At 49.0% G+C, this 57,671-nt stretch carries 47 protein-coding genes, 3 tRNA genes and 1 riboswitch (1 of these 51 running past the window's edge); of the genes, 15 read left to right on the top strand and 35 right to left on the bottom strand.

What is annotated here, in order from left to right:
* The 9 genes from hflK to ACKPVM_RS18145 all read right to left on the bottom strand — a co-directional run.
* A protein-coding gene (gene hflK, locus ACKPVM_RS18185; RefSeq protein WP_409311182.1) for an FtsH protease activity modulator HflK crosses the window boundary here: on the bottom strand, window positions 1–172 show its 5' end (the start). It extends 1,097 nt beyond the left edge of the window; 172 of the gene's 1,269 nt are visible here — the first part of the coding sequence; it begins with the start codon at window positions 170–172; its stop codon lies off the left edge, out of view.
* 91 nt (window positions 173–263) lie between these two features.
* Window positions 264–1,544 carry a ribosome rescue GTPase HflX gene (hflX, locus tag ACKPVM_RS18180; protein ID WP_409311181.1) on the bottom strand — a complete coding sequence of 427 codons (1,281 nt, stop codon included), beginning with the start codon at window positions 1,542–1,544 and terminating at the stop codon, window positions 264–266.
* A gap of 92 nt (window positions 1,545–1,636) precedes the next feature.
* Entirely contained in the window at window positions 1,637–1,933 is a 297-nt protein-coding gene (gene hfq, locus ACKPVM_RS18175; protein ID WP_409311180.1) for an RNA chaperone Hfq, read from the bottom strand.
* Between the two features lie 113 nt (window positions 1,934–2,046).
* Complete coding sequence (gene miaA, locus ACKPVM_RS18170) at window positions 2,047–2,988, bottom strand: tRNA (adenosine(37)-N6)-dimethylallyltransferase MiaA (protein WP_409311179.1); 942 nt, start codon at window positions 2,986–2,988, stop codon at window positions 2,047–2,049.
* Window positions 2,981–4,909 (bottom strand): DNA mismatch repair endonuclease MutL, encoded by a 1,929-nt coding sequence (mutL, locus tag ACKPVM_RS18165; RefSeq protein WP_409311178.1) that lies wholly within the window; start codon window positions 4,907–4,909, stop codon window positions 2,981–2,983. The genes miaA and mutL overlap by 8 nt, the downstream gene beginning before the upstream one ends.
* A gap of 50 nt (window positions 4,910–4,959) precedes the next feature.
* Complete coding sequence (gene amiB, locus ACKPVM_RS18160; RefSeq protein WP_409311177.1) at window positions 4,960–6,633, bottom strand: N-acetylmuramoyl-L-alanine amidase AmiB; 1,674 nt, start codon at window positions 6,631–6,633, stop codon at window positions 4,960–4,962.
* Window positions 6,630–7,115: a tRNA (adenosine(37)-N6)-threonylcarbamoyltransferase complex ATPase subunit type 1 TsaE gene (tsaE, locus tag ACKPVM_RS18155; RefSeq protein WP_409311176.1), complete on the bottom strand. Its 486-nt coding sequence runs from the start codon at window positions 7,113–7,115 to the stop codon at window positions 6,630–6,632. The genes amiB and tsaE overlap by 4 nt, the downstream gene beginning before the upstream one ends.
* Window positions 7,112–8,668: a bifunctional ADP-dependent NAD(P)H-hydrate dehydratase/NAD(P)H-hydrate epimerase gene (gene nnr, locus ACKPVM_RS18150; protein ID WP_409311227.1), complete on the bottom strand. Its 1,557-nt coding sequence runs from the start codon at window positions 8,666–8,668 to the stop codon at window positions 7,112–7,114. Before nnr ends, tsaE begins: the two co-directional genes overlap by 4 nt.
* Window positions 8,669–8,756: 88 nt before the next feature.
* Window positions 8,757–9,638 carry a hypothetical protein gene (locus ACKPVM_RS18145; RefSeq protein WP_409311175.1) on the bottom strand — a complete coding sequence of 294 codons (882 nt, stop codon included), beginning with the start codon at window positions 9,636–9,638 and terminating at the stop codon, window positions 8,757–8,759.
* 167 nt (window positions 9,639–9,805) lie between these two features.
* Between ACKPVM_RS18145 and queG the strand changes: the two genes are divergently transcribed.
* A complete protein-coding gene (gene queG / locus ACKPVM_RS18140) occupies window positions 9,806–10,945 on the top strand; it encodes a tRNA epoxyqueuosine(34) reductase QueG (RefSeq protein ID WP_409311174.1) in 1,140 nt (379 codons plus the stop codon).
* 289 nt (window positions 10,946–11,234) lie between these two features.
* On the opposite strand, the gene ACKPVM_RS18135 is transcribed toward queG, so the two are convergent.
* Together ACKPVM_RS18135 and ACKPVM_RS18130 are read right to left on the bottom strand one after the other, a co-directional pair.
* Window positions 11,235–11,310: transfer RNA gene (locus ACKPVM_RS18135), tRNA-Gly, on the bottom strand.
* A 219-nt stretch (window positions 11,311–11,529) separates the two neighbouring features.
* On the bottom strand, window positions 11,530–12,435 hold the full coding sequence (locus tag ACKPVM_RS18130; RefSeq protein WP_409311173.1) for an EamA family transporter: 906 nt from the start codon (window positions 12,433–12,435) through the stop codon (window positions 11,530–11,532).
* A 358-nt stretch (window positions 12,436–12,793) separates the two neighbouring features.
* On the opposite strand from ACKPVM_RS18130, the gene ACKPVM_RS18125 reads away from it, so the two are divergent.
* The gene (locus ACKPVM_RS18125) at window positions 12,794–13,666 is read left to right on the top strand and encodes a pirin family protein (RefSeq protein WP_409311172.1); all 873 of its coding nucleotides are present in this window, start codon (window positions 12,794–12,796) and stop codon (window positions 13,664–13,666) included.
* Window positions 13,667–13,749: 83 nt separating this feature from the next.
* Here the strand turns inward: ACKPVM_RS18125 and ACKPVM_RS18120 are convergent, their stop codons facing one another.
* The 7 genes from ACKPVM_RS18120 to ACKPVM_RS18090 all read right to left on the bottom strand — a co-directional run bounded on the left by ACKPVM_RS18120 (window position 13,750) and on the right by ACKPVM_RS18090 (window position 20,259).
* Window positions 13,750–14,676, bottom strand: coding sequence for a D-2-hydroxyacid dehydrogenase (locus ACKPVM_RS18120; RefSeq protein ID WP_409311171.1), 927 nt, complete (start codon window positions 14,674–14,676; stop codon window positions 13,750–13,752).
* Window positions 14,677–14,746: 70 nt separating this feature from the next.
* On the bottom strand, window positions 14,747–16,804 hold the full coding sequence (locus ACKPVM_RS18115; RefSeq protein WP_409311170.1) for a DUF2207 domain-containing protein: 2,058 nt from the start codon (window positions 16,802–16,804) through the stop codon (window positions 14,747–14,749).
* Window positions 16,805–16,808: 4 nt separating this feature from the next.
* A complete protein-coding gene (locus ACKPVM_RS18110; RefSeq protein WP_409311169.1) occupies window positions 16,809–17,351 on the bottom strand; it encodes a LemA family protein in 543 nt (180 codons plus the stop codon).
* 176 nt (window positions 17,352–17,527) lie between these two features.
* Window positions 17,528–17,603: transfer RNA gene (locus tag ACKPVM_RS18105), tRNA-Gly, on the bottom strand.
* A gap of 324 nt (window positions 17,604–17,927) precedes the next feature.
* Window positions 17,928–18,185 carry a non-oxidative hydroxyarylic acid decarboxylases subunit D gene (locus ACKPVM_RS18100; RefSeq protein ID WP_409311168.1) on the bottom strand — a complete coding sequence of 86 codons (258 nt, stop codon included), beginning with the start codon at window positions 18,183–18,185 and terminating at the stop codon, window positions 17,928–17,930.
* Window positions 18,182–19,612: a non-oxidative hydroxyarylic acid decarboxylases subunit C gene (locus ACKPVM_RS18095; RefSeq protein WP_409311225.1), complete on the bottom strand. Its 1,431-nt coding sequence runs from the start codon at window positions 19,610–19,612 to the stop codon at window positions 18,182–18,184. The genes ACKPVM_RS18100 and ACKPVM_RS18095 overlap by 4 nt, the downstream gene beginning before the upstream one ends.
* Before the next feature lie 62 nt (window positions 19,613–19,674).
* A complete protein-coding gene (locus ACKPVM_RS18090) occupies window positions 19,675–20,259 on the bottom strand; it encodes a non-oxidative hydroxyarylic acid decarboxylases subunit B (protein ID WP_409311224.1) in 585 nt (194 codons plus the stop codon).
* 100 nt (window positions 20,260–20,359) lie between these two features.
* On the opposite strand from ACKPVM_RS18090, the gene ACKPVM_RS18085 reads away from it, so the two are divergent.
* Entirely contained in the window at window positions 20,360–20,788 is a 429-nt protein-coding gene (locus ACKPVM_RS18085) for a MarR family winged helix-turn-helix transcriptional regulator (protein ID WP_409311223.1), read from the top strand.
* 38 nt (window positions 20,789–20,826) lie between these two features.
* Here ACKPVM_RS18085 and ACKPVM_RS18080 read toward each other — a convergent pair.
* Together ACKPVM_RS18080 and orn are read right to left on the bottom strand one after the other, a co-directional pair.
* Window positions 20,827–20,902, bottom strand: a tRNA-Gly gene (locus ACKPVM_RS18080).
* 228 nt (window positions 20,903–21,130) lie between these two features.
* Window positions 21,131–21,673: an oligoribonuclease gene (gene orn / locus ACKPVM_RS18075; RefSeq protein WP_409311222.1), complete on the bottom strand. Its 543-nt coding sequence runs from the start codon at window positions 21,671–21,673 to the stop codon at window positions 21,131–21,133.
* 183 nt (window positions 21,674–21,856) lie between these two features.
* Between orn and rsgA the strand changes: the two genes are divergently transcribed.
* From rsgA to mscM, 3 genes are all read left to right on the top strand, one after another.
* Entirely contained in the window at window positions 21,857–22,906 is a 1,050-nt protein-coding gene (gene rsgA, locus ACKPVM_RS18070) for a small ribosomal subunit biogenesis GTPase RsgA (RefSeq protein WP_409311221.1), read from the top strand.
* Window positions 22,907–22,977: 71 nt separating this feature from the next.
* Window positions 22,978–23,931 (top strand): archaetidylserine decarboxylase, encoded by a 954-nt coding sequence (gene asd / locus ACKPVM_RS18065; protein ID WP_409311220.1) that lies wholly within the window; start codon window positions 22,978–22,980, stop codon window positions 23,929–23,931.
* A 44-nt stretch (window positions 23,932–23,975) separates the two neighbouring features.
* A complete protein-coding gene (gene mscM, locus ACKPVM_RS18060; protein ID WP_409311219.1) occupies window positions 23,976–27,299 on the top strand; it encodes a miniconductance mechanosensitive channel MscM in 3,324 nt (1,107 codons plus the stop codon).
* A gap of 52 nt (window positions 27,300–27,351) precedes the next feature.
* On the opposite strand, the gene epmA is transcribed toward mscM, so the two are convergent.
* On the bottom strand, window positions 27,352–28,329 hold the full coding sequence (gene epmA / locus ACKPVM_RS18055; protein ID WP_409311218.1) for an elongation factor P--(R)-beta-lysine ligase: 978 nt from the start codon (window positions 28,327–28,329) through the stop codon (window positions 27,352–27,354).
* Window positions 28,330–28,863: 534 nt separating this feature from the next.
* On the opposite strand from epmA, the gene frdA reads away from it, so the two are divergent.
* Genes frdA through frdD form a run of 4 tightly spaced genes read left to right on the top strand, consistent with a single transcriptional unit; the run spans window position 28,864 to window position 32,166 of the window.
* Window positions 28,864–30,660 carry a fumarate reductase (quinol) flavoprotein subunit gene (frdA, locus tag ACKPVM_RS18050; RefSeq protein ID WP_409311217.1) on the top strand — a complete coding sequence of 599 codons (1,797 nt, stop codon included), beginning with the start codon at window positions 28,864–28,866 and terminating at the stop codon, window positions 30,658–30,660.
* A complete protein-coding gene (locus ACKPVM_RS18045; protein WP_409311216.1) occupies window positions 30,653–31,387 on the top strand; it encodes a succinate dehydrogenase/fumarate reductase iron-sulfur subunit in 735 nt (244 codons plus the stop codon). The genes frdA and ACKPVM_RS18045 overlap by 8 nt, the downstream gene beginning before the upstream one ends.
* Window positions 31,388–31,400: 13 nt before the next feature.
* Window positions 31,401–31,796: a fumarate reductase subunit FrdC gene (gene frdC / locus ACKPVM_RS18040; RefSeq protein ID WP_409311215.1), complete on the top strand. Its 396-nt coding sequence runs from the start codon at window positions 31,401–31,403 to the stop codon at window positions 31,794–31,796.
* A gap of 13 nt (window positions 31,797–31,809) precedes the next feature.
* A complete protein-coding gene (frdD, locus tag ACKPVM_RS18035; protein WP_409311214.1) occupies window positions 31,810–32,166 on the top strand; it encodes a fumarate reductase subunit FrdD in 357 nt (118 codons plus the stop codon).
* A 137-nt stretch (window positions 32,167–32,303) separates the two neighbouring features.
* Here frdD and ACKPVM_RS18030 read toward each other — a convergent pair whose 3' ends face one another.
* From ACKPVM_RS18030 to efp, 3 genes are all read right to left on the bottom strand, one after another.
* Window positions 32,304–32,657 carry a DMT family protein gene (locus ACKPVM_RS18030; RefSeq protein WP_409311226.1) on the bottom strand — a complete coding sequence of 118 codons (354 nt, stop codon included), beginning with the start codon at window positions 32,655–32,657 and terminating at the stop codon, window positions 32,304–32,306.
* A gap of 90 nt (window positions 32,658–32,747) precedes the next feature.
* Window positions 32,748–32,879, bottom strand: coding sequence for an entericidin A/B family lipoprotein (locus ACKPVM_RS18025; RefSeq protein ID WP_409311213.1), 132 nt, complete (start codon window positions 32,877–32,879; stop codon window positions 32,748–32,750).
* Window positions 32,880–33,042: 163 nt separating this feature from the next.
* Window positions 33,043–33,609, bottom strand: a complete 567-nt coding sequence (gene efp, locus ACKPVM_RS18020) for an elongation factor P (RefSeq protein WP_409311212.1) — start codon at window positions 33,607–33,609, stop codon at window positions 33,043–33,045.
* A 39-nt stretch (window positions 33,610–33,648) separates the two neighbouring features.
* Between efp and epmB the strand changes: the two genes are divergently transcribed.
* Window positions 33,649–34,698: an EF-P beta-lysylation protein EpmB gene (epmB, locus tag ACKPVM_RS18015; RefSeq protein WP_409311211.1), complete on the top strand. Its 1,050-nt coding sequence runs from the start codon at window positions 33,649–33,651 to the stop codon at window positions 34,696–34,698.
* Window positions 34,699–34,837: 139 nt separating this feature from the next.
* Here epmB and ACKPVM_RS18010 read toward each other — a convergent pair whose 3' ends face one another.
* Window positions 34,838–35,182, bottom strand: coding sequence for a DUF4156 domain-containing protein (locus ACKPVM_RS18010; protein ID WP_409311210.1), 345 nt, complete (start codon window positions 35,180–35,182; stop codon window positions 34,838–34,840).
* 41 nt (window positions 35,183–35,223) lie between these two features.
* Window positions 35,224–36,873 carry a glucose-6-phosphate isomerase gene (gene pgi / locus ACKPVM_RS18005; protein ID WP_409311209.1) on the bottom strand — a complete coding sequence of 550 codons (1,650 nt, stop codon included), beginning with the start codon at window positions 36,871–36,873 and terminating at the stop codon, window positions 35,224–35,226.
* A 169-nt stretch (window positions 36,874–37,042) separates the two neighbouring features.
* Window positions 37,043–37,238, top strand: a riboswitch (Lysine riboswitch).
* Between the two features lie 155 nt (window positions 37,239–37,393).
* Here pgi and lysC point away from each other — a divergent pair.
* Window positions 37,394–38,773 carry a lysine-sensitive aspartokinase 3 gene (gene lysC / locus ACKPVM_RS18000; protein ID WP_409311208.1) on the top strand — a complete coding sequence of 460 codons (1,380 nt, stop codon included), beginning with the start codon at window positions 37,394–37,396 and terminating at the stop codon, window positions 38,771–38,773.
* A 61-nt stretch (window positions 38,774–38,834) separates the two neighbouring features.
* On the opposite strand, the gene ACKPVM_RS17995 is transcribed toward lysC, so the two are convergent.
* The 4 genes from ACKPVM_RS17995 to metH all read right to left on the bottom strand — a co-directional run bounded on the left by ACKPVM_RS17995 (window position 38,835) and on the right by metH (window position 48,269).
* Window positions 38,835–40,481, bottom strand: coding sequence for a Na/Pi cotransporter family protein (locus ACKPVM_RS17995; protein ID WP_409311207.1), 1,647 nt, complete (start codon window positions 40,479–40,481; stop codon window positions 38,835–38,837).
* 349 nt (window positions 40,482–40,830) lie between these two features.
* A complete protein-coding gene (gene foxA / locus ACKPVM_RS17990; RefSeq protein WP_409311206.1) occupies window positions 40,831–42,936 on the bottom strand; it encodes a ferrioxamine B receptor FoxA in 2,106 nt (701 codons plus the stop codon).
* A gap of 179 nt (window positions 42,937–43,115) precedes the next feature.
* On the bottom strand, window positions 43,116–44,072 hold the full coding sequence (locus ACKPVM_RS17985) for an AraC family transcriptional regulator (protein WP_409311205.1): 957 nt from the start codon (window positions 44,070–44,072) through the stop codon (window positions 43,116–43,118).
* Between the two features lie 513 nt (window positions 44,073–44,585).
* The gene (gene metH, locus ACKPVM_RS17980; protein WP_409311231.1) at window positions 44,586–48,269 is read right to left on the bottom strand and encodes a methionine synthase; all 3,684 of its coding nucleotides are present in this window, start codon (window positions 48,267–48,269) and stop codon (window positions 44,586–44,588) included.
* A 195-nt stretch (window positions 48,270–48,464) separates the two neighbouring features.
* Between metH and iclR the strand changes: the two genes are divergently transcribed.
* The 3 genes from iclR to ACKPVM_RS17965 all read left to right on the top strand — a co-directional run bounded on the left by iclR (window position 48,465) and on the right by ACKPVM_RS17965 (window position 51,026).
* A complete protein-coding gene (gene iclR / locus ACKPVM_RS17975) occupies window positions 48,465–49,298 on the top strand; it encodes a glyoxylate bypass operon transcriptional repressor IclR (RefSeq protein ID WP_409311204.1) in 834 nt (277 codons plus the stop codon).
* A gap of 139 nt (window positions 49,299–49,437) precedes the next feature.
* Window positions 49,438–50,097 carry a lysophospholipid acyltransferase family protein gene (locus ACKPVM_RS17970; protein ID WP_409311203.1) on the top strand — a complete coding sequence of 220 codons (660 nt, stop codon included), beginning with the start codon at window positions 49,438–49,440 and terminating at the stop codon, window positions 50,095–50,097.
* Window positions 50,097–51,026 (top strand): phosphatidate cytidylyltransferase, encoded by a 930-nt coding sequence (locus ACKPVM_RS17965; protein ID WP_409311202.1) that lies wholly within the window; start codon window positions 50,097–50,099, stop codon window positions 51,024–51,026. Before ACKPVM_RS17970 ends, ACKPVM_RS17965 begins: the two co-directional genes overlap by 1 nt.
* On the opposite strand, the gene aceK is transcribed toward ACKPVM_RS17965, so the two are convergent.
* The 5 genes from aceK to ACKPVM_RS17940 all read right to left on the bottom strand — a co-directional run bounded on the left by aceK (window position 51,019) and on the right by ACKPVM_RS17940 (window position 57,489).
* On the bottom strand, window positions 51,019–52,785 hold the full coding sequence (gene aceK / locus ACKPVM_RS17960; protein WP_409311230.1) for a bifunctional isocitrate dehydrogenase kinase/phosphatase: 1,767 nt from the start codon (window positions 52,783–52,785) through the stop codon (window positions 51,019–51,021). The genes ACKPVM_RS17965 and aceK overlap by 8 nt on opposite strands.
* 48 nt (window positions 52,786–52,833) lie before the next feature.
* On the bottom strand, window positions 52,834–54,141 hold the full coding sequence (gene aceA, locus ACKPVM_RS17955; RefSeq protein ID WP_409311201.1) for an isocitrate lyase: 1,308 nt from the start codon (window positions 54,139–54,141) through the stop codon (window positions 52,834–52,836).
* A 31-nt stretch (window positions 54,142–54,172) separates the two neighbouring features.
* Window positions 54,173–55,771, bottom strand: a complete 1,599-nt coding sequence (aceB, locus tag ACKPVM_RS17950; protein ID WP_409311200.1) for a malate synthase A — start codon at window positions 55,769–55,771, stop codon at window positions 54,173–54,175.
* Window positions 55,772–56,050: 279 nt separating this feature from the next.
* A complete protein-coding gene (metA, locus tag ACKPVM_RS17945; RefSeq protein ID WP_409311199.1) occupies window positions 56,051–56,980 on the bottom strand; it encodes a homoserine O-acetyltransferase MetA in 930 nt (309 codons plus the stop codon).
* 137 nt (window positions 56,981–57,117) lie between these two features.
* Window positions 57,118–57,489: a YjaA family stress response protein gene (locus ACKPVM_RS17940; protein WP_409311198.1), complete on the bottom strand. Its 372-nt coding sequence runs from the start codon at window positions 57,487–57,489 to the stop codon at window positions 57,118–57,120.
* Window positions 57,490–57,671 lie beyond the last annotated feature (182 nt).

Raw genomic sequence — 57,671 nt, 5'->3', positions numbered from 1 at the left:
CCAGATCGCTGAGCTTTTTACTCAGCTTACGGAAGATATCGTCCAGATCCGGTGGCCCCTGATCTCCTCGGCCACCTTTATTATTATTTCCGCCAGAGTTGCCGCTATTATTATTGCTGCTCCCCCACGGGTCGCGGTCCTGTCCGTTATTACCGGGCTGATTCCACGCCATGTTTTAGCTCCATTCTTTATGATAGGTGTTCTTCAGGTTCAATATCCCAGAGTCCGTCAGACTATTTCGCCGTTCAGACAATTTCTGCCAGTCAGACAATATAATCCACCAGTTCCTGCTCTTGTTTACAAAGACGACGCCAGTCGGCGATGGGCATACGGATAACCAAACCAATATGTCCGTCCTCTTCAATCCATTCTTTTTCTATTGCCTGAAGCTGGTAAAAGCGGCTACGCAAGCGTCCTGCCTGTGGAGGAAGGCTCAACGAATATTGCGCAATTTCCCCAGATAGCCGCTCAGTCAACGCTTGAAATAGCAACGGAATGCCATCACCGGTCTGGGCCGAAAGCCAGACTCTGACCGGTAAATTTTCTTCGTTGCGATCGATGCGCGGTTCAAAATCATCCAGCATATCGATTTTGTTCATTACTAACAGCGTAGGAATATCGTCTGCTTCTATTTCTGCCAGCACGGTATCTACAGCATCGATATTCTCATCAAGACGAGCATCGGCGGCATCGACAACATGCAATAACAGGGAAGCCTGACGCGTTTCCTGTAATGTAGCCTTAAACGCAGCCACCAGATCATGCGGTAACTGACGGATAAAACCCACGGTATCCGCCAGCACCGTATCGCCGACATCATCTACCTCAATACGGCGTAATGTCGGGTCCAATGTGGCAAATAACTGATCGGCGGCATACACGTCCGCCGACGTAATCTTGTTAAACAACGTTGATTTACCGGCATTGGTGTAGCCCACCAATGAAACAGTTGGCACATCTGCACGCGTTCGCGCCCGACGCCCCTGTTCACGTTGTTTCTCAACCCGTTCGAGACGGGATAAAATCTGGCTGATACGGTTGCGTAACAAACGTCGGTCCGTTTCGAGCTGAGTCTCCCCAGGACCACGTAAGCCAATTCCGCCTTTTTGCCGCTCAAGGTGCGTCCATCCACGAACCAAACGCGTTGCAAGATGGCGTAACTGCGCCAGTTCTACCTGTAATTTCCCTTCGTGGGTACGTGCGCGTTGGGCAAAAATATCTAAAATCAATCCAGTACGATCAATCACCCTGCACTCGCACAAACGCTCAAGATTACGCTCCTGAGCCGGCGTCAGCGCGTGATCAAATAACACGACAAACGCATTTGTCTCTTTTACAACCTGAGCAATCTCTTCGGCTTTCCCTTCACCAACAAAATACTTAGGGTGCGGCGCCTTACGACTGCCAGTAATCACCTGCAATGACTCAATGCCAGCAGAAGACACCAGAGATTCAAACTCCAGCAAATCTTCCGTGTCTTTGTCTTGCGAGAAGTAAATATGAACTAGTATGGCTCGTTCACCAGCTTCATAACGGTCAAACAAGCGGGTAACCCCTCAAGCGAACAAAAAACACCAAAGCGAGGAAAACCAGTGATACATTCTGTTCCCCCGCCATGGTGAATGGACAATACGCTTTATTCAGCGTCATCACTTTCCTGTGGCTGTTGCTGTCCAGCCGGATTACTACCGTGGTAATTCGTAGTGCCAGGATTATTACTATGGTGAGAGACCGGACGGGATGGAACAACGGTAGAAATAGCGTGTTTGTACACCATCTGGCTGACCGTATTTTTTAACAAAATGACAAACTGATCAAAAGACTCAATCTGACCTTGTAACTTGATACCATTCACCAAATAAATCGAAACCGGAACACGTTCGCGACGCAATGCGTTCAGGAACGGATCTTGCAAAGATTGCCCCTTAGCCATTCTATATTTTCCTTATTTGTATGTTGTTTGTAACAAAGAACCCTATGGCTCTAAAATAACGATGTCAAAAAATTTGTGCGCTGAGACTTACCAATTGTACACAATCACTCAACCTATGCACTAACAACCTGAATGACCTTATCCAGTGCTTCTTGTGGTTTTTCACTGTCTAACCAGCAAACGTCATCCCAACCACGCAACCAGGTCATTTGTCGCTTGGCAAGTTGCCTTGTCGCACATACCCCCCGGTAAACCATTTCATCGTAATCAATTTCACCGGATAAATATGACCACATTTGGCGATAACCAACACAACGAATAGAAGGCAACGCCGTATGCAAATCGTTGCGGGCAAAAAGCGCCCGAGCCTCCTTCTCAAAACCCGCTGCCAACATCTGATGAAAACGCTGTTCAATCCGCTGGTGCAACAACTCGCGTGTCGCCGGAGCGATAGCAAACTGATGAACTTTATACGGTAACGCTTCACCAGACATTTTTGTCAGTTCAGTTAAAGTGTTACCTGAAACGAAAAAAACTTCCAGTGCCCGCGAGAGTCTCTGTGGATCATTTGGATGAATCCGAGCCGCAGCGACAGGATCTATCTCACATAACTGTCGGTGCATAGCTTCCCAGCCCATTTCTTCCGCCTGCGCTTCAATACGTTGCCGCACGGCAGCATCGGCAGACGGTAAAGGCGAAAGCCCCTCAAGTAAGGCTTTAAAGTAAAGCATCGTCCCACCGACTAACAGGGGAATACGCCCGGACGTACTGATACGCGCCATTTCCCGTAATGCGTCTCGCCGGAAATCCGCCGCCGAATACGCCTCGGAAGGATCGAGTATATCGATTAAGCGATGTGGCGCTTGCGCCAACTCTTCCGTGCTCGGTTTCGCGGTGCCGATATCCATTCCTTTGTAGATGAGGGCGGAATCGACACTAATCAACTCTACGGGCAAATATTGGCGTAATGTCATCGCCAGCGCCGTCTTACCCGATGCCGTCGGCCCCATAATAAAAATAGCGGGGGGAAGTGGCATCGTTCCAACCTTACTCATGCTGCAACGCCTTGATAGCGGTATTCATGTCCACCATCTGTAAAAGTTTAGCCGGTGGAGCCTTTACCAACTGGGGACAAAGTCGCTCAACATCGGTCAAAAGTTGTATTGCCTGAGAGTGTCCCCAGACCACCTGTTCACTTGCCAGCCAGGTTACCAGCCACTCAGATAACGCACTTTGCTCAACCGTTTGATTATCGGCCAGATAGCCTAACAGTTCTGAGATCAAGTTTTGTAAATTTTGTTGGCGTAATGGTAAAGGTACCGCTCTGAGCGTCGCACGTTGCGCTTCAACCAAAACATCAATGCCAAACATTTTTAGCAACGGCTGATGCGCAGCCAGAATAGCCAACTCAGATTTGCCCAACGTCAGGCGCTGTGGAATAAGAAGCGGTTGTGGCCGCAGCCCCTCCTCAGGTGGCGTCAGTTGTATCAGTTTCAGGTAATGCGCCGCCACGGGCAAAGAAAGCAAAGCCAATCCCTTATGGTATTCCAATAAAGCATAACAAGGAGGATACACCGTTAAGACTCGCCCAAAACCAGCGGCATGACTTTCAAGCGGTGATTCATGAGAAACGACCGTTGTTTCTGCTATTCCGTGTCGTGCCGACTCGACAACATCGGCGGATTGAGAATCAATAAGAGGAGCTGGCGCAAGCGATCGAGATGAGGCATCGTTCGAATCATCGACTTGCAGCAGTTTCTTATAAAGCTCACCTTGTTTTTTCTGATACGGAGAACCGGCCGGATAAGCAGGAACGTCAGATTCTCGAACCTTATTCTTATTCTCATGACCAGGTTTTTTTCCCGCCGATGAAGACGTTGTCTGAGCAAAGAGGTTTTCTCCCGCCGCCGTGCGGTTTTCCTGTTGCCACTGCATGGGTTGTTCGGTTCCTGGCTCAGAGATAGCAAGCATCGGTGCAGATGCCTGCTGCAACACCGTCATCACCGCCTGGTAAATGAAATCATGCACCAGTCGCGCCTGATGGAACCGCACTTCATGTTTAGCCGGATGAACATTGACATCCACTTGATGAGGATCGATTTCCAGATATAAGACATAAGCGGGCTGTTGATCGTCGTTAAGCTGATCCTGATAGGCTTGCCGAATAGCATGGTTGATTAACCGATCCCGCATCATACGTCGGTTAACGTAACAATATTGCATTTCAGGTAATTGCTTGGCTCCAGCCGGATCCGCGACCCAGCCATGGATCGTCAAGTCATCGTGCTGCCATGACACCGTTAAAGCATGCTGTAAAAATGCGCTACCGCAAATACTCCCCAAACGACGCTCATGCTGAGAAGGATCGCTGGCGGGCCGGTATTGTCGAATGAGCTTACCGTTATGATGCAAGGTAATCGCAATATCGAAATGGGCCAATGCGATACGGCGTACCACCTCATCAATATGGGTGAACTCCGTTTTCTCTGTACGCATGAATTTACGGCGAGCGGGGGTGTTATAAAACAGATCCAACACTTCCAGCGTCGTGCCAACCGGATGTGCCGCAGGCTTGACCGTCACCGCCATGTCACGCCCTTCAGCGTAAGCCTGCCATGCCTCGGACTGCTCTGCGGTACGTGATGTCAGCGTTAAACGAGAAACAGAACTGATACTGGCCAATGCCTCCCCGCGAAATCCCATACTGACAATCGCTTCCAGATCATCAAGCGAGGCAATTTTGCTGGTTGCATGACGAGCCAGCGCCAGCGTCAATTCATCCTTACCAATACCGGCACCGTTGTCGCGGATACGTATCAATTTGGCGCCACCGCGTTCTATCTCAATATCAATACGCTTAGCGCCAGCATCCAGACTATTTTCCACCAGTTCTTTGACGACTGAGGCGGGGCGCTCCACCACTTCCCCGGCGGCAATCTGATTAGCCAATTGCGGTGGCAGAACCTGAATCGGCATGATGTTTCCCTCTTGCCTATCTGAATAAGAAATTAGGGTAAAACAGGGGATTATGCAGATGGAATAATCAACGTTTGCCCAAGCTGTACATTACCTGATGTCATTGCATTTGCTTGTTGAATCTCTTTCATGCTGACGCCATAGCGAGCAGCGATCGCACTCAGGCTATCGCCACGTACCACTTTATGCTTTACCGGTACGGCTTTTCTCGTACTCGCCGTCGACACGTTCGAACCTGTCGTTGAGACCACCAAACGCTGACCAACCCAAACGATATCCTTATTTAATTTATTCCGTTCGCGGATCGACGCCATGCTCACGCCATAGCGCGCCGCTATGGCAGATAGGGTTTCACCTCGAACAACGGTGTGCCGGACTGTGCCATTACGGTTATTTCCACTTTCCTTTTCTACCGCTATCGCCGCGCCAGTGTTTTTATTTGCCGCCGTCTGAGCCGGGCGGCTTTCCTGCTTTGGGGCGGATTGCAACGGGTGTGCCTGGAAGTAGCTTCTCAACCCCAGATAAATCGCATTGGCAATTTTATCCTGATAGGCACCACTTCCTAATAAACGCTCTTCTTCCACATTGCTGATAAACCCGGTTTCAACCAATAGCGATGGTATATCAGGAGAACGCAACACCCCCAAACTGGCATGTTCAGGACGACGTTTATGCAAGCCCCCAACACGTTGCAACTCACGCAACACCTTGGTCGCCACGTCATAGCCAACACGCTGTGAATGCCCGAACTGCAAATCCAACACCGCTTGACTCAAATAAGGATCGGCACCGCTATTGGCCAATAAATCACCCGCACCGCCCAACAATTCAGACTGTTTTTCATGCTGTTCCAGCCAGCCCGCCATTTCACTGTTTGCCCGTCGATTCGACAAAACCCACACCGATGCTCCGGTTGCACTGCGGTTCGGTGCAGCATCTGCATGGATAGAAACCAGAATATTGGCCCCCTGCTTACGAGCAACGTCAGAACGCCCCATCACGGAGACAAAATAATCGCCATCACGCGTGAGCACAGGCCTAAAGGCAGGGTCATTATTCAAAAGCCCTTGCAGTTTACGAGCAATCGCAATGGTGACATTCTTTTCGCGTAAGCCATTCAGTCCTATCGCGCCGGGGTCCTGCCCGCCGTGCCCGGCATCAATGGCTACCACAACTCGCTCATTACCCCCCGTTACACGGGCAGACGATCTGGCTGAGGTATTACTGTTCACCACAACGGTGGATTTGTTGTTAAACGGATTTTTAGCAGGCTCAGTCGTCACCGGACGTGACTGACCAGAATCAGCCGGAGTGCTTCTTGCCACCGTTTTAGGCTTATCTCCCGTTACGGTGAACACGACGGTATACCCTGATCCCGTTTTTTGCGTCACTGCGCGGGTTTTCGCTGATTGCGTCAAATCCAACACCAGACGCAAACTTTGTGCATCTTGCGCATTGCTGGTACGAATGCGTTTAATCAGATTCTGCCCGCTAAAATCCAGAGGCAGTCCCTGAATGAGTCCGGTCTGGCGAATATCAATCACCACCCGTGCAGGATTAGTGAGTGGAAAAAAAGCGTAGATAGGTTGACCACTAAAGCTCAGGCTTACCGTCGCCTGACCAGACGCATTATCGACTTTTATATCAGACAGGTTAGCGGCCCAAACCGATCCGGCAAGCATCAGCCATACGCCTATCAATATTCTCATCATTCGGCTCATCATGATGCCGTTATCCCTGACTGTTCGGCCAGACGCTGCAAAATGGTCTCTCCTCGTGCCGATAAGGCGATAAAATTAGCCTGCCGCCCCAGTTCCCAATAATGTAAATGCAGTTCAATGTCGGCATCGGGTAAAACGCCAGCGCCTTGCTGAGGCCACTCAATCAGGCAAATAGCATCCTGTTCCAGATAATCACGAATCCCCATAAACTCAAGCTCTTCCGGATCGGAAAGACGATAGAGATCAAAATGATAAACGGACAGCGGTGTGAGCTCGTAAGGCTCGACAAGCGTATATGTCGGACTTTTTACGTTTCCTTTATGACCCAAAGCTTGTAAAAATCCACGACTGAATGTGGTTTTTCCCGCACCAAGATCGCCATACAGATGGATAACAATGGCACTGTCGCAGGTCGCCTTAGCCAAGGTGGCCCCTAATGCAATCGTTGCTGCCTCATCCGGCAGGGGTAGTACAATTTTTTTCATTCTGTCTTTTCTAATGGTATCCGCTCAGGATTTACATATTGGGACAATACCGGCATCAGGCCCGTGGCCAACATGCCTCGTGTTCCATATCGTTCAGCCAGATAGTCAGCAGCAGCGCCATGTACGACGCAGCCCGCACATGCCGCATCATATAGCGATAACTTTTGCGCCAGCAAACCACCAATGATGCCAGCCAACACATCGCCCATACCGCCAGTCGCCATCCCCGGATTACCGACATCAGCAATGGCAAGCCGCCCTTGCTCATCGGCGATCACCGTTCCTGCGCCTTTTAACACCACCACACCACCATAACGTCGCGTCAACTGCTGCACTGCAAGTAAGCGATTACTTTCAACATCAGACACACAGCAATTCAATAAACGGGCCGCTTCTCCGGGATGCGGCGTCAACACGCGATTTTGCCGTTTATGAGGGTCGATTGCCAGCATGTTAAGCGCATCGGCATCCCATAACATGGGTTTGTTACAATTTTCTGCCAGACGCAGTGCATTTTTCCCCCATTCATCCTGTCCCAGACCCGGCCCGATCACCACGACATCAGCCCATTCCAGACCTTGCCGCAGCGTATCGGTTGTCAGTTCTTGCACCATCAACTCAGGCCGAGCCACCAGAAACGCCGCTTGATACTGTTTGTGAGTGAGTACTCGCACTAAACCAGCACCCGTCCGCAGTGCCGCCTCTCCGGCCATCAACACCGCACCACCCAAGCCGACGTTGCCCCCGACCACCAGCAATCTACCATTATCACCTTTATGTTGACCGGCAGGGCGAGGCGTTAGCCATTCCGAAAGCTGCCTCGCGGTCAGCCGACGTATCGGCGCTATTTGGTCATCTAACCATGCCTGCAACCCTAACGAGCGATAATATAATTTCCCAATCTGCTCACGGGCTCGGCCAGTCAGTAGCCCAGGCTTCAACGCGATAAACGTCACCGTCTGCGCAGCACAAATCGCGACACCTGCACAGGCACCGGTTTCAGCATGCAGACCAGAGGGAATATCCAGTGAAATAATGGGGGCAGGATAGGCATTTGCCTGAGTAATTAACGTAACATAAGGTGCACGCGGCGCTGCGGAAAGGCCGGTCCCGAGCAGACCATCCACAATGAGATCGATCCCTTCCGGCCACAAGGTATCAGCCTCAGACTCATCAACATTTTGAATACTACCGCCTTGATCCAACCAGCACTGTCGGGCAAGACCGGCACATTCCGGTAGTGATTTCTCACTGGTGCAGGCAACAACATCCACCGTAATCCCTGACGCCCGCGCCAAACTGGCGATCACATACCCATCACCACCGTTATTGCCGTGTCCTGCCAGCACCCGCCAACGTCTGGCCAAAGGATAACATTGACGGGCCACCTGAAATGCGGCTTCCCCCGCTCGCTGCATGAGCACCCACAGTGAAAGCCCTGATGCCCTGGCACCATTGGCCTCTTCACGACGAACCCACTCGGCGTAGAACACCGAGTCGGGTAACATGGTAGATGTCGTATCTGGGTAATCAGACTCGCTGGCGTTATGCATGTCGATCTCGATCAATGACATAGAACATGCATTTCAAATTAGCAAGGTCTGCCCCGCTTCGCCAGAGGGAACAGACAATGGGTACTGACTAACGAGATATCTCAGGCAGAGAACTAAAAAACTGTTCGATGCGTTTTACCGAGTATTGCAACGTTTGTTCATTAAAAGCGTTTTTTAATACATCAAGCGCATTTGATAGAAAGGCTGACTCAGTGGACAAATCTATCTCAGCAAAGGGATTATCAATCTCAGTGCTCTTTAGCTCATTAAACTGTTTTTCAACATTACTTTGATATTCGCGCCCCCATTCTGCATGTTGAATAGCAGCGAAACGAACAAAACCAATAAACTCCTCCAGCCCTTTAACAACATCGCCGGATTCCATCGTTTCTCGATACTTTTCGTATCGTTCAGGTTCTTTCTCTTTCATCACCGCATCCCAGTCCACTTTATATTCGGATGTTCCGGGTATACGCGAAGGGGGCTCGTAATAAGATATATTGCCCTTTTCATCTGTTGTACGCGTCTGCGAAATCGCGGCGATTTGCTTCATCGTATCCAGAAAAGGCTGTTTTTGATCATCATCGATATAGTGTTCGGCCAGATAGGCGGCTTGAGACAGCCCCAGAGCTAAAGACGCTTGACGCTGTTCCCCACTTAGCGCTGAGCTATTCATGAAGTTTTCATCAATAATGCGATAAACCGCCTGCGATACCTGTTCAGGTTGTTCGGCTAGCGCCCGTGACAATGTATTGTCGATATCAGCAGAAAAAAAACGGCGAGCAGGTTGCGATATAATATCGTCTTGTAACTGTTTGCGCCCTTCCTGACTAATTTGCACTGGCTCATAGGTCGTTTCCGAAGAGGGTGCAACCTCCACCATTTTTGCCGCTTGTCGTTGATTAATGTCGATACTAATATCAATATCTTTATTTACAACACGATAAGAAGAAAGCGGTACCATTTCCATATTATATTCCCAGAGTTTTATTATCGGATATAGCGTGGATACGTCTCTGTTATCGGTATTAAGCATCATAATCTTAAGGTTTTTGCGTTCACGATGAACCACTCCCCTCAGAGATATCCTGGCATTGTGATAAAATCAGGTGATACGGTGCACTTTTACGGTTCCTCATGTCATACCCCTACGATCTCAGCGAATTAGCGCAACTCATCAAACAATGGGGCCAGACACTGGGATTCCAGCAGGTCGGTATTTGTGATACCGATTTGTCTCATGAAGAACCCAAGTTACAGGCTTGGTTGGACAAACAATATCACGGAGAAATGGAATGGATGGCCCGTCACGGTATGCTACGTGCTCGCCCTCATGAACTATTACCGGGAACGCTACGAGTCATTAGTGTTCGAATGAATTATCTTCCAGCCAACGCGGCATTTGCCCGCACATTAAACAATCCGTTATTAGGCTATGTCAGTCGCTATGCACTGGGTCGTGATTACCACAAATTACTGCGCCAGCGTCTAAAAAAGCTTGGCGATCAAATTCAGGCTTACTGTGGAGAACTGAACTTTCGCCCGTTTGTTGATTCCGCACCGATAATGGAACGCCCACTGGCCGCTAAAGCGGGGATTGGCTGGGTTGGTAAACACTCACTAATACTCAATAGAGAATCCGGTTCCTGGTTCTTTCTCGGCGAATTGCTGATTGATCTCCCCCTACCCGTTGATCAACCACAGGATGAACAATGCGGACGCTGTGTTGCCTGTATGACGACTTGTCCAACCGGCGCAATTGTCGCCCCTTATACCGTGGACGCACGACGCTGTATTTCTTACCTGACAATCGAACTTGAAGGCCCCATTCCAGAAGAGTTTCGTCCATTAATGGGAAATCGAATCTATGGATGCGACGATTGCCAGTTAATTTGCCCCTGGAATCGCTTTTCACAACTGACTGATGAAGCAGACTTTAGCCCACGAGCCTCCCTACATGCATCCGAGCTCATTGTGTTATTTGCCTGGAATGAAGAAAAATTTCTGCGGATAACGGAAGGATCGGCGATTCGACGTATCGGTCATATTCGCTGGCTGCGCAATATTGCTGTCGCACTTGGTAACGCCCCTTATCAGGACCATATCGTATTGGCATTACAGAGCCGTCTGGGCGAAAGCGATCTATTGGATGAACATATTCATTGGGCTATAAAGCAGCAGTTGATGCGCCGCACAGAACAGGAAATTGAGGTTCAATCTCCACAGAAAAAAAGGCTGATTCGAGCGATAGAGAAAGGCTTACCGCGCGATGCATAAGCCGTCAATGCCAATGTTACCCGTCTTTATCCCAGCCTGTGCATAAATATAAAAAGTCTTTGCCAATCAACTGTCACAAAAAGTACAAGTGATCGGCGCAACGTTTTACAAGTAAATATTATTTATATATATCAATTAGATAAATAATATCATTTTATCGACATCGCACAACGCCACAAAGATGATGCCAAAGCGGACTGTGGATAACTCTGTTCAAAAAAATATTATTTTTTATATCGAACGATGAGAAAAAGCAAAAAATAGAGAAAGGTACTAGATGAAAAAATATTGGAGCGGGAAACGAGACTCGAACTCGCGACCCCGACCTTGGCAAGGTCGTGCTCTACCAACTGAGCTATTCCCGCATATCTAGCTGAACTGATTGCCTTTTACCTTCGGAAAAGGATAAATGGCAACAACAATCAGGTGCACTATCTTGTTGAATTAATTATAACATCATGAATTATATAACTATTTCATGCTTAACCGATTCAACGGTCAGCATTATGTACTAATCGAGTAGTGCTCGCAAGCCCTTTTCATAGAAAAAGATGCTATCTGAGCAATAGCACCAACTTAAGCATTTACGGCGTAGCGTGTAGTTTCCCGCGAGAATCCATGGAAATCAGAACAACTGACGAGATAATCAGTAACGTCCCCAACCAGTCAGGCACGGTAAAGGTTATACCCAACAGCAGCAGAGATAACAGCGCACTACTCAGAGGCTCGGCACAACTCAGAATACTGGCTTTTGGCCCACCGATCATCTGCGCACCTTTTAGATAGAGACTAAAGGTAATCGTTGTACCAATCACCACTAAATAGAAAAACGCAAATAACACGCCATTACTTGCCGTGAAGGTCATATCCTGCCGAGCATAAAACGGCACCAACATCGCGCCCCCCAACAACATACTCCACCCAACTATCGGTAACGTCCCATAGCGAGCGATTAACGCCGATGGATAGGTCGTGTAAAAGGCCGCAGCAAAAGCCGAGGCGATCCCCCAGCACAATGCGTCTGAAGAAATGGAGATAGAGGTGAAATTACCATGCGTTACCAGCAGGAACGTTCCCACTAATGAGGTGAGTATCGCCGTAGCAATCAACACACCAGGACGTTTTTTACGGACCAGAGCAAACCAGGCCACGATAATCGTCGGTGATAAAAATTGCAGGATAGTGGCAGTCGCGGCGTTGGATTTTTCAATGGTGAGCAAAAAAGTGAATTGAACCGTTAACGCGCCAAATAACGTAAAGCACAACAGGCGGACACAATCCTCCCGATGTCGAATAACAGCAAAGATTTTATCACCATGCGAAAACGACAACGTTAACAGAATCAAACCAGAGAACAACAACCGCAGCATGGTCAATGATTCTGATGAAATATGGCTCTGCTCCATAATATACTGGGCGCAGACACCAGAACTGCCCCACAAAATGGCGGCAAGCAACACATACAGCATCCCTCTTCTACTCACACTCATTGAAGCCTCTGTTTCCCATTAAACACACGTCAAATACCACGGCTTACCACCATGTAAACATTCAAATAATCCTACGTAGCAACCGACAACCACCACTGAACATCGTTGTTCTGCCAGATTTTATCTTACTGATAGGGAGATCACCTACTGTGAAAATTTGAGTCTGCCCTTGAACACCGCAGAGTCCACTCTTTCCAGATAGGCTAAGGTTATACGGTTAAATATATTGAGTTCACATCGATCCACCGATCCTTGCCCTATAGTCAGTTGCTCACGGCAAATAAATTGATCTCCCCATATTGCAGACGTACATTGAATAAACATTGCAACAATAGCTTAACAACAAGGATTTTTTACTATGCGTACCGTCAAGAAAACGCACATAGCTTATCGCGATGATATCGAAGATTTGGTCACACGCAGACCCGTTCCAGGTCCAGAGCTCGATCAGATTGATCCTTTCCTGTTCCTCAATCATCACGGCCCGCAAGTGTACCAACCGAACAATCATGGACTGCCATTCGGCCCGCATCCACATCGTGGTTTCGAAACCGTTACCTTCATTCTTGAGGGTTCACTGGCGCACTATGACTCAGGGGGACATGAAAGTATTATTGAAGCCGGTGGCGTACAGTGGATGACCGCCGGATCGGGTCTTATCCACGCTGAAGTTTCACCGCCTCACTTTAAGCAAGAAGGCGGCGCAATGGAAATACTCCAGCTATGGGTCAATCTTCCTTCTCAACTCAAGATGACACATCCACGTTACTCGGGTGTGCAAAAAGAGGCGATCCCTCGGCTACCTTTAGACGATGGCAAAGGGCAACTGGAACTCATCTCAGGCGAATTTTTGGGGGAGCATGGCCCCATCACGCCACTTACTGGTGTGTTTATGTCCGTGGTACGTTTATCGGCCAGTGCGAAAACCACACTCTCTGCGCCCAAAAACCGCAACGTATTCCTTTATATCGTCACTGGCGATGTTGCGATCGCGGGTCAAAACGTTCAGAAATGGCATTTAGTCGATCTGAATAACGATGGCGATGCATTCGAAGTCGAAGCGCTAAGCCAATGCATTTTGTTATTTGGACATGCTGATCCGCTTAATGAGCCGGTCTGCGCTCAGGGACCTTTTGTGATGAACAATCAGGAAGAGATCAAACAGGCGTTCGCTGATTACAGGGCTGGTGTCTTTCATCAAACAGGGAAATTGCCAGAATTGAAAGACTGAGAATGGAACCCAAGGATGGGGACGATAACCAAGCCTGCTCACGGAACGTCGTACCATCACTCCGTTTGATCGCAGGCACCGAACTAGTATTCTCGTTTGAAATCAACCTCACCTCGAAGTGTGCCATTGGCGTGAAATCGGGCGAGGTTATCCAAAAATAACGCCCCCATCAAGCTGGGCACCATCGGCCCTGCAATGTGTGCCGTCAATGTCAGATTTGGCGATTGCCAGAATGGGTGGTCAGTTGGTAACGGTTCCTGGCGAAACACATCCAGCACCGCACCAGCAATTTGGGCATCATGCAACGCGGCCAGCAAATCATCATCAACTACAGCACTGCCACGCCCTACATTGATAAACAAGGATGAAGATTTCATCGCTGCAAACAAGCTGGCGTCATAAATATCCGTCGTCGCCGACGTATCGGGCAGGAGATTGATAACATAATCGGCTTCCGACACCGCATCAGACAATTCAGCGAGACACATGACTGTTTTAAAATCAGGATGATGTCTTGCCGTACTCGCAATACCATACAGCGTGACCCCAAAAGGTCTTAGAAAACCAGCAACTTCGCTGCCGATCTCTCCCGCACCAACAATCAGCACATTTTTACCAGCCAACGATCCGGGCAACCGATGATCCCACCGTTGTTCCGCTTGACTAAGCTGCCGTTCTGCCAAACGCAGCTCATGTCTGAGCATATAGGCAATCACATATTCGGCTATAGGCTGCCCAAACACACCGACAGCCCGGCTTAAACGGTAGTCACGCGGCAACTCATTAGCCAATAATGGCTTGAATCCTGCCCAGGTGGACTGTAGCCACCTCGGTTTTACCCCTTGAGCGAGCAACAGGGCCGCAGTATCCGGCTCACCGAGCCAAATCGGGCAACTTGAGGCCTGTTCTGCGGAGCCCTCTGATATCACCAATTCCAGTTCTGGCGCACAATGATTCAAAACGGAACGTATTTCATCGGCACGCGAGTCCAATAAAAGAATAGCGCTCATAAACACCTTTCTTAAATGGGTGAAGCCAGCGTTCTTCTCCACCCATTATGACCAATTTCAGTTGATGGTATCACCAACCGCCGCCGCCACCACCACCGGAGCCGCCACCAGACGAGCCGCCACCGGAGGAACCAGAGCCAATCGACGTCCCCCCTCCTCCGCCAGAACCAGCTCGAGGTGGCTTCGATGACGACGAGGTACACGCCCTGCTGAACTGAGAAACCGACTCCCATCCCGTATTGTGAAAAACATCAGATGCCACTTGATGTCTCTTCAGATACTGAGCAAACGTATTAGCCCACGTTTCTCCAACCCCCAATGCCAAAGCGTAAGGCAGCATACGCTCAAAGTGCATAACCAATTTGTCAGGTGGATACAGCGTTTCATAACGGCGCTCTTCTGCGGCACGGAGATACATAGTCATCCCTTTCGCTACGGACAATCCATTCAATCCTTTCTGGGTATGACGCGGTACAATGCAGAAAAAACCCAAACACAATAACAAGCTTACCGACCAGGCTCTCTGATATCCTTCAGGAAGCGCGGATGATGTGAATATATTAAAGAGTAACAAGCCGAAAAGCAGCGTGAAGAGGAAACCGACCAACTGCAAAAAGAATAATATTTTGCTTTCTTCGCTACCCCGTTGCATCGCGGAATAACGTATATACTTCATGATCTTAAAAAACAACACTACACAAATCAGTAAGAAAGGCATGCTGATTATCGTGGAAATAGCCGATCTAAGATCGAAAAAAAGACCGTAAAGGATCGGTACAAATAGAGTGAGTATGATCCCCGTCTTCACTGCGCTAGAAATCGATAAGAAAAGGGTCGCTTGCTCCTCTTTATAACGCGCCTCCTGAGCATTGCGCGCTTCCAGCATTTTTTCTGAACGCAGGGTGTTTTCCGTAATATCCAACTTCGTGCTTTTACCGGGAAACAAGATCTTAAGAAACGTCCTATCTTCAGGCGTCAGATTTTGAGAGGCACTATCGGGCAGACGCGTAAGCCATTGCTCCTCTCGCTCTGGCGTCATTCCCCCCCTTCGGGTTTTTCTGGATTTATATTTGATTTTTGTCAGTGCGATAGCACGTCTGGAAACCAGATCCAATATATCGCTGGAGAAAGCCATATTATCGTAGGTACGCAGAATGAGATAACGCACATAGCCCGGAGAAACCCCATCAGGAATGCTGTACAACGGCACAACCGCTGGCATGGTTAAGCGAGCAGCAGCCACATGCTTACGCCACCATAGCAGGTAGTAAATCGCGATCAAAAAGGAGGGAATCCACAGAACCCAGCTTTTCTGCGTGGGGGAAAGCCATTCCCCCAGTAGGGAATCTCCCTGCGGCGCAGGCGCTGAGGCCAGAATATTGCGCGGCCATGTATAAGCAACCGTGACACCTTCGCCCAAACGCAGCGGTGCTAGCGTCTCGATACTACCATCATCCAGAATACGGGCATTATCGCCTTTACTGCCCACCAGACCGGTATACACATCAATCGATCGCAGGCGTGAATCTTTACCGGTAGGCGTGAGAAACGCCGTTCCCTCCGGCAACTGTAGGCGAAAACGGACTTTATCGATGGGATAACCCCAACCGTTACCAGTTACGTTCCAATACAGCTCATCCCAATCGGGAAAACGGCTGAAATGGTTACTCACTTGATACTGAATATGATAACGATACGTACCAGGCTCAAGCTGATGGCTGGCGCGGCCAATCAATACTTTCATATGCCCGTTGATATAATCGATACTATAGTTTTCGGGCACACCATCTCGCAGCACTTGTTTAATCTGATACTGCAACTGAAACGTACTGCCATCCTGTCGATACCAAACCAACGGAAGCGTCCGGAAAATACCTCGTTTAATCTGCTCGCCGGTCGTTCGAACCTGAATGTTCTCCTTCACCAGCATAGAACCATCGGTCTGGAAACGAGCCTGAGAATCGAACAACAAGATGCGTTCATCTGTCGTATGGCGATAATCCGTCGCCTCAGATGTCACACTGATGCCATCATTTTTATTATTTTGCGAATCCGCCAGAGCCAACGCGCTCCAACAGATTAAAAATAGAAAGCCGCAACAACGTATAATGCCTTGCCACCCTGCCATCACTTCACTCCATCCGTGGTACTTGCCCCTCAACGGGATTTCCCAGTTCAAAAAACACCTCTGTTTTGAACCGGAACAGCTTTGCGATTAACAAACTGGGAAACGATTCTATCTGAATATTCAAATCCCTCACCGTGGCATTGAAATACCGGCGCGACATTTGCAATTGTTCTTCAATTTCGGAGAGAGATTGCTGCAAAGAGAGAAAATTCTGGTTAGCCTTCAAATCAGGATAAGCCTCAGCCAGAGCAAAAAAACGCCCTAACGCCCCTGAATATTCTCGCTCATTCTGAGCAATTTGGCGGGTACTGGCCGTTTGATCGTAACGCTGGCGGGAAATGGTCTCCAGCAGGTCTTTCTCATGCTGCGCGTAACGCTTGACCAGCGTAAGGAGGTTGGGAGCCAAGTCGTGACGACGCTTCAGTTGCACAGCAATACCGCTCCAGGCTTCATCTTTAAAACGCCTTAGAGATATCAATCGGTTATAAGTGATAATTGCCCAGACGACCACCAGACAAAACAGAGCTAAGCCAAGATAAATTTCCATTTCAAACCGTCTTTCTATTGTGATAGATAAGGAAAATCAACGTGTTGGTGTACTGGCAAATAGTACCTCATCCATAGGCGCTTGATGACAGAAAATTGCAGCAATTCGGCTTTTCTTACAAGGAATAGTAAAAGAATGAGATAAATCAGGACGAATAAAAGAGGACAATAAAATATTGGAGCGGGAAACGAGACTCGAACTCGCGACCCCGACCTTGGCAAGGTCGTGCTCTACCAACTGAGCTATTCCCGCATAGGACAGATTTATTATCTTTAGCTTAGGTAAGAATCAGGCGATACCAGGACCAAAAATAATCAAACAACACCGAGTATTTTGTAACGCTATGAATTTAATCACTATTTCATACAAACTGTACTCAGCGGTCAGCATTATGTACCAACCCATCTCAGGTGGCAAGTGCTTTCCACTGAAAAGTATTTCTATCAGTAACAACGCTAAGTTTACGTGATTCACACACGACCAACCCAATCTGATACCGCAATGACCTCGGCAGTATCAGATCCGTGTTTTGAACGAACAGCAAAATAAGACGTCGTGTTGTTTATCAGGACGACATCAACTTACTTTCGTTTTTAATGGCGGAATAGCCGGAATAGGCTCGGCATGGGCCATGTCTTGCTCCGTCATACGGAATTTTTCAGGATAGTGCTCAGGATCAGAACGTCTTGCCGGTTCACTGGTTCGCCACATATAGAGGCATTTATCACACTGAAGAACGGCCCAAACATCAGCGACCGGGCTGTTATACATCACACTGATATGTTCATGGCGACAACGTGGACAAATCTTGGGTTCTTTATTCAGGTTCATCATTGTTGCCCTCCTGATATTAACTGATTAAGGCGTTCGACCCAGAATGCGGTTTCAGGGAGATCGCGCACAGGCATACTGTAATTCCCTCGTGTATCGGGATACACCGGTGTCGTTGCGTCAATAACGAGTTTGTCGGTAATGCCTGAAGGCGAAGAACCAGGATCAAGCGGAACAACCGACATATTTGGCAACTGGATGAGATCACCCGCCGCATTCACTTTCGTTGAAAGCGCCCACATGACCTGAGGCAGGTTAAAAGGATCGACATCCTCATCAACCATAATCACCATTTTCATATACCCCAATCCATGAGGCGTCGTCATTGCACGGACCCCGACTGCGCGGGCAAAACCGCCATAACGTTTTTTAGTTGAAATAATGGCCAATAAACCATGTGTGTACATGGCATTTACCGCCTGAACTTCGGGGAACTCGGCCTTCAGCTGCTTATAAAGCGGTACACAGGTTGCCGGGCCAATAAGGTAATCGACCTCCGTCCAGGGCATACCCAGATAGAGCGATTCAAAGATAAGGTCGTTACGATATGAAACTTTATCTACCCGAATCAAAGGCATACTATGCCCACCGGAATAATTACCAGTGAACTCACCAAACGGCCCTTCAAGTTCGCGTTTACGCCCTTCAATGACCCCTTCAATGATAATTTCCGATCCCCATGGCACATCAAAACCCGTTAAAGGTGCAGTTGCGATGGGATAAGGTGCCTGACGGAGTGCGCCAGCCATTTCATATTCAGACTGGTCATAACGTAATGGCGTTGACGCCATAAGCGTAATGATCGGATCATTACCAATAGCAATCGCGACCGGAAGATCCTCACCTTTCTCTTCAGCCATACGAAGGTGGATAGCAATATCATGTACCGGTACGGGTTGAATGGCGAGATGGCGTTTTCCCTTGACCTGCATCCGATAAATGCCGACATTTTGCTTATCGAAATTATCCGGCTCATCAGGATCCCGCGAGATCACCGACGCCTTATCGATATAGTACCCGCCGTCCCCATCGTTCAATCTGAACAGCGGTAAGACTTCAAACAGGTTGATGTCCTCACCGTCGGTTGTATTTTCACGCCAGGGAGCATTTTCACGACGCTCAGGTGCAATCGGGAAATCATCCCAGCGTCGAATAAATTCGGCGACCTGTTCCCGTGTTGAGGTTGAGGGATCCATACCCATCGCGATAGCGTGATTAGGCCATGACCCCAGGGTATTGAGCGCAACACGCGCATCGGTAAATCCCTCTATATTATCAAAATAGAGTGCCGGTGCTTTTTCTCCTATCCGCCCAGCGGCATTACCCGCAGCAGCAAGATCGGGCTCTGGTTTTACTTTATCTTCGACTTTTAAAAGCTGCCCCTTATTTTCCAGGGCCTCAAGAAATGATCGTAGATCATCAAAAGGCATCACGTTCTCCTTATCTGGTTAAGATTTACCCTCATTGATTCAACGTTGCAGTCATATTTTTTTCATACGCTATTGTCTCTGGCATGCGAAAGCCCTTCCCAACGCTTGGCTCCATGAAACTCAAGGCCAAACTGATCGAGAATACGAGTAACAATATGATTAACAATGTCATCAACGGATGATGGGTGGTTATAAAAAGCGGGCATCGGGGGAACAATGTTCACACCGATCCGTGAAAGATAAGTCATATTTTCGAGATGAATGGTGCTCAGCGGTGTTTCACGGGGAACAAGTACAAGTTTTCTGTTCTCTTTAATGACAACATCTGCTGCTCGTCCGATAAGCCCTTCGCTGTACCCAGCTCTAATTCCTGCAAGGGTTTTCATGCTGCAAGGAACAATAATCATTCCATCGGTCAGAAAGGAGCCAGAACTGATTTTGGCTGCCTGATTATTCGAGTCATAATAGACATCGCTCAGGGCCGCAACATCCCGCCACTGCATTGGCGTTTCCAATTCAATGGTGACGCGGGCCCATTTGGACATGACGAGATGAACTTCAACGTCGGATTGCATACGTAAAGCTTGCAATACCGCGATAGCAAGAGGAGCACCAGTGCTACCCGTTATGCCCACAATGATACGCATCAAAAATACTCCGTACACGAACTAATTGATGCCATCATAAGAATGACCTGACGATAAAGTCAATTAGTTCGTACACGGATTAATGATAAAGGAACGGTATATGTTTGAAGATAAAGTATTTCATGTTATCCGCGTTATTTTGCAAGAACACACTGCACGCTGGTCATCTCTGATGCCTGAACTAACAAAACCACAATATGCTGTGCTTGAAGCACTGGATCAGGAACATGAACTGGATCAGTTAAGCCTTGGTCAGGCAAGTGCTACCAAACGGGGAACATTAACGGAAATGCTGGCACGCATGGAGAAAAAAGGGCTGATTGAAAGACGAGCAGGTGAAAAAGATGCAAGACAGAAAAAAGTCGTCATGACGAAAAAGGGAAAACAGGTATTAGACGAGGCGAAACTCGTTGCAGATCGAGTCACTGACAGCTTTCTTGAGACACTCAGCCCGGAAGAACTGACTAACTTTCAGAAAACATTACACAAAATGCTTACTGAAGCTAGAAAACCAAAAAGTATTGCCTGAGATTTGGAATAAGTGATAAACAACGATAGAAAAGAAATTGGAGCGGGAAACGAGACTCGAACTCGCGACCCCGACCTTGGCAAGGTCGTGCTCTACCAACTGAGCTATTCCCGCTCGGGAGTGGTGCTGTACCAAGAACGATAATCTGTACCGGTACGGGGTGCGCATTATACGAGAAATCATCTCAACCGCAAGCCCCAAAAAATGAAAATACGTCTGACTGCTGATAAAAAGAGCAAAACGATGTGAAAACAGACATCTCAACCTCAACGGTTCGTCAGGTCCGCCGACCTGACTGCCGCCCGAATAACACCACCACCAACAACAATAAAAACCATCAGCCTAAAGCTGGATAAAATGCTCACGGTAATACGCCAATTCTGCCAGCGACTCGCGAATATCGTCCATTGCCTGGTGTGTGCCCTGCTTTTTAAACCCTGAAAGAATGTCTGGTTTCCAACGACGAGCAAGCTCTTTTAGTGTGCTAACGTCTAGATAACGGTAGTGGAAATACGCTTCCAGTTCCGGCATATAGCGAAACAGAAAACGACGATCCTGACCAATACTGTTACCACAGATCGGTGATTTACCCGCAGGCACCCACTGCTGTAAAAAAGCCAATGTCGATAACTCTGCTGCACGTTCATCGATCTGGCTGGCTTTAACACGATCGACTAAACCACTGGCACCGTGTGTACGCACATTCCAGTCATCCATCAACGCGAGTTGACTATCTGCTTGGTGGACCGCCAGAACCGGCCCCTCAGCCAATACATTCAAATTGGCATCGGTCACTAATGTCGCGATTTCAATAATACGATCGCGTTCAGGATCCAGGCCAGTCATCTCAAGATCGATCCAGATCAGGTTATTTTCATCTACCATCGTTGGTATTCCTATTTAACCGCCGATTGACATCCACGATCGCCTCATAGAAGACCAACCGGCAGCATCAGTTAATTAAAATCAAATAGCGTGTATTATAGTCGCCTCAATCACCATGGGCGACAACCCTGTTCGTACCGTTCATCGTACCATGGCGATCAATAACGTATTAAGTGAGGCTCAGTGAGCAAAAAGAAACTGTCTAAAGGTCAGCAACGCCGGGTCAGTGCTAATCATCAGCGCCGTCTGAAGCATTCGGAAAGCAAGATCGAATGGGATGATAGCCAACTGTGCGAAGCTCAGGAAGGTATCGTGATCAGCCGGTTCGGTATGCATGCAGATATCGAGGCCGAAACAGGTATCGTGCATCGCTGTAATATCCGTCGAACGATCAAATCGCTGGTCACAGGCGACCGTGTCGTATGGCGAGCGGGTAAAGAAGCGCTTGCCGGGATAAGCGGTATCGTTGAAGCGGTTCATCCACGCCATTCCGTTCTGACACGACCTGATTACTATGACGGCGTCAAGCCGATCGCAGCCAATATCGATCAGATCGTGATCGTTTCTGCCATTTTACCCGAACTCTCACTCAATATTATCGATCGCTATTTGGTTGCCTGTGAAACGCTCGAAATCGAACCGCTGATTGTATTGAACAAAGTCGATCTGCTGGATGAAGAAGCAAACCAGTTTGTTAATGAACTGATGGATATTTACCGAGCGCTGAATTACCGCGTACTGATGGTATCAAGTCAAACGCAGCAAGGCATTGCAGAATTAGAACAGGCGTTAACCGAAAGGATCAGCATCTTTGCCGGACAATCCGGGGTCGGTAAATCCAGTTTACTCAATGCCTTGCTCTCGCTTGATGAAGAACGCATTCTGGTTAATCAGGTTTCTGATAATTCTGGGCTTGGTCAACACACGACAACCGCCGCACGACTTTATCATTTCCCTCACGGCGGCGATGTCATTGATTCTCCAGGCGTGCGTGAATTTGGCCTGTGGCATCTGGATCCCGATCAGATCACCCGTGGTTTCATCGAATTCCGAGACTATATTGGGGAATGTAAATTTCGCGACTGCAAGCACGATAACGATCCGGGCTGCGCTATTCATGCCGCTCTCGAACGGGGTGACATTGCCGCCGAACGCTTTGATAATTATCGTCGAATTTTAGAAAGCATGGCGCAGGTCAAAACGCGAAAAACCTTTTCCGATACGGATAACTGACATTTATGGTATCCGTCGCTACAATGCGCACCTTTTACATCATGGCGCACCACTAATCCAAGAGGCTCACTGTGCTGGATAATCTCAAAATCAAATTACAGTATTGGCTTCCCAAACTTTGGCTAACTCGTTTGGCTGGCTGGGGAGCGGATAAACAAGCGGGTAAACTGACCAAATTGGTCATCGATTTATTCGTTCGTCGGTACAAAGTGAATATGCAAGAAGCCGTGCAACCCGATACGGCTGCTTATCGGACGTTTAATGAATTTTTTGTTCGCCCATTGAAACCTGAAGTTCGACCTATCGATCCACATGACCATCGTCTGATTCAGCCTGCCGACGGGGTCATGTCCCAGTTAGGCCCCATTACAGAGGGCAAACTGATTCAGGCCAAAAACCACCTGTATTCGTTGGAAGCGCTGCTTGCTGGTAACTATGTCATGGCCGAGTTGTTCCGTGACGGTATGTTTGCGACCACTTACTTATCACCGCGCGATTACCACCGTGTACACATGCCATGTCACGGCGTTCTACGCGAAATGATTTACGTGCCAGGCGATCTTTTTTCCGTCAATCTACTCACCGCAGACCATGTGCCCAATCTGTTTGCCCGTAATGAGCGTGTCATTTGCCTGTTTGATACCGAATTTGGCCCGTTGGCACAAATTCTGGTCGGCGCGACGATCGTCGGTAGTATCGAAACCGTTTGGGCCGGCACCGTCACGCCACCACGCGAAGGTATCATCCAGCGTTGGACGTATCCGCAAACGGGCGAAGACGCGATTGTGCTGGAAAAAGGTCAGGAAATGGGACGCTTTAAGCTGGGCTCAACCGTTATTAACCTGTTTTCCCCCAACCGGGTACAGTTTGCTGCCAATCTTAATAGCTTGAGCGTGACCCGCATGGGGGAACCTTTTGCCGAAAGATTGTCTGACGATCAGGAAACCGAAGCATCCCAGGACGAAATTCTCGAACAGCCCCACTCGATTCATGTGGCATCTGGCACAACAGATAACCCAGGCTGAGCGCCGTCAATTCTCCATCGTGGTGAGTAAAAGGTAGGCTAAACGTGCGTCTGATTCTGACTTTTCTACTAAGTTGTTTCTTATCAACCACCGTATTGGCCGCCTCTGCGCCGAGCGAGGCGCAGCTACGTCAACAGCTACAACAGGCAGAATCGAACAAGGCTGTCGCCGATCAGGCGCAGATTATTGAAGAACTTCAATCTGCCTTGAACTCAACACAAGAAGCCAAAGAATCACGAGAACGAGCGGCGCAATACCAACGCGTAATCGATGATTTTCCTAAACTTATTCGGGAATTACGTCGTCTGATAACAGCAGAGGACGTCCCCCTCCCATCAACAGCAAGTCACCTCTCTATCAACGATCTTGAGCAGCAGATCCTGCAAACCAGTAGCCAGCTACTGGAGCAAGGCCGTCAGTTGCAACAAGAGCAGGATCGATTACGCGAAATCAGCGACTCCCTTGGTCAGCTGCCCCAACAACAAACCGAAGCCAGCCGCTCACTGAGTGATATGGAACGCCGTATCCAGGCTCTCGGGACAGCAACCACTCCGCTTGCTCAGGCGCAATTGGCATCACTACAGGCCGAATCTGCCTTACGAAAAAGCCGTGTCGATGAATTGGAACTCGCACAGCTCTCAGCCAGCAATCGACAGGAACTCTCTCGTCTACGCGCAGAACTGTATAAAAAACGGCACGACCGATTGGACACCCAGCTACAAGGGTTGCGCAGCAATCTCAATAACCAGAGACAGAAAGAAGCGGAACTGGCGTTGGAACGTACCGAACTTCTGGCTGAACAAAGTGGCGATTTGCCCACCGTCATCAGTTCCCAGTTAAAGGTCAACCGTGAGCTGTCGGTCGCGTTAAATCAGCAGGCTCAGCGAATGGATCTGATCGCCTCCCAGCAACGACAAGCTGCCGCCCATACGCTTCAGGTGAGGCAGGCGCTCAGCACCATTCGCGAACAGGCACAATGGCTTGATGTTTCGCCGGTTTTGGGCGAAACCTTACGAGCGCAGGTCGCACGATTACCGGAGATGCCCAAACCACAGCAGTTGGACAGCGACATGGCACAGTTACGCGTCCAACGTTTGCACTTTGAAGACCTCATCAACAAGCCACATGATATTGAGCAGCTAAAGCAGGATGACGGCACAACGCTGAGTTCAGATCAACAGCGTATTCTCACCGATCAACTGCGCACCCAACGCGACCTGCTCACTTCGCTCATTTCCGGATGCGATACGCAAATTCTGGAATTAACCAAACTCAAAGTGGCCAATAACCAGTTGGAAGACGCGTTACTGGAGACGAAAGAAGCCGCCCATCGCTACCTTTTCTGGGTGGCTGATGTTGACCCAATGACGTTCTCTTATCCTCTGAAACTGGTACAGGATCTGACTCGTCTGCTGTCTTTGGATACGTTTACCCAACTGAGCAGCGCCATGATCATGATGATAACCAGCAGAGAAACGGTGATTCCACTACTGGGTGCGTTGCTGCTGGTGGGATTTAGTATCAGTTCCCGTCGTCATTACCACGCTTTTTTAGAACGCGCCAGCAGCCGGGTAGGTAAAGTGACTCTCGATCATTTTACACTGACGCTACGTACCGTTTTCTGGTCTATTCTGGCGGCCCTTCCCTTACCTGTACTCTGGGCTGCATTGGGCTCCGGTTTACAGAATGCCTGGCCTTACCCAGTAGCCGTCGCTATTGGCGACAGCGTAACAGCTACGGTTCCATTGATGTGGCTGGTCATGATTAGTGCATCATTTGCGCACCCTCAAGGGTTGTTCATCGTCCACTTTCGCTGGTCACCCGATCGGGTCGCCAGAGCGATGCGCTATTACCGTCTCTCCATTGCCTTTATCGTGCCATTAATTATGGCGCTGATTACCTTTGATAAACTCAACGATCGCGAATTTTCCAGCACGCTAGGACGTTTGTGCTTCATTCTGCTCTGTATGGCACTGAGTCTGGTGACAACCAGTTTCAAACGAGCGGGTATTCCGCTTTATCTGGATAAAGAAGGGTCTGGAGAGAATTCGGTTAACCGAGCAATGTGGAATCTGTTGATATGCGTTCCTCTGGTTGCCGCGCTGGCGTCCTGCATTGGTTATCTCGCAACAGCACAGGCGTTGCTTGCGCGTCTGGAAACGTCGGTATCCATTTGGTTCTTTCTGTTAGTCATTTATTACATCATTCGCCGCTGGATGCTGATCCAACGACGGCGGATTGCTTTCGATCGCGCCAAACAGCGTCGTTCAGAAATTCTGGCACATCGTGCCAGGGGAGAAGAGGAACTTCAGTCAGGTTCAACGCATGAAAGCAGCTCTGACGCGATCGAAGAGCCAGTGGTTGATTTAGATGCAATTAGCGCGAAATCACTACAGCTTGTCCGTTCTATTCTGACTCTCATCGCGCTAATTTCGGTCATCGTACTGTGGTCAGAAATTCATTCTGCTTTTGCATTCCTGGAAAATATCAGCCTGTGGGATGTCAGCAGCACGGTTAAAGGGGTAGAGAGCGTTCAATCGATTACGCTGGGCTCCGTTCTCATCGCCATCCTGATCTTTATCATTACGGCTCAAGTGGTACGAAATCTCCCCGCGCTACTTGAACTCGCCCTTTTACAACATCTTGATTTGTCACCAGGCAGTGGCTACGCCATCACCACCATCAGCAAATATATTCTGATGTTGGTAGGCTGCCTGATGGGCTTTTCACTTATCGGGATTGAGTGGTCGAAATTACAATGGCTCGTTGCCGCATTGGGTGTGGGATTAGGGTTTGGTTTGCAGGAAATTTTCGCTAACTTCATTTCCGGCCTGATTATTCTGTTCGAAAAACCCATACGTATCGGCGATACCGTCACAATTCGCGATCTCACAGGAAGCGTGATGCGCATTAACACGCGTGCGACTACCATTTCTGATTGGGATCGCAAAGAAATTATTGTGCCCAACAAAGCCTTTATTACTGAGCAATTCATTAACTGGTCTCTATCAGACTCCGTCACGCGTGTTGTCCTGACAATCCCAGCCCCTGCTGATGCCAATAGCAAAGAAGTGACTGATTTACTCATGGATGCCGTGAGTCGATGTTCACTCATCTTGGAAAACCCACCGCCAGAAGCTTTTCTGGTTGATTTACAACAGGGAATTCAGATTTTTGAACTGCGTATTTTTGCAGCGGAAATGGGCCACCGTATGCCACTGCGGCATGAGTTACACCAGTTGATTTTGGAAAATTATCGTAAACACAATATGGAACTGCCATTCCCCCCACTACAGGTACGAATGGATCATCTATCGCGTAAGGGAAATACATTGACGCCTAGAAACAGGACCGCTGGAAGCTTGTAAAAACAGAGATAAGGCGGGGCCATCATTGCCCCGCTGCATTGTCATAGCAAATTCAAGCACGTTCGACAGAAAACGCGATCACATCACTTAGCCTTTCTGCATTCAATGCCAGCATCACCAGACGATCAACGCCCAATGCTACGCCTGCGCATTCAGGAATACCCTGCTTCAATGCGGCTAACAAATTTTCATCAATCGGCTGTTGGGTTAAACCGCGTGCCGCACGTTTACGGTTATCCTGCTCGAAACGCTGGCGCTGTTCATCAGCATCAGTCAATTCACGGAAGCCATTCGCCAGTTCCATCCCTTTGAAATAGACTTCAAAGCGCTCCGCGACACGATGATCCTCCGTACTGATTTCAGCCAAAGATGCTTGTGTTGCAGGGAAATGATAAACAAACGCGGGCTTGTCATGGCCGATGTTCGGTTCAACGCCAAAAGTGAATAACATCTGTACCAGTGCATCGCGATCGTCCTCGCGGCTGGCAATATCACCCAATTCCAGCTTTTCTGCCGCCTCACGCAACTGAGCTTTATCGGCGGACAGGGGATCTATATCCAAATGGCGCAAAAAAGCCTGTTGATACGAAAGCATTTCCGCACTTTCGCAATCCAACACCTGTTGCAGAAGATCATCGACCTCATTCATCAATCGATACATATCGTAATGGGGTCGATACCACTCTAACATCGTGAATTCCGGATTATGATGCCGACCGGATTCCTCATTACGAAAACTGCGACACAATTGAAAAATCGGACCGCTGCCTGCTGCCAGCAAGCGTTTCATGTGGTATTCAGGGCTGGTCATCAAATACAGCGTCATCCCATCAGCAGCACCTGGTCCAACGAAGCGGGTCTGGAACGGACATAAAAAGACATCCGTTACCGTCGCCTGACTCATCGCTGGCGTTTCAACCTCCAGTACCCCACGATCGGTGAAGAAACGCCGGATAGCTGCGACTATCGACGCTCGCTTCAACAAATTAGCGACAGAAGCAGTAGGTTGCCAGCTTGCCGTCTCGCTCATGGTTCTTACTCCAAAGTCAAACAGGTGGAGCAGTCTACCCGCATCTCTTCAAGCAAACAAAAAATTTACGATATGGGCCCCAAATGGAAGCCCGTGCTGCCATAGTCACATAATCATTCTGGAGTATTTCGCGTTAGTGAAAAGAAAAACCATACCTTTACCATGGATAGGTAAAACGATGTATATGCAGTGAAACATTTTCCTATGTGGCTTTTGAAAGCATTATTAAAGAAATAAACGCGACGTTTTTATAAAAATAAGCAGTTCGATCACGTTTTTACTTCTTATTACAAGACGCTCTGAAAAAACAGCAAAATGCTGGATCACATCAAATTTCATCTACTCATTATTCGTTATACTCATTCCCATACAAAAAATAGCGTTATGTCTATTCTTAATATGTTCGCGCATCCATTTTTATACGGTTACAGGCATAAAGCGTTTCGCGGATATATACAGATATATAAAGAAAGAAACGAATAGATATTATTTTTTTATTTTAACTTAATTAACTTAAGTAACTGGAGGAATGCAGTGCAAACCTTTAATGCCGATTTGGCCATTATCGGGGCCGGGGGAGCTGGTTTACGTGCGGCAATTGCTGCCGCCGAAGCAAATCCCCAACTGAAAATTGCGCTGATCTCAAAAGTCTACCCAATGCGTAGCCATACCGTGGCGGCAGAAGGCGGATCAGCAGCGGTCACTCAGGACCACGATAGCTTTGATTATCATTTCAACGACACCGTTTCCGGTGGCGATTGGTTATGTGAACAAGACGTTGTTGAACACTTCGTCAAACACTGCCCTGAAGAAATGATCCAACTGGAACAATGGGGCTGCCCATGGAGTCGTAAGCCAGATGGTTCTGTCAACGTTCGCCGTTTTGGCGGAATGAAAATAGAACGAACCTGGTTTGCTGCCGATAAAACCGGCTTCCACATGCTGCATACGCTGTTCCAAACGTCCCTCAAATATCCCCAAATCCAACGTTTTGATGAGCATTTTGTCCTAGATGTACTGGTTGACGACGGCAACGCTCGAGGCATCGTCGCCATCAATATGATGGAAGGCTCACTCATCCAGATTCGTGCTAACGCTGTCGTTCTTGCCACCGGTGGTGCAGGACGCGTATATCGTTATAACACCAATGGCGGCATCGTCACCGGTGACGGTATGGGTATGGCATTCCGCCATGGCGTTCCGCTGCGCGATATGGAGTTTGTACAGTATCATCCGACTGGCCTTCCCGGTTCCGGTATTCTGATGACCGAAGGCTGCCGTGGTGAAGGCGGTATCATGGTCAATAAAGACGGATACCGTTATTTGCAAGACTACGGTATGGGTCCGGAAACCCCACTGGGCCAGCCGAAAAACAAATATATGGAATTGGGTCCTCGCGACAAAGTATCCCAGGCCTTCTGGCATGAATGGCGCGCCGGACGCACGATCTCCACACCGCTAGGTGATGTCGTTTATCTTGACCTGCGCCATCTGGGTGAGAAAAAGCTTAAAGAACGTCTGCCGTTTATTTGTGAACTGGCGAAAGCTTATGTCGGCGTCGATCCGGTAAAAGAACCGATTCCTATTCGCCCCACGGCGCATTACACCATGGGCGGCATTGAAACCGATCAAAACTGTGAAACCCGAATCAAAGGTCTGTTTGCAGTCGGTGAATGTTCATCTGTTGGCCTGCACGGTGCCAACCGCCTCGGCTCCAATTCGCTCGCAGAGTTGGTGGTATTTGGTCGCGTCGCCGGTGAACAAGCGGTACAACGCGCTCAATCTGCGGCTCCCGCCAACGGTAGCGCACTGGATGCACAAACCCGCGATATCGAACAGCGTCTGAACGACCTGATGAAACAGGAAGGTACAGAAAGCTGGGCGAAGATCCGTGATGAAATGGGTTTGTCCATGGAAGAAGGTTGCGGTATTTACAGAACAACGGATTTGATGCAAAAAACCGTTGATAAACTGGCCGAACTGAAAGAACGCTTCAAACGGGTGAAAATTACCGACCATTCCAGCGTATTTAATACTGACCTGCTTTACACCATCGAGTTGGGGCACAGTCTGGATGTCGCTGAATGTATGGCGCACTCAGCCATCAACCGTAAGGAATCCCGTGGTGCTCACCAACGTTTGGACGAAGGTTGCACCGAGCGTGATGACGTTAACTTCCTGAAACACACGCTGGCTTTCTATAATCCTGAAGGTGCGCCACGTCTGGATTACACCGATGTGAAAATCACCAAGCTGCCGCCGGCCAAACGTGTTTACGGTGCTGAAGGCGATGCTCAGGATACCAGTAAGAAGGAGCAGGCGAATGGCTGAGATGCAAACCCTGAAAATGGAAGTCATGCGCTATAATCCTGAACAGGACAGCGCGCCGCATTTTGAGACGTTTGACGTCCCGTTCAACAAGCAGACTTCCCTGCTGGATGCGCTGGGCTATATCAAAGATAACCTGGCAGCCGACCTTTCTTACCGCTGGTCCTGCCGTATGGCAATCTGTGGTTCATGCGGCATGATGGTGAACAACGTTCCCAAGCTGGCCTGTAAGACTTTCCTGCGTGACTATCAGGACGGAATGAAAGTTGAAGCGTTGGGTAATTTCCCCATCGAACGCGACCTTGTGGTCGATATGACGCATTTTATTGAAAGTCTGGAAGCCATCAAACCTTACATCATCGGTAACGATCGTAAGCCAGCAGATGGTACGAACAAACAAACGCCCGCGCAAATGGCCAAATACCACCAGTTCTCTGGTTGTATTAACTGTGGCCTTTGCTACGCCGCCTGTCCGCAGTTTGGCTTGAACCCTGAGTTCATCGGCCCAGCCGCGATCACATTGGCGCATCGTTATAACCTGGACAACCGCGATCATGGAAAGAAAGAGCGTATGGCGCAGTTGAACGGTAATAACGGGGTCTGGAGTTGTACCTTTGTCGGTTACTGCTCAGAGGTTTGTCCGAAGCATGTTGACCCAGCCGCAGCAATCCAGCAAGGCAAGGTTGAGAGTGCGAAAGACTTCATGATTGCCATGCTAAAACCACAATAAGGGAGGGGCAATAATGACAACTAAACGTAAAGCGTATGTCCGTGACATGTCGCCGACCTGGTGGAAAAAGCTGGGCTTTTATCGCTTTTATATGTTGCGTGAAGGGACGGCCTTACCTGCCGTCTGGTTCAGTATTGTATTGATGTGCGGCGTATTTTCACTCAAAAATGGCCCGGAAGGTTGGGCTAACTTTGTCGGGTTTCTGCAAAACCCACTGGTACTGCTGATTAATATCATTGCATTGCTGGCTGCTGTGCTACATACCAAAACCTGGTTTGAACTGGCACCGAAAGCATCCATCGTCATCATAAAAGACGAGAAAATGGGGCCAGAGCCCATTATCAAAGGGCTCTGGGCTGTCACCATTGTGGCTACGGTAGCGGTACTGGCTATCGCCTTACTATTCTGATCGGGAGAATAACGTGATTAATCAAACGCCAAAACGTTCCGATGAGCCCCCGTTCTGGGGTCTGTTCGGCGCTGGTGGTATGTGGAGTGCGTTTTTCGCGCCCGTCATTATCTTGTTGGTTGGTATCCTTCTGCCACTAGGTCTGTTTCCAGATGCGTTAACCTATGAACGTATCGCGGCATTCAGCCAGAGCTTTATTGGCCGAGTCTTTCTGCTGTTGATGATCATTCTGCCAATCTGGTGTGGCTTACACCGTCTTCACCATGCGATGCACGACCTGAAAATTCATGTTCCTGCCGGGAAATGGGTATTTTATGGTTTGGCTGCAATTCTTAGTATTGTGACGATCATCGGTGTTGTTACGCTATAAAGCGAAAACGCGTTGTTTATCTTCACGGCCTGCCGAATTATGGCAGGCCGTTTTATTTTGGATATAAAGCGTAAAACAATATCGTCTTAAGATAAGGAATATTAATGATAGTTATTAATTAAATTAATGTTTGCGCCCTACCCCATAATCTTATCCCGAAACATAAAGAACACGGCACCCAACAAACATAGCCCTGCCCAAATATAATCGGTACGAAATGGCTCTTTTAAAATAATAATAGAGAAAGGAATAAATACGGAAAGGCTAATCACTTCTTGCAATATCTTCAACTGACCGGCGGAGGCAACCTGATATCCAATACGATTTGCCGGTACTTGTAATAGGTACTCAAATAATGCAATTCCCCAACTCACCAACGCGGCAATTAACCAAGTCCGCCCACTGAAGTAACGTAAATGCCCATACCATGCAAAAGTCATAAACACATTACTGAGCGTCAGCATACATACAGTGATAACAAGCGGTGACATCATTTTTCTCCAACTGAGACACCGCCGCATTATGTCGCTGGGAAGCCAAAAACGCCACCTTACCAGGCAACAAACAATCTTTTTGGCCGCCTATTGAGCGCTACGTTGTATTGCCTTACCACCGGATTCAACGTCTTGCCCGATACCGCGTGCCGTATTACACCCAACGACAGCGGACAAAATAACTACGGAGAAAATAGCAACCAGACTTTTCTTCAACATAAGCGATTCCTTCTTCATAAGAATAGGGTTCTGAAAGGCAGGAAGACACTGCCTTTTAAGCGTAGTCAATTTTGTCTGTTTTGCGTTTTTTTAAGCGAGGGATGACAGATATGGTACGTAACAAAAAAGCTGCCAAAAAATTTAGCAGCTTTTTCTTTACCGATTATTTTACGCGAGAGACATACTCACCAGAGCGGGTATCAACCTTGATCACTTCGCCAATCTGCACAAACAATGGCACTTTTACTACCGCGCCAGTTGTCAGAGTTGCTGGTTTTCCGCCTGTACCGGCAGTATCACCTTTCAGACCAGGATCGGTATCGGTAATTTCAGCTTCGATAAAATTCGGTGGCTGAACGGCGATCGGGCGACCATCCCACAGGGTAACGATACATTCGGCGTTATCCTGCAACCATTTTGCAGAGTCACCGACCGTTTTCGCTTCGACCTGATGCTGCTCAAAGGTTTCAGGATGCATGAAATGGAAGAACTCACCATCGTTGTACAGGTAGTTCATGTTGGTATCCATTACGTCCGCACCTTCCGCTGAGTCGGTAGACTTGAAGGTTTTCTCAACGCGGGTACCCGTCAACAGACGACGCATTTTTACACGAGCAAAAGCCTGGCCTTTACCCGGTTTCACAAATTCACTGGATTCGATAGCATACGGCTCGCCTTCGAACATGATTTTAAGACCGGAACGAAAATCGTTGCTAAAATAAGTCGCCATAAAGGCCCTCTACATTTAATACTGGTACTAAGCCAAAAAATGGCACACATTGTAACCCAAAAGATACCTTCCAGAGAAGATTGGTTGCAGCAACTTGCAGACGTAATTACCGATCCGGAAGAATTATTGCAACTTCTGACACTGAATGAACATCCGACGCTTCAACAAGGCACCGACGCTCGCCGACTTTTTCCCCTGCGAGTACCGCGAACCTTTGCTGCCCGTATGCAAAAGGGTAATGCCAACGACCCACTTTTACTTCAGGTCATCACCTCTCAGGCAGAATTCATTGTTACACCAGGCTTCAGCCACGATCCGCTTGATGAACAACACAGCGTCGTCCCAGGATTACTGCATAAATATCACAACCGCGCATTGCTATTAGTGAAAGGCGGTTGTGCCATTAACTGCCGCTATTGCTTCCGGCGCCATTTCCCTTACCAGGACAACCAAGGTAACAAAGCTAACTGGCATCAGGCGTTAAACTATATCAGCGCACACCCTGAACTGGATGAAATCATTTTCTCCGGCGGGGATCCGCTGATGGCGAAAGACCATGAGATTGATTGGCTGATCACTGAACTGGAAAAGATACCGCATATAAAGCGACTGCGTATTCATACTCGCCTGCCAGTGGTGATCCCAGCCCGCATTACCGAAGCGCTGTGCCAACGTTTCTCACGAACGCCTCTTCAGATTTTGCTGGTGACACACATTAATCACCCGCAAGAGATTGACCCTGAGCTAACGCAAAGCATGGCACGTTTACGCCATGCCGGAGTCACATTGCTCAACCAGAGCGTTCTGTTGCGCGGCGTAAACGACAATGCAGACACGCTGGCAAACTTAAGCAATGCGCTGTTTAATGCAGGCATACTGCCCTACTATCTTCACGTTTTGGATAAAGTACAGGGCGCGGCGCACTTTCTGGTTAGCGACGATGATGCACGTTCGCTGGTAAAGGCACTCATGAAGAAAGTCTCTGGCTATCTGGTTCCTCGTCTGGCACGAGAAATTGGTGGTGAGGCCAGTAAAACGCCACTGGATCTTGGGCTGAGACAAGAGCAGAACGCACCTATCCCGAAGTAAACATCTGCCAAAAGTGATTTTTGACGTTATAAAACAACGACACACGGTATGACGGGCAAAACGCCCATTATCATAGACCGACGATTCCTCGCCGGTCTATTGACTAAACACTAACCTGTGCCCAAAGGGATCCCCTTACTTAAGGGCATTTGTACACATCACCAACAATCTTACTGTCTAACGGTGCAAAGCTAGACCAAAAGGTTTCACTCGGGCTAGTCGCGCCATAAATCGTATTTCCGCCCATCCCAGCAGCCTTATTACGCAAATCATTCGCGGCACCACGCATTGAGCTACCATCGCTCTCATGACCAGATAACCAGTTAGACTGGCTACCGCTGACCTGTCCCAGCAACTGACATTCGCTACCCGGTTTGGTATCTGTAAATGTGACCGCTTGTCCTGCGGCACTGAGTTGATTCGTTGAACTACAGCCGGCCAACAGGATGGCTGCGGAAATACCCAGTAACATGCGAATCTGCATTTTCCCCTCCATGATATTGAAAAAATTAACGATTTCCTAAATCAGGCACGCCATTTTTTAAAGCGATTAATCAGACCATTGGTCGAACTGTCATGACTATCGACCTCTTTTGCATCTTCCAACTCGGGTAAAATACGGTTAGCCAGTTGTTTACCCAATTCCACTCCCCATTGATCGAATGTGAAGATATTCAGAATCGCACCTTGAGTGAAAATTTTATGTTCGTACAGCGCAATCAATGCACCCAAACTATATGGCGTAATCTCACGCAACAGAATCGAGTTAGTCGGACGATTGCCTTCAAACACTTTGAAAGGCGCGACATGTTCAACCTCTGCCGCGGTTTTACCCGCAGCAGCAAATTCTGCTTCAACGACGTCACGGCTCTTACCAAATGCCAGCGCTTCTGTTTGAGCAAAGAAATTGGACAATAGCTTACTGTGGTGATCGCTTAACGGGTTGTGGCTCAATGCTGGCGCAATAAAATCGCAAGGTACTAGCTTCGTACCCTGATGAATCAGCTGGTAAAAGGCATGTTGGCCATTGGTGCCCGGTTCTCCCCAGATAATGGGACCCGTTTGATAATCGACCGGATTACCGTTGCGATCGACGCATTTCCCGTTGGACTCCATATTCCCCTGTTGGAAATAGGCAGCAAAACGGTGCATATATTGGTCATAAGGCAGAATCGCTTCTGTTTCAGCACCAAAGAAATTGTTATACCAAATGCCAATCAACGCCAGTAGCACAGGCAGGTTTTGTTCCGCTGGCGTCGAAGCAAAGTGCTTATCCATCGCATGAGCACCGCTCAACAGTTTCTCAAAGTTGTCGAACCCCAGTGAAAGGATAATCGACAGACCGATTGCCGACCACAGAGAATAGCGTCCACCGACCCAATCCCAGAACTCAAACATGTTGTCGGTATCAATACCAAAATCACCAACGGCCTTCGCATTGGTAGACAACGCCGCAAAGTGTTTTGCGACATGTTTGCCATCCTGAGCGGATTTCAGGAACCAATCGCGAGCACTGTGTGCATTGGTCATCGTTTCCTGAGTGGTAAAGGTTTTGGAAGCGACTAAAAATAGCGTCGTTTCGGGGTTCAGCGGCTTCAACGTTTCAGCAATATGTGTACCATCAACGTTGGAAACAAAATACATATTTAAATGATTTTTATAGGGTTTCAGTGCCTCTGTCACCATATATGGTCCAAGATCTGAGCCGCCAATACCGATGTTCACAACATCGGTAATCGCCTTCCCGGTATACCCTTTCCAATCGCCACCAATCACGCGTTCGCTGAACAATTTCATTTTTTCCAGCACCGCATTGACTTCCGGCATGACATCTTTGCCATCAACCAGAATCGGCGTATTGCTGCGGTTACGCAAAGCAACGTGCAACACGGCACGTCCTTCGGTCTGATTAATTTTCTTACCAGAAAACATCGCATCAATCGATCCTGCCAAATCGGTTTCCCGCGCCAGCGCCAACAATTTTTCCAGCGTTTCTTCCGTAATACGGTTTTTGGAGTAATCCACAAGCATTTGGTCGTCAAATGTTGCGGAAAAACGCGTAAAGCGATTGCTGTCTTTTTCAAACAACTCGCTTATTTTTAGATCCTTAACCGCCGAAAAATGCTGTTGTAACGCTTGCCATGCCGCAGTCTGACTTGGATTGATTTTTTTCATAACGATACTTTCTCTCTCAGTATGAATTCAAAAGTGGCTGAATCGATTGTATCCCGTAAAACGTCAATTGAGATCCCTTTTCTTGCTAAATGGACGTTAGGCTTTTTGTTTTATTGACAGCAACCGGATAACCCGTTATTTGTAACAGGGTACTTGCATATCTCATGTGCAAGCCAGAAGAGGAGCGTCGCCCAGGTAAGGTATCGGAGGAACCGTAATCCAATGATGATACCCAAGGGGGAGCGACGCCGAGGTGATGTGAAAGGCGGTTTTCACGTTATCGACCGCAGGGGCTGAATCCCCTGGGTTGTCACCCGGCTCGTCCCGATTAGGGACGTTCAGCAAGGTGGAGCGCTTCTGGGTGTATCGTAGTTTTCTTATTTTCTACGCCTGCTCCCTGTTTACCGCTCTTCCCTTGTGCCAAGGCTGATTAATGGATTGCCGTATTTCATGATGAAATGGTTCACGCTGAAACCGTTCACTCTGAAACAACCGCACCCCTGACACGAGGTTTTTTTACATGTCTGCTAATGAAGTTTCTGCACCAACACATCCGATCATTATTGCCAAATTTGGCGGCACCAGCGTGGCTGATTTTGACGCCATGAACCGTAGTGCCGATGTTGTTCTTTCCAACCCTTCTGTGCGGGTTGTGGTTCTATCCGCTTCTGCAGGCATCACCAACTTACTGGTTGCTCTGGCCGAAGGACTCAGCCAGGAAGAGCGAATCCAGCATTTAGACAAAATTCGTCAGATTCAATATGCCATTCTCGATCGCCTGAAAAAACCCAACGCCATCGTCCGTGAGGAAATCGACCGGATGTTGGAAAATGTCACAACATTGTCAGAAGCCGCTGAGTTGGCGACATCCAATGCCCTGACAGATGAATTGGTTAGCCATGGCGAACTGATGTCTACGCTATTATTCGTTGAAATTCTGCGTCAGCGTGATGTCGCCTCAGAGTGGTTTGATGTACGTAAAATCATGAGAACCGATGACCATTTTGGTCGGGCACAACCGGATTGCGACGTATTGGGCGAATTAACCCGTAGTCAATTGCTACCCCGTCTTGAGCAAGGGTTAGTCATTACTCAGGGATTCATCGGTAGCGAAGCCAAAGGAAGAACCACAACACTGGGTCGCGGCGGCAGCGATTACACGGCAGCACTGCTGGGTGAGGCGTTAAACGCCAGTCGAATCGATATCTGGACCGATGTTCCCGGTATCTACACGACCGATCCACGCATCGTGCCTACGGCGAAACGCATTGATGAAATCATGTTTGAAGAAGCCGCGGAAATGGCCACGTTCGGTGCAAAAGTGCTGCATCCCGCGACGCTGCTACCCGCTGTCCGCAGCGATATTCCGGTGTTTGTCGGCTCCAGTAAGGATCCGGCAGCCGGCGGGACTCTGGTTTGCAATAAAACTGAGGACCCGCCGCTATTTCGTGCATTGGCGCTCAGACGTAAACAAACCTTACTCACGCTACACAGCCTGAACATGTTGCATGCACGTGGTTTTCTGGCCGAGGTGTTCAGTATTCTCGCCCAGCACAACATCTCTGTTGATCTGATTACCACCTCTGAAGTCAACGTGGCACTAACGCTGGATACCACGGGCTCAACGTCAACGGGCGATAGCCTGCTGTCCAGCGCGTTGCTAACTGAACTGTCTTCCCTGTGTCGCGTGGAAGTGGAAGAAAACCTATCGTTGGTCGCGCTGATTGGCAATAAACTGTCTCAGGCTTGTGGCGTAGGAAAAGAAGTCTTTGGCGTGCTGGAACCGTTCAATATTCGCCTGATTTGCTACGGAGCAAGCAGTAACAACCTGTGTTTCCTTGTGCCGGGTGACGACGCCGAGCAAGTCGTGCAAACACTGCACCACAGCTTGTTCGAGTGATGCATAATGTTTAAATCCGCCTGGGGAGAACCATTTCCCCAGGCTTTTTCAGGCGTGACCGTCACAGCGTCAACGGCGACTCTTCTCGTTCTTCGTCCTCATCCTGCGACACAATCAACACATTATAGGCGACCGAACAAAACAGCGAGTTCAACCGATTCATATCGCCTAGCAACCCTAAGTGCAACGAACTGGTTTCCAGACTCTGTACGTTTTGCTGATGTAAACGATCGACATGGGCATGCGCATACCGACGGTTAAGAATACGGAAACGGTGCTTAGCACGACGTAATCGTTTGGCGCTGGTCATATCTTCAGAGAGGAATACGGCCAATCCAAGTCTTAAATTCGCCAACAGCTGTTCATGCAAACTGTTCAATTCCTCCAACCCTTGAGCAGAAAACGCGCGACGCTCCGTAGACGCGCTATTAGCGACATCATCAGCCATTCGTTCAATAATGTCCCCCGCTTGTTCAAGGTTCAGGGCAACCTCAATGACTTCAGCCCAACGACGAGAGTCCCTTTCATCAAGACCATCTTTTTGCATTTGGGCCAGATAGAGTTTAATGGCGGTATACAACACATCAACATCATCATCAAGCCGACGAATCTCCCGACACAACAGGTGATCGCCTTGTAAAACCTGGCGATAAAGACGCAGCATTTGTTCAAGCACATCGCCAATTCGCAAGGTTTCACGTGCAGCATTCGTTAATGCCAACGCGGGAGTATCCAGCGCGCTGGTATCCAAATGTCGGGGCTTTGTCTGGATATCCACATCCAGAGAATCGGCAATCATGAGGCAGGATAAACGCGCCACGATCTCCGCAAATGGGACCAAAATCAGGCAACGAATCAGGTTGTAGAACAGATGGAAATAAATCACCAGCTCTTCCGGACCGAGCGGCAATCGCGCCAACGCACGGGACAGCGGTTCAACGAAGGGAAGGACAATAAAACAACCGATTAATTTGAATAACACACTGCCAAGCGCCACACGACGACCAGCGGCATTTTGAGCAGTAGAACCGATCATTATCAGCACCCCACTGCCCAGATTGGCACCGATAACCAGGCACATTGCCACTTCCAGGGAAATCACACCGCTCGCCGTCAGTGTCGCGGTAAGTAACACCGCAGCCAAACTGGAATAGCTTACGACGGCAAACAACGCGCCAACCAACGCGTCCAGCATAATGTCGCCGGTCAGTGAAGAAAACAGAACCTTAACACCGGCAGTCTGAGTGATAGGCGTTGCCGCCGCGACGATCATCTCCAACGCCAACAAAATCAACCCAAGACCGATAGCGACTCGCCCTATTTGCCCAACCCGCGTTTGCTTACGGCTGAGGAAAAAAATCACCCCAAGGAAAATCAACAAAGGAGAAAGCCAGGAGAAATCGAACGTCAATACCCGCACCATCAGTGCGGTACCCACATCGGCACCAAGGATAATCACCAGCGCGGGTGCCAACGCCACTAATCCCTGAGAAACAAAGGATGTCGTCAGTAATGCAGTCGCGTTACTACTCTGCACTAGGGCCGTTACCCCGATACCCGCCATAAATGCCAACGGTTTTTTCTCGACGCTATCACTCAATACACGTCGCAAACTGGCACCATAAACCCTCATGATCCCAGTACGGACAATATGAGTTCCCCAAACCAGCAATGCAATTGCAGAAAGTAAATGCAGCAAAGTCAACACAAAGGTAATACCTCTAAGTCAATGTGAGTTTGAACATTCAGTAACCGCCATCTTACCAGATGTTTACCTTATGAACCGCGAGACCTGCCTGATATGTAGGGAAATAAGCTCGGATGACAGAAGAAATCATATGATTAACGCTTTGAACATAGCGTATATACCCAAAATAATTCGAGTTGCATGACAAAACGTTAGCGTTTTGAACAACGCCCTGCGTTGACCCTTTAGGGCGAGGCTCATGGATGAGCCGAGTAATGAGCGCAGCCAACGCACAAGCAACTTGAAGTATGACGGGTATAAAAAAGGCTGGGATATCCCAGCCAATTACCCTACTTATTGTCGAAGACGATCAGAACGAATAAGAAATGCTGCCGACTACGCTGCGTTCGGCACCGAAGTAGCAGAATTCCAGCGAGTTACAGGCGGAGACATAGCGTTTATCGGTCAGGTTGTTCACATTAAGCTGCGCACTCAGCCCCTTCAGACCTACTTTTGAGAGATCGTATCCCACTGCAAGATCCACCAGCGTATAAGACGGCAGCGTATGGGTATTGGCACGATCGGAGGTCACACCGTTCACGTAACGCACGCCGGAACCAATAGTCAGGCCGTCCAGCGGACCGCTTTTGACATCATAGCTGGCCCAAGCGCTGGCCTGATTGCGCGGCGCGTACACCGCACGCTTTCCTTGCTCAGCCACACTGCTTTTCTTATAGCGAATATCCGTATAGGTATAAGCCGCTTGCAGGCGCAGATTCTCCGTAATATGGCTCACGGCCTCTAACTCCACCCCTTCCGATTCAATTTCACCCACGGAACGGTAAGGGTCATTAGGCTGAACTTTTGTCGCCACGTTCTTCTGATTAATACGGAATACCGACAGACTGTACTGATCCTGAGAACCTTCAGGCTGATATTTCATCCCGGCTTCCCACTGCTTGCCTTTCATCGGTTCCAGTACGTTGCCGTTATCATCGGCGAAGCTGGTCGGCGTAAAGGCCGTGGAATAGCTGACATACGGCGCAAAACCATTATCAAACAGGTAAAGCAATGCGGCACGCGAGCTAAAGTTGTTTTTATCCAACTCGCTGTGTGTCCCTTTCGTCTGGTTAATGTGGGTGACTTTCACCTGATCGTGACGACCGCCCAACGTTAAACGCCAGCGTTCCCAGCTCATTTGATCCTGTACATAGATGCCGGTTTGTTGCAGCTTGTGTTTTTCCAGTGTACTGGACATGGCCGTTGGGCCCGAGCCGTAAACGGGATTAAACGCGTTGATTGCCGGGAAGGAACCAGAAGGCCAGTCCATATTGTTATTACGCTGCTGATAGTCGATTCCCACCAGCAGACGGTGGTTTACCGCGCCGGTATCCACGCTACCATCAAGCTGATTATCTAACGTGAGTGCCGACAGCGACTCACGGGAACCGGAGTAGTAGCGGGTCAGCGTATCGGCACTCGGCTGCGTCCAGCCATAGGCATATACCTGATCCAAATGCACCTTGGTACGCAGATAACGCAGTTTTTGGCGTACTGCCCAACCGCTATCAAAACCGTGCTCAAAGTTGTATCCCACCATGTTTTGCTTACGGTCGTATTTCTCATAATTCTCTTCCCCTTCATAGAAGGTGTTCGAGATTTTCCGGCCGTTATGCGCCACCACCGTGCCGTCATACGGTAAACCCGAGTGACTTCCGCCCTCAGGATCGCGATGCAGGTAGGCCATCAATTCCAGACGCGTCTTGTCGGAAATCCGCCACAGCAGGCTAGGCGCAACCGCATAGCGTTCTTCTTTCAGCGGCCCAAACTGGGTATCCGCCTCGCGGACCATTCCCCCCAGACGGAATGCAAAACGTTCGTCATCATCCAGCGGTCCGGTAACATCGAATGCCGCACCACGTTGTGCATTGTTGCCAGCGAACAGTTTGATCTGTCCGCTACGATCGAACGACGGCTGACGGGAGTTCAGCGCCACAATGCCGCCCGGAGAAGAACGACCATAGAGTACGGACGCCGGGCCTCTGACCACTTCAATGCTGTCGAGGAACCAGGGATCGATAACTAGCGAACTATGGGAGTTGGTATCCCCCATCATCTTCAGCCCATCAAGATAGACGTTATCTAGGCTACCGTCAGAAAAGCCGCGCAGTACCATGTAGTCAAAGCGGTTGGACGCGCCGATCTGGTTGTTATACACGCCCGGCGTATAACCGACCGTTTGTCGAACGCTGGTCGCGCCCTGTTCCTGAATCTGATCGCGCGTAATGATAGAAACAGCCTGAGGAGTCTCGATATCGGGTGTTTCCAGCTTGGTCGCACCACGTTGCGTTTGAGACGTCACGACTAGCGTATCACCCTGAGAAGAAGAGGATGGCGTATCCTGCGCGAGTGCCGACATCGTAAATCCACTGGTGAAACAGCCAACCACCAGCGCCAGCCGCGTTTTTCTGAACATGGGAATCTCCACAGACCTTATTATTGTAAATAAGAATTATTACCGTTTTTGGTCTTGCGATAGCTATGCGCAGTGACAGCTTACGTATGCGCAATGACAAAACGGGAACTCAGCGAGAAAACGTCAGGCGGGCAGCCTCTGACGTAAATAACGTTCGGGAGAGTTAATGAAGGGAAACGCTAGCTGACCATACGCGCATCGCTTGGCGCCATACCGTAACGTCGCCGGAAAGCCGTGGCAAAGTTGGTCGCGTGCTGGTAGCCCGACATCCAGGCCGCCTGCTGAACGCTGTATCCCTGCGCCAGATAGCGTCGAGCCAGCTCCAGCCGACAGTCGCGCAGATAGTCAAAGACCGAATGACCATACGCCTGACGAAACTTGGTACGCAGGCTACTGCTGCTCATCGCGGCTAACTGCGCCAGTTCATTAAGGGTATATTCTTTTTCAGGCTGTTGCGCCAGAAGCCGCCGCACATTCTCCAGACGCTCTTGTTCACCAGGTGGAGGCAATACGCGCCGTTCCCCGCCACGTTGCCCAAATGACAGGCCTTGCCCCAACAGCTGTAGCATTACGCCTTCCAGCATCAGTTGGCGGGATAGCCCCGGCGTGGTGTTTTCCAGCGCGTGCTGTAGCCCAGATAACACATGGCCGGGAACCTGCCATAAAAACGTCGGGTCCCCCCCTTGCTCCCACTCATTCAGCAACGAGCCCAAAAGCGGATTCAAAGCAAAAGTGGCGGGAAAAATACCCAGCGATACGGTACGAAGGTGACAATCCGCAAGGTGGCTGGCGTTCATGACCAATGGGTCACCCAGACGAGTGCTGAATGCCATGCCCGATCGCACAACAAATTCTTTACCGTTCAAGCGTAGCGCGACGCGCCCTTCCAGCACCACCAGCGTATAAAACGGGCAGCAGTGCAAAGACGTCGATTCGTAGGGTTGCAACACGCGCACGTTGGAATTCGTCAGACAAATACCGGAGGAGAGCGTCATTTCTTCGACATCACCCTGCACGACGATACGTTTTTCTTTCGTGCGATCGCGGCAAGACGACAGCTGCGGGAAGTGGTAATCGATCCCGTAGCGTTCACCGATGTCGAAGAAATCCTCAATGGAAAAGAGTCGTTTGAGCATGAGCGGGAAAATACCCTCATCCTGTTTAACGCCCAGAATCAGGCCTGCGATTAACGGACATAGCGTGATGCAGCAACGTATTCGCTACAAAGATCGTTATTCACCTTAGCATTGTGCTGCGAGCGCATCAATAAGACTGATAACTATTCTCATTGAAATGCATTCTAAATCCTGAACACCTTAGCTAGCGTAGGGAAGGTTCTTTGGCTGGCATCAGAAATCATGCTGAGGTATCAGTGAACGCCGAGTGAGCGACAGGACGTCGCGAAAGCCAGTGCCGCGTAGGGAACGCGTCACTGGCGGCTCGATAAGCGTTCAATGATTCCGAAGGCACCGCGTAGCGGCAGGATTTCAGCCAATAGCCTGGGTACATAGGGCAAGCGGCGTTTGAGCTGCCCTATGTCGGGCGTGGCGCTAGTGCCACAGAGAAATCATGTGGCTTATCACGCCCGAAACGCCCCACGGCTATGCATAATTCAGACAACAATATTGGTAAGCCGCTTATTCAATTCCTTAATCGGCATCATAGCCCAAATTCGGCGCTAGCCAGCGCTCCACCTCGCTCACCTCCATACCCTTACGTACCGCGTAATCCTCCACCTGATCGCGCTGGATTTGTGCGACGGCGAAATATTTGCTGTCAGGGTGGCTGAAGTACCAGCCGGATACCGATGCGCCCGGCCACATAGCATAAGATTCGGTGAGCTTCATGCCGGTATGTTTTTCCACATCCAGCAACTGCCAAATTTGCACTTTCTCCGTGTGATCCGGGCAAGCCGGATAGCCCGGCGCTGGGCGAATCCCTTGATAGTTTTCTCGAATCAGCAGCTCATTACTGAGGTTCTCATTCGGCGCATAGCCCCAGTACACCTTGCGCACACGCTCATGCAGGTATTCCGCAAAGGCTTCCGCCAGACGGTCAGAGATCGCCTTCACCATGATCTTGTTGTAATCATCATGCTGAGCGTCCCACTGATCGGCCAACGTATCTTCTTCCAACCCGCCAGTCACGGCAAAGGCTCCCAGATAATCCGGTTTACCGCTGGATTTCGGTGCCACAAAATCAGACAGGCAGTAGTTCGGGAAGTCGGTTTTTTCCGTCTGTTGACGCAGATGGTGGCTCACTGACAGCACCGTTTCACGCCGTTCATCGGTATAAATCACCACGTCATCACCTACCCGGTTCGCAGGAAATAAGCCCACCACACCACGAGGGTTAAGTGCGCCGCGAGCAGACAAATCGTCCAGCATCGCGTTGGCATCGGCAAACAGGCGTTTAGCCTCTTCTCCCACCACCTCATCTTCCAGAATGCGAGGATATTTTCCCGCCAGCGACCAGGTCATAAAGAACGGTGTCCAGTCGATGTAGTTGCGCAGCGTTTCAATGCTGGCCGTCACTTCCTGAACGCCCAGACGATGCGCCACCGGCGGCGTGTAATTCTCCCAGTCCAGCGCTGAGGCATTAGCGCGAGCCGCTTCCAGCGTCACTGGCGGCGTTCTCGGCTTTTTACGCGCGTGCTGAATACGCACGGTTTCATACTCTTTACGGGTACGCGCAACAAAGTCGTCATATTGTGTACTGGACAGTAGCGCCGATACCACGCCGACAGAGCGGGACGCATTCTGCACGTAGACCGTCGGGCCGCTGTAGTTTTGTTCAATCTTCACGGCGGTGTGCGCTTTAGAGGTCGTCGCACCGCCAATCAGCAGCGGCAGCGTAAAGCCCTGACGTTCCATCTCTTTCGCCACGTTGACCATTTCATCCAGAGATGGCGTAATCAGCCCGGACAGCCCGATGATATCAACGTTCTCTTCCCGTGCCGTTTTCAGAACTTTATCTGTCGGCACCATCACGCCCAGATCGATAATTTCGTAGTTGTTACATTGCAGCACCACGCCGACGATATTCTTACCGATATCGTGGACATCGCCTTTAACCGTCGCCAGCAGGATCTTCCCGGCTGACGTCCCTTTGGCCTTGCTGGCTTCAATATAGGGTTCGAGATAGGCCACCGCCTGCTTCATCACGCGGGCAGATTTCACCACCTGCGGCAAAAACATTTTCCCCGCGCCAAACAGATCGCCGACCACGTTCATGCCATCCATCAGCGGGCCTTCAATCACCTCTATCGGCCGTGCGGCCTGCTGGCGTGCTTCTTCGGTGTCCAGCTCAATAAATTCGGTAATGCCTTTCACCAGCGAATATTCCAGACGCTTCTTCACATCCCAGCCGCGCCATTCCGCCTGCGTTTTACTGCCTTCATCTTCTGTTTTGCTGCCGCGATATTTTTCCGCCAGCTCAAGCATGCGTTCGGTGGCATCGCTGCGACGGTTAAGGATCACATCCTCCACCGCCTCGCGCAGTTCCGCGGGAAGATCGTCATAGATCGCCAACTGACCAGCATTCACGATCCCCATGTCCATGCCGTTGCGGATCGCGTGATAAAGGAAGACGGCGTGGATCGCTTCACGCACCAGATCGTTACCGCGGAATGAGAAGGAAACGTTAGACACGCCGCCGGAGATCATCGCATGGGGCAGTTGCGCCTTGATGTCTGCACAGGCCTCAATGAAATCCACCGCGTAGTTGTTGTGTTCATCGATCCCCGTCGCCACGGCGAAAATGTTCGGATCGAAGATGATATCTTCCGGTGGAAAACCGACTTCTTCCGTCAGAATGCGGTAGGCCCGGCGACAAATTTCAATTTTACGCGCACGGGTATCCGCCTGGCCGACTTCATCAAAAGCCATGACCACCACGGCTGCGCCATAGCGACGTACCAATTTGGCATGGTGAACAAAGGCTTCAACGCCTTCCTTCATGGAGATCGAGTTAACAATCCCTTTGCCCTGAATGCACTTCAGCCCTTTCTCAACCACATCCCATTTTGAGGAATCGATCATGATCGGCACGCGGGCAATATCCGGCTCGCCGGCAATAAGATTCAGGAAACGAACCATCGCGGCTTCCGCATCCAGCATCCCTTCATCCATGTTGATGTCGATGATCTGCGCGCCGCTTTCTACTTGCTGACGGGCAACATCCAGCGCTTCGTTGTATTTCTCTTCTTTGATCAGTCGTTTAAAACGTGCAGAACCGGTAACGTTCGTCCGCTCCCCGACGTTAACAAACAGGGTTTTGGCATCGATAGTCAGCGGTTCCAGGCCAGATAAGCGACAGGCGACCGGGATCTCCGGCAGCTTGCGCGGCGGTACGCCTTCCACCACTTTTGCCATCGCGGCAATGTGTGCGGGTGTCGATCCACAGCAACCGCCAACGATATTCAGAAAGCCGGATCGCGCCCATTCACCGATATGTTTCGCCATATCGGCCGGCCCCAGATCGTACTCTCCGAAAGCGTTAGGTAGCCCGGCGTTCGGGTGGGCGCTCACATAGCATTCTGAAATACGGGACAGCTCGGCGACATACTGGCGCAACTCATCTGGCCCCAGTGCACAGTTCAGACCGAAGGACAGCGGACGGGAATGGCGCAGGGAATTGTAAAAAGCTTCCGTGGTTTGGCCGGATAGTGTACGCCCCGAGGCATCGGTGATCGTGCCGGAAATCATCACAGGCAGCGTGATCCCTAACGCCTCAAATTCGGTTTCTACGGCGAAGCTCGCCGCTTTAGCATTCAAGGTATCGAAGATGGTTTCGATCATGATCAGATCAACACCGCCCGCGATCAGCGCACGGGTTGATTCACGGTACGCTTCTACAAGCTGATCGAAACTGATATTACGAAATGCGGGATTATTAACATCCGGCGAGATCGATGCGGTACGGTTCGTCGGGCCTAATACTCCGGCAACGTAGCGCGGTTTATCTGGTGTCAGTGCGGTCCATTTATCGGCGCAGGCTCGTGCCAACTGTGCCGCTGTCTGATTAATTTCCGCCGACAGAGATTCCATAGCATAATCAGCCATCGCGATGGTCGTGGCATTAAATGTGTTGGTTTCGAGAATATCAGCGCCAGACTCCAGGTAAGCATCATGAATTTCCGTTATCACCTGCGGTTTGGTTAACACCAGAAGATCGTTATTCCCCTTAACGTCACTGGGCCAGTCCGCAAAACGCTGTCCACGATAATCTTCTTCCTGCAAGCGATAACTTTGGATCATGGTACCCATACCACCATCCAACACCATAATGCGTTGCGCTAACTGACGGCGCAATTCGTCAACCCGATTAATCACGATAACCTCAGTTCCACCCAATGAATACCCCGCCAATGCAAGCGACTATCCTAACATAAGTTATGAATTCGCTAATGCCACGTTACATGAGACTTTTTCAGCCAATCATGGTTATTTTCACAGCGGATAAAGAAGTGTTGCATTATTCGCTAAAAAAACGAAAATCAATTCCATTATTGAAAAAGGAATCCTGCTATGACGCCACCAGAGCCAGCGAAAAGAGGTAAGAAATCCAGAATCAGCACGACGACGCCAGCCCAACCCGCCGGTCAGGTACAATCGCTGACACGTGGCCTGACACTATTGGAATATATCGCCAAAGCAAATGGCAATGTCGCATTGACCGATCTTGCCCAACAGGCCGGACTGCCTAACTCGACAACTCATCGTTTGCTTACCACCATGCAACAGCAAGGATTTGTCCGTCAGGTCGGCGATTTAGGTCTATGGACCATCGCCTCTCACGCTTTTATTGTTGGCAGCAGTTTTCTCCAAAGCCGCAATTTGCTGTCTATCGTGCACCCCATCTTACGAAATCTGATGGAAAGCTCGGGCGAAACCGTCAATTTGGCCGTCCTTGATCAAGCTGATTATCAGGCGATCATCATCGATCAGGTTCAATGCACCGCGTTAATGCGTATGTCTGCGCCGATTGGCGGTAATCTGCCGATGCATGCTTCTGGCGCGGGGAAAGCTTTTCTGGCAAATTTGCCAGAAAATCAGGTTACGCAGCTGCTGCATAAAAAAGGATTGCATAGCTATACCCCGCATACGCTTAACTCACCGCAGCGCCTGAAAGAAAATTTATTGCTAATTCGCAAACAGGGCTACTCCTTCGATGATGAAGAGCATGCTCTGGGGCTACGTTGCCTTGCCGCATGTATTTTGGATGAACACAATGAAGCCTTTGCGGCTATTTCGATTTCCGGCCCAGTCTCACGGATAACCAACGATCGCGTGACAGAACTTGGCGCACTCGTCATCAAGGCAGCCAAACAGGTTATGCAGCAGTACAGCGGCATACAATGATAATGGGCTCGCTGGAAAGCGTAAGCCCATCACAATGTTATCATTCTCATCGTCAATGGTAGAATGCCCCTGCGTTTCATAAACGGATAAATACGCATCATGGAACAAGATATTAAGGATCGTCAGCAGGACACTTATCATGGCTAATCGATTCTCTCAGCTCGACAAAAAAATCGTCAGTTCACTGCTCGTTACGGTTTGTCGCTTGCTTACTGGCATACGCGCGCACTGGCGAAGTAAACCCGATCGGACTCGCCCTAAAATTTATTACGCTAACCATAGTAGCCATCTGGATGGGCTGGTGATCTGGGCCAGCCTGCCGCATGAACTCCGCGCAATCGTACATCCTGTCGCTGCCGCCGATTACTGGCTGAAAAAACCGTTACGCCGTTACCTGGCATTACGAATCTTTCAGGCGGTGCTCGTTGAACGGCGAGATAAAACTGTGGAAGAAGGCCGCGTTGAACGACAATCGTACGATCCGCTGCAACCACTCAAAACAACGTTAAACGAGAACCGGTCGCTGATTTTGTTTCCTGAAGGCACGAGGGGGAATGGGGAGCAGTTGAACAGTTTCAAAAGCGGACTCTATCATCTGTCAAAACAATATCCTGATATAGAACTGGTTCCAGTCTGGCTGGAAAATCTTAACCGTGTGATGCCAAAAGGTTCCCGTCTGGTTGTTCCTATCATCTGTCATGCAACATTTGGTGAGCCAATATCCGGCGTGAACGAGATGGAGTCAAAACAAGCATTTCTTGATCGCGCGAAACAAGCGCTTGAGGAGTTATCAGCGTAATGGCCTGGGATAACGATATGCAATGGCTGCTGAGCGGCCTGTTCGGGTTACTCACTTTTGCCAGTCTGGTCGGTTATCTACTGGCAAAACGTAAACAAAACGCCACCATCGCGAATCTCAATGCTCGTATTCGGGCATGGTGGTTGATGTGTAGTATTTCTGTTCTCGCGATGGCGATTGGCCCCATTGGTTCAACGGTACTGTTTGCGCTGATGTCGTTTTACGCACTACGGGAATGTATCACACTGATGCCAACACGCCGGGGCGACCACGAAGCGCTATTCTGGTGCTTTTTCGTTATATTACCGCTGCAATATGTGCTCGTCGGCATACAGTGGTACGGCGTTTTCATTATTCTCATCCCGGTTTACGCCTTTCTATTTGTCCCCGCACGTTTGGCATTAGCGGGAGATACGCTGCATTTTCTGGAACGTGCGGCAAAAATTCAATGGAGCCTGATGATTGCGGTCTACTGTATTAGCCATGCTCCGGCACTCCTTATGTTGGATATTGCAGGCTATGAGCATCAAAACATCAAGCTCTTGCTGTTCCTGATGATCGTGGTGCAACTTTCTGATGTATTACAGTATGTCTTTGGAAAACTATGGGGAAAACGTTCCATCGTCCCCAAACTCAGCCCCAACAAAACGGTAGAAGGTTTTATTGGTGGGATTTTAACCGCCAGCCTGGTTGGAATGGGGCTATGGTGGATCACCCCGTTTGCACCTTGGCAGGCTTTTCTTATCGCGCTATTGCTCGCGCTGCTCGGCTTTGCCGGTGGGCTTTGTATGTCCGGTATTAAGCGAGATCGCGGCGTGAAAGATTTTGGCACCATGCTGGAAGGACACGGCGGAATGATGGATCGCATCGATTCTCTCTGTTTTGCCGCACCGGTCTTTTTCCACATCGTGCGCTATTTTTTCACCTGAGTATCCCATCAGCCGTCAGGCACGCTGACGGCTGATGTCCACCTCGCTGGCTAAAACGCTTCCAACGCCGATAAGCATACACATCCTCAATATGTCCCTCACGAATACGTTGCTGTAAAGCACGCCAATAATCTGCGCTGAACAAGTCACCGTGCATCTCCTCAAATAGCGCACGTAACTGGCGATCGCCACACAGGAAATGTCGAAACTCCTCGGGAAATACATCATTAGGTGAAACGCTATACCAGGGTTCTGCCGCAAATTCGTCCTCTGGATAACGCGGCGGCGGAATGTCACGGAAATTCACCTCGGTCATGTAGCAAATTTCATCATAGTCATAGAACACGACCCGCTCATGCCGGGTAACACCAAAGTTTTTAAACAACATGTCACCTGGAAAAATATCAGCCGCCGCAAGCTGTTTGATGGCATTGCCATACTCCTCAATCACATCATGCAACTGCTGTTCCGTCGCCTGCTCCAGATAAAGATTAAGCGGCGTCATACGTCGCTCCATGTAAAGATGGCGAATCACTATCTGATCGCCTAAGTCCTCAAGTTTATCTGGCACCTCGCACTGTAACTCATCCATTAATTCAGGGCTGATCCGATGTTTATCAATAACAAAATTTTCATACTCCTGCGTATCAGCCATTCTCCCTACGCGATCATGCTCTTTTACCAGTCGATAGCAGGCCATAACACGTTCAGCATTAACTTCTTTTTGTGGCGCGAAGCGATCTTTAATGACTTTAAACACCCTATCGAAGGATGGCAGCGTAAACACCAGCATCACCATGCCTTTCACGCCGGGTGCAATAATAAATTGCTCATGAGAGTCCTCCATATAATGAAGATACTCGCGGTAATACTCCGTTTTACTGTGCTTCTGGCAACCAATCGCAAGATACAGTTCCGCTGTCGTTTTACCCGGCAAGATATCTCGTAACCAGGCAACCAATGCGGACGGTAAGGGGGCATACACCATAAAATAAGAACGAGCGAAGCCAAACACGATACTGGCATCTGACTGACTGGTCAGGCAGGTATCAATAAATACGGCACCTTGTTCGTTGTGATGAATAGGCAACAGAAACGGAAAAATACCGTCAGGCAAGGATAATTTACCCACCAGCCAGGCCGCTTTATTACGATAAAACAACTCATTGGCAACCTGTAGCGATGCCAGAGAAAGCTGCTCAGTGGAGAAGCTTTGTTTAAGATAATCCACAATGTACAAGATATCGCGAGACAGATCCTCCCACGGCAAACGCAGAGGTAGTCCACTCAGCAAGCGTTCCAGCATGTTTTGCCAGCCATCAATGGGAGTAAACGTACGCGCGATAGGTCGGGGGATCTCGCGAAAACGTTTCTCCGGTTGAGAACTGAAAACAAATAATTTATCGGGGGTAAGCTCACGATGATTGAATAAACGGCAATACACTGAATTAAAAAAGCTTTCAGCAATTTCAAACCGAGGATAATCAGGCAACAACTGCGTGTAGATTGTCTTTACTCGTCCGAGGAAATCGGCGTCATAACAGCGCTGTCCGGTAATACAGCGTAACTGCTCAACGACCAATCCGACGTGATGATCATAAAGATGAATACGTAGTTTCATTGCCAACTGTATCGCAGACCAATCTGCCTGCTCAAATCGCTGTTGTGCGCCTGACGTGATCTCCAGAAAACGCCCATATTGCGCGTCAAACCCTTGTAATATTGTCTGTGCAACCAGTTGTTCAAGATCACGAACCATCATGCTCTCCACATGAAAATCGGCCAGCACCTGGCTGGCCGGACAGGATCAGAATTGTTGCTCTTCTGTCGACCCCGTCAGCGCGGTCACAGAAGAAACACCGCCCTGAATAATGTTCGTTACCTTATCAAAGTAGCCTGTACCAACTTCTTGCTGATGCGATGAGAAAGTGTAGCCATCTTTAATCGCATCAAACTCTGGCTGCTGCACTTTCTCTACATAGTGCTTCATGCCTTCACCTCGAGCGTAGGCATGGGACAGATCAAACATGTTGAACCACATGCTGTGGATGCCAGCCAACGTGATGAATTGATATTTATAGCCCATCGCCGATAGTTCATCCTGGAAACGAGAGATGGTGTGATCATCCAGATTCTTTTTCCAGTTGAAAGAAGGTGAGCAGTTGTAAGCCAGCAGTTTACCGGGATATTTCGCGTGAATCGCTTGAGCAAAGCGTCGCGCCAGTTCCAGATCCGGCGTTGATGTTTCGCACCACACCAAATCAGCATAGGGTGCATAAGCTAGTCCACGACTGATAGCCTGCTCGATACCAGCACGGGTTCGATAAAAACCTTCTACCGTACGTTCACCGGTAATAAATGCTTTATCGTATTCATCACAGTCTGAAGTGATCAAATCGGCCGCATCGGCATCGGTACGCGCAACCAGTATCGTGGGCACCCCTAATACGTCGGCCGCCAAGCGGGCAGCAACCAATTTTTGAATGGCTTCTTGTGTCGGTACTAAAACCTTTCCGCCCATGTGCCCGCATTTTTTGACAGAAGCAAGCTGGTCTTCAAAATGTACCGCGGCGGCACCCGCTTCGATCATCGATTTCATCAGCTCAAACGCATTCAGTACACCACCAAATCCAGCTTCTGCGTCCGCAACAATTGGCAGGAAATAATCGGTATAGCGTTTGTCACCGGGTTCGATTTGATTTGCCCATTGAATTTGATCGGCTCGCCGGAACGTATTATTAATGCGTTCAACGACGGCGGGTACTGAATTCGCAGGATATAAAGACTGATCGGGATACATGCTGGACGCCAGGTTAGCATCTGCCGCGACTTGCCAGCCAGACAGGTAAACCGCTTCAATGCCTGCTTTTGCCTGTTGTAAAGCCTGCCCGCCGGTCAGTGCCCCGAGACAATTGATATAACCTTTGCGGGATTCGCCATGTAGCAGTTTCCATAATCTGGCGGCACCTAATTGAGCCAAAGTACATTCTGGGTTAACCGAACCACGTAGGCTAACCACTTCTTCGGCCTGATAAGGACGGGTGATACCTTCCCAGCGAGCGTTTTTCCATTCTTGTTCAATTTGTTGAATTTGTTGAGTACGAGAGGTCGTCATAGCTGCGATTCCTTTTTTATTCTCAATAGGGTTAGTCAAGCAATGCATAACCAGGTAACGTCAGGAAGTCGATCAGCTCATCCTGCGTGGTGATTTTCTCCATCAGACGGGCTGCATCATCAAACCGCCCACCGCTGAATCTCGCTTCACCAAGCTCTTCCTGGATCACCAACATCTCTTCAGCCAGCATTTGCTGGAATAGCGCCTTTGTGATGACACGGCCATCGCTCAACGTTTTCCCGTGATGGATCCACTGCCAAATCGAAGTGCGAGAAATTTCGGCTGTCGCCGCATCCTCCATCAGCCCGTAAATGGGTACGCAGCCATTACCAGAAATCCAGGCTTCGATGTACTGCACCGCAACACGAATGTTAGCCCGCATCCCTGTTTCAGTCCGCTCGCCAGGGCAAGGCTCAAGTAACACCGCAGCAGTGGTTGGCGCATCTTCCGTGCGATCAATATCCAATTGGTTTTGACGTTTTCCAAGCACACGATCAAAGACCTCCATGACCGTATCCGCCAAACCTGGGTGGGCAACCCAAGTACCGTCATGACCGTTCTTCGCTTCAAGCTCTTTATCTTTACGCACCTTATCCAACACCCAGTTATTACGTTCGGCGTCCTTACTGGGGATAAATGCGGCCATTCCTCCCATGGCAAATGCTCCACGCCGGTGGCAGGTTTTGATCAATAATTTTGAATAGGCACTCAGGAATGGTTTTTCCATCGTCACTGACTGACGGTCGGGCAGAACGCGATCAGGATGATTCTTCAACGTTTTGATATAGCTGAAAATATAATCCCATCGACCACAGTTCAGCCCGACAATATGATCGCGCAGGTAATAAAGGATCTCGTCCATCTGGAAAACGGCGGGCAACGTTTCAATTAACACTGTCGCTTTAATCGTCCCACGAGGCAGGTCAAAACGATCTTCCGTATAGCAAAAAACATCATTCCACCAGGCAGCTTCCTGCCAGGACTGAGTCTTGGGTAAATAAAAATAAGGGCCGCTGCCTTTAGCTAGCAATTCTCGATAGTTATGGAAGAAATAGAGCGCAAAATCAAACAAACTACCGGGGATTGCTTCACCTTGTAGGGCTACATGCTTTTCAGGCAGATGCAAGCCACGTACGCGACAGATAAGTACCGCAGGTTGAGGCTTTAACTGATAAATCTTCCCAGACTCATTGATATAAGAGATCGTCCCTCTTACGGCATCACGCAAATTAAGCTGACCATCAATCACCTTATCCCATCCTGGGGAAAGTGAGTCTTCAAAATCCGCCATGAAAACCTTCACATTGGCATTCAGTGCGTTGATAACCATTTTGCGTTCAACAGGGCCGGTAATCTCTACGCGACGGTCTTTCAAATCATCAGGAATACCAAGCACCTTCCATTCCTTATCACGAATGGAAACTGTTTCCGGAATGAAATCAGGGAGCTCACCATCATCTATTTTACGCTGTTGCTCCTGACGTTCAGTCAGTAACTGGTTTCGCATCGGCGTAAAGCGAACGACCAGCTCAGTTAAGAAATCAATCGCTTCATCTGTGAGTATTTGCTTTTCACCTTCGCCAAAACGCTGACTAAATACCAACTCTCTGTTTATTGTCTGCTGCGTCATTTCACGGTTCCTTTTTAGAGTCCTCTTCGCGAATCAACTATCAAGTCGGCAGATAATCTATGAGCATTTCTTAGCCGACAGTTTTAAGCGTAATCCAATAAACCTTAAAATCAAAAACTATTTCCATTTTTAATGTAAAAACAAAATAATATTTTGATTTACTTATAGATTAATATTTAAAAAGAAAAGAAATGAATTTCATCAATGAATGGCGATGGGTAGCGCAGTAATAAAAAAAGCGCCCATCACGGCGCTTTGAGGCTGTACATCTAAGGACACCTATTCCAAGGTGGGATTCATAAGACGCAAGTCATATGGCGTGATCTGATAGACATAATAATTCAGCCAATTAACAAACAACAAATGACCATGACTCCGCCAGCTCGCTTTTGGTGACAAGAGTGGATTGTCATCAGGAAAATAATTAACTGGCACTACGGGCTCTAAGCCTGCATCACAATCACGGAAAAACTCACTTGCCAGTGTATTCGCATCATATTCAGGATGACCGGTAACAAAAGCCAATCGTTTATCCTTGCTGGCAAAAAGGTAAACACCAGCCTGTTCAGACTCAACCAGAATATCCAAATCGGTATACTGACGAATCACCTCAGTAGGGAAATCTGCATAGCGAGAATGGGGAGCCAGAAAGGTTTCGTCAAAACCGCGAGTTAATAATGCATGCTGCTGTAAAGTCTGATGTGTATAAACACCTGATAGCTTCTCCTGTCGGGTCATTTTAGGAATACCGTATAAGATATTTAATGCAGCCTGTACGGCCCAACACACAAATAATGTGGAGGTAACATGCTCTTTTGCCCACGTAATGACCCGCTCTATCTGCGGCCAATAAACGACATCGCAGAAATCGACTAATCCCAGCGGTGCACCAGTCACAATCAAGCCATCAAAGTTTTCGTTCTGAATGTCGTCGAAATCGCAATAGAAGTTATTCAAATGCTCGGTTGGCGTATTCTTTGATTCACGGCTATCGATACGTAGCAGTTGAATATCGATCTGTAAGGGCGAATTGGATAGCAAGCGCAGAAACTGGTTTTCAGTTTCAATTTTTTTAGGCATCAGGTTCAGAATCAGCACTTTAAGTGGACGAATTTCCTGCGTTTTAGCACGCGAAGACGTCATAACAAAGACATTTTCATTACGCAGAAAATTGACGGCTGGTAACTCATCAGGAACCCGAATTGGCATAACCTTATATCCTCAAAGCATACGTTTAAACGTTTAGACATCCAGATGCCTGAAGATAACGAGTTTTTATACTATTGTCGAGCGTTCAGCACATAAGGTGAAAATGTTTCACTGTGCCTAAAAAAACGTTATGCGTTTTATCTATTTTTCTTTGCTTGTTCAATAACTTCTGAATCAGCTAATACTCGATCGTTTGCGATCACAACTAGCCGAGCTCTTGGTGAAGTGGAAACAGTTATTTCCTGAATAATACGTTCCTCAACCTGAGACAATCCACCTTCATTCATTTCAAGGGCATGAATGACAAGTACATCCTGACCAAATTTAAACCAACGACGTTTTATTAATTTTCGGGCTAAACCGTTAAGCACCTTCTCTGCACGAAAAAAATCAGCCACCAGTAGACGTGCATTACTGAAAATCTGGCTAGCATCGCCTAACTCTTGTTGTGTTTCAGGATTACGTACAACCATTTTGTTCTTGCGGATCTGGATATATAAGATCGTCATTTATTTCTATTTCCCTATATTTCTTATTCTTGGTAGATATCTATGTGCAAACAGCAACCAAATCTACTACAGACAAGATCAAAAATAATATATAGCAAAAAGCCCCTGTCTTTCGACAGGGGCCTTCCACTTATTTAATGCCTGGCAGTTCCCTACTCTCACATGGGGAGACCCCACACTAC

This window comes from Pectobacterium hainanensis (genome assembly GCF_046237015.1).
GTDB lineage: Bacteria > Pseudomonadota > Gammaproteobacteria > Enterobacterales > Enterobacteriaceae > JBJYIN01.
The sequence above is the reverse complement of the archived record's forward strand: the minus strand, read 5'-3'. Positions and strand labels throughout refer to the sequence as shown.

Coding starts and splice junctions, on each gene's coding strand:
- hfq (WP_409311180.1), bottom strand. CDS start 1,933: ATGGCTAAGGGGCAATCTTTGCAAGATCCGTTCCTGAACGCATTGCGT.
- miaA (WP_409311179.1), bottom strand. CDS start 2,988: ATGAGTAAGGTTGGAACGATGCCACTTCCCCCCGCTATTTTTATTATG.
- mutL (WP_409311178.1), bottom strand. CDS start 4,909: ATGCCGATTCAGGTTCTGCCACCGCAATTGGCTAATCAGATTGCCGCC.
- amiB (WP_409311177.1), bottom strand. CDS start 6,633: ATGATGAGCCGAATGATGAGAATATTGATAGGCGTATGGCTGATGCTT.
- tsaE (WP_409311176.1), bottom strand. CDS start 7,115: ATGAAAAAAATTGTACTACCCCTGCCGGATGAGGCAGCAACGATTGCA.
- nnr (WP_409311227.1), bottom strand. CDS start 8,668: ATGCATAACGCCAGCGAGTCTGATTACCCAGATACGACATCTACCATG.
- ACKPVM_RS18145 (WP_409311175.1), bottom strand. CDS start 9,638: ATGGAAATGGTACCGCTTTCTTCTTATCGTGTTGTAAATAAAGATATT.
- queG (WP_409311174.1), top strand. CDS start 9,806: ATGTCATACCCCTACGATCTCAGCGAATTAGCGCAACTCATCAAACAA.
- ACKPVM_RS18130 (WP_409311173.1), bottom strand. CDS start 12,435: ATGAGTGTGAGTAGAAGAGGGATGCTGTATGTGTTGCTTGCCGCCATT.
- ACKPVM_RS18125 (WP_409311172.1), top strand. CDS start 12,794: ATGCGTACCGTCAAGAAAACGCACATAGCTTATCGCGATGATATCGAA.
- ACKPVM_RS18120 (WP_409311171.1), bottom strand. CDS start 14,676: ATGAGCGCTATTCTTTTATTGGACTCGCGTGCCGATGAAATACGTTCC.
- ACKPVM_RS18115 (WP_409311170.1), bottom strand. CDS start 16,804: ATGGCAGGGTGGCAAGGCATTATACGTTGTTGCGGCTTTCTATTTTTA.
- ACKPVM_RS18110 (WP_409311169.1), bottom strand. CDS start 17,351: ATGGAAATTTATCTTGGCTTAGCTCTGTTTTGTCTGGTGGTCGTCTGG.
- ACKPVM_RS18100 (WP_409311168.1), bottom strand. CDS start 18,185: ATGATGAACCTGAATAAAGAACCCAAGATTTGTCCACGTTGTCGCCAT.
- ACKPVM_RS18095 (WP_409311225.1), bottom strand. CDS start 19,612: ATGCCTTTTGATGATCTACGATCATTTCTTGAGGCCCTGGAAAATAAG.
- ACKPVM_RS18090 (WP_409311224.1), bottom strand. CDS start 20,259: ATGCGTATCATTGTGGGCATAACGGGTAGCACTGGTGCTCCTCTTGCT.
- ACKPVM_RS18085 (WP_409311223.1), top strand. CDS start 20,360: ATGTTTGAAGATAAAGTATTTCATGTTATCCGCGTTATTTTGCAAGAA.
- orn (WP_409311222.1), bottom strand. CDS start 21,673: ATGGTAGATGAAAATAACCTGATCTGGATCGATCTTGAGATGACTGGC.
- epmA (WP_409311218.1), bottom strand. CDS start 28,329: ATGAGCGAGACGGCAAGCTGGCAACCTACTGCTTCTGTCGCTAATTTG.
- ACKPVM_RS18045 (WP_409311216.1), top strand. CDS start 30,653: ATGGCTGAGATGCAAACCCTGAAAATGGAAGTCATGCGCTATAATCCT.
- frdC (WP_409311215.1), top strand. CDS start 31,401: ATGACAACTAAACGTAAAGCGTATGTCCGTGACATGTCGCCGACCTGG.
- ACKPVM_RS18030 (WP_409311226.1), bottom strand. CDS start 32,657: ATGTCACCGCTTGTTATCACTGTATGTATGCTGACGCTCAGTAATGTG.
- ACKPVM_RS18025 (WP_409311213.1), bottom strand. CDS start 32,879: ATGTTGAAGAAAAGTCTGGTTGCTATTTTCTCCGTAGTTATTTTGTCC.
- efp (WP_409311212.1), bottom strand. CDS start 33,609: ATGGCGACTTATTTTAGCAACGATTTTCGTTCCGGTCTTAAAATCATG.
- epmB (WP_409311211.1), top strand. CDS start 33,649: ATGGCACACATTGTAACCCAAAAGATACCTTCCAGAGAAGATTGGTTG.
- ACKPVM_RS18010 (WP_409311210.1), bottom strand. CDS start 35,182: ATGCAGATTCGCATGTTACTGGGTATTTCCGCAGCCATCCTGTTGGCC.
- pgi (WP_409311209.1), bottom strand. CDS start 36,873: ATGAAAAAAATCAATCCAAGTCAGACTGCGGCATGGCAAGCGTTACAA.
- lysC (WP_409311208.1), top strand. CDS start 37,394: ATGTCTGCTAATGAAGTTTCTGCACCAACACATCCGATCATTATTGCC.
- foxA (WP_409311206.1), bottom strand. CDS start 42,936: ATGTTCAGAAAAACGCGGCTGGCGCTGGTGGTTGGCTGTTTCACCAGT.
- ACKPVM_RS17985 (WP_409311205.1), bottom strand. CDS start 44,072: ATGCTCAAACGACTCTTTTCCATTGAGGATTTCTTCGACATCGGTGAA.
- iclR (WP_409311204.1), top strand. CDS start 48,465: ATGACGCCACCAGAGCCAGCGAAAAGAGGTAAGAAATCCAGAATCAGC.
- ACKPVM_RS17970 (WP_409311203.1), top strand. CDS start 49,438: ATGGCTAATCGATTCTCTCAGCTCGACAAAAAAATCGTCAGTTCACTG.
- ACKPVM_RS17965 (WP_409311202.1), top strand. CDS start 50,097: ATGGCCTGGGATAACGATATGCAATGGCTGCTGAGCGGCCTGTTCGGG.
- aceK (WP_409311230.1), bottom strand. CDS start 52,785: ATGGTTCGTGATCTTGAACAACTGGTTGCACAGACAATATTACAAGGG.
- aceA (WP_409311201.1), bottom strand. CDS start 54,141: ATGACGACCTCTCGTACTCAACAAATTCAACAAATTGAACAAGAATGG.
- aceB (WP_409311200.1), bottom strand. CDS start 55,771: ATGACGCAGCAGACAATAAACAGAGAGTTGGTATTTAGTCAGCGTTTT.
- metA (WP_409311199.1), bottom strand. CDS start 56,980: ATGCCAATTCGGGTTCCTGATGAGTTACCAGCCGTCAATTTTCTGCGT.
- ACKPVM_RS17940 (WP_409311198.1), bottom strand. CDS start 57,489: ATGACGATCTTATATATCCAGATCCGCAAGAACAAAATGGTTGTACGT.